This is a genomic window from Pseudoxanthomonas sp. G3 (assembly GCF_057654715.1).
The window spans coordinates 1,055,102-1,109,217 of the sequence record NZ_CM172805.1 but is presented as its reverse complement, the minus strand read 5'-3'; the positions used below and the strand labels follow the sequence as shown (position 1 = coordinate 1,109,217).

Sequence of the window (54,116 nt, the reverse complement as noted above, 5' to 3'; positions counted from 1 at the left end):
GCGACCGTTGCCGTCGCGCGACACGAAGGTGTCGCTGATGAAGTCGTAGCCCGGCAGGATGTTCGCGTTGAGGTCGGCGTGGTTGGTGATGCCCGTGTCGATCACCGCCACCACCACGCCCGCGCCGGTGGACTTGTCCCACGCCGGCTGCACGTTGATGCCAGACGCGGTGGTGCCGAAGCCCCACTGCTCGGAGAAGCGGGTGTCGTTCGGGGTCAGCACGGGATACATGCGCTGGTCGACTTCCACGTATTCCACGTTCGGATCGGCGGCCAGCTGGCGCATCAGCGATTCGGCTTCGACGCGGTCGAGCTTGCGGTCGGCGCGCACGACCTCCGCGCCACCGGCGGCCAGCCGGCGCAGCTTCTGCAGGCCCAGTGCGCGGCCGCCGCGCTTGGCGACGCCGGTGCTGGCCGCGTTGGTCAGCGAGCGCTGCAACTGCGTCGCGTTGGTGCTTTCGGTGCTGCCGTCGCGGTACTTCACGATGAAGCGGTCGTAGCCACCCGGTTCTTCCACCTGCAGGCCACTCATGTCCACGCGCCCGGCCATGGCGGGCAATGCGTACAACGACGCCAGCACGGCCGAAGACAGGCACAGCAGGCGGACACGCGAACCACGCTTTGCAAATCCAGACATCAGACTCTCCCTCAAAGTTGTCGAAAGCCGAAAAACGGCAAGAGCCCGGTCGGGGGCGCAGGGGCTGGCGCGGGAGGGGGTGACACGGGCTATTGCGTTCGACCGGGTGTCGCACGGTGCAATGCACGGCACATGTCGACGCTAGCGGTTCGCGACAACGTGAATCAGCGATGAAGGACACACTTCATGGCATCACGTTACAAACGTAATCATCGGGCTACACGCATGAAGTGGAAGTCACCGGTGGACATCGGCGCGTAGATTCATTTACGTGGCGCATGCGTGATGAGCGCGAATTTTTTATTCGTGAGGATCTCTTTTCACTACGCAAAAAAAGAGCCCGCGATGGCGCGGGCTCCTCGTACATACGTGTAGCGATCAGTCGCGCAGCTTCACCGACCAGCACTGGCGATAAGCAGGCGGTCGTCTTGGACTATAGGGTGCGCGCATTTGTGACTCGCCATCGACGATTCCACCGTGTATTGATGCCAGACAAGTTCGGTAGACTCCAGAAAGGGAGAGGCAACATGAAAGGACGCATGCTGGAATGCTTGCTGTTGGCCCTGATGGTGGTAGGCCCGGGATGCCGTGCATCGAGCAGGGCGCCCGACAGCATCCCGATCACGGCACGAGAGAATCACTCAACCACACCCCGTTTGCCGGACGTATTGACGGGCGTTTGGTACTCCGATGACGCGGAGGGCGTCTCGAGCTGTCGAAGATATCGGGCGCTCTTGAACGCCGCAGAAGGGCATGACGAGGCGCTAGTCGTTCTTGTCGGCAGCCTGGTAGTGAGTCCCGACCTGATTCACGTGTTCGCCGAGTACGGCGAAGGGGATTTCCTGGTCGTCGAGCGCTCCGAGCCGGATGGCGGGGACGCTTGGCGTGTTACCACGCGAGTCGGTATCGATGCCATGCCCAATGGGCAATCCGTGGCAGATCGCGAGATGTCCCGACTTTCATTGCATGACGGGAAGCTCGAATGGGAGTCGCCCGCTCGATTCGGTGGCGCCCCAGCGACCTATTTCAGGTGCGACGCGGTCAGGCAGGACCTCTACCCTCCCGAGATCGACGAGAAGGCGACGGAGGTCATGTCATGACGAATGCGAGGACGCCTTCAACCTACCGCGTCACGCAGTTGGGCGCGCCACGTGAACCGGACGGCCTGCAGTCAAACGAGACAGTTTCCGACTTCGACAGCCTGGTAACGCACCACCCGAATGCAAATCGGCATGCGCACATGCTAGACGGCCGGATCGTCAATGGCGAGCCGGGCCGTACCCACGCGATCATCGGTGGCGAGATCGAAGAAGTCGACATAGCCCGGCCAGGCAGAACACATAACCTGGGGCCGAACCAGGTGCTGCTGAAGAAGGATTTCATCCTGGAAGATCCGGATCAGCCGCCCATGTCCGCTGCCGCGCGTGCCGTCGATGTCCCGTCCCCCGTCGCAGGCTATATCGGTCGCGTGAACGAGCGCCAGGGCCTCGTAGACATCTACGACCGGCAGGATGGCGAAGTCATCGCACGCATCAGACATATGCACCCGATCGCCGTCTCAGAGGGGCAGACGGTTGCCTATGGCGAATCCCTGGGAACCCAGGGAACGCAGCAGACCGGGGCGACTCACGTGCATATGGAAGTCGATACGCGCTATTACCAGGAATACGAGAACTATGTCGGCGATCTGGTCAGCGGACGACTACCTGTCCAGGCCGAGTATCGCGAGAACATAGGCCCAAGACACGTTGTCGATGACGGCACGTTGCGCCTCGGCGAATCGGATCCCCGCGTACTTGATCTGCAACGCGTCATGGACATCGAGGGATACTCTGGCCCGGAAGGCGACACCTTGGTCCAAGACGGCGTGTACCGTGCATCCATGCAAGGAGCCGTATTGGACTTCCAGCGCACCCACGGCATTCCCCAGACGGGCGACATCGATCTTCCGACATCACGCTTTGCACCTCCTGACACGCAACGTATGCCACCGCCATTCGACCCGGCGCTTCGTGGCCGGCACGCGCTGCCTGACGATATCCATCCTCCTGGCCCCCGTGCACCTGGGCACCCCAGCCATCCTGACCATCGCCCGGAGCTGCCGAACCCGCTTCCCCCGCCCGTTAACGGACGAAGGACAAGCTCGAGCGGGACCGGGAGTGCAGATCTCGACCGTTTGGCTGACGCATTGCGCTCTGGCGATGAGCGCGCTATCTCGACCGCTTGCGAAGACATTGCTGCGTCCTTGATCGCCCAAGAGGCGAGCGCGCGAGATCGGATGCTAGACAGGGCACAGTCGATAGGGCACGGGCCTGCGCTTGAACAGCAAGGACCGGTAAGGACGATTTAGGCTTCCACCAACAAGGACGTGGACATGACGCACAGTGAAACAGAAGAAGTCCTAGCCGCGCTGCAAAACAGCATCAGGCTTCAGGCGGCTCTGACGACGAAGCTCGAACAGCGTGATCGGCAGATGGCGGATCGATTCCACCAACAGATGAAAACACTGCAAGAACAGGCCCAATTGGCCCTCGCGCCCGCCGCGCTCAAGTACGAGCGCACCGTCGAGGGTGCATGCGCGAGACTCCAGACAGCACAACGGACGGTCTCCGTCGTCTTCGCACTGGCGAGTAGCGCTTTGCTGTTGCTCCTGATCGTCGGGTGGTTGCTGCTTGGCTACTACCGGCGCGAGCTCGATGCAGCGCAATCAGAGCTGCAGCGCCATGAACAAGCTATTCCCATCCTTCGGGCCTACGCCGCATCCGACGCTGTGCTATGCGATGGTCATCTCTGCGTGAACACAGATGCGGCGGCGCCCGCCCGCGGCGAGAAGCGCCAGTATCGTCCTGCGAAACCACGGCGGTGATACATCGCCACATCGTCAATGACCCGGCAAACGCAATACGGGCCGATCCTCACCGGCCCGTATTGGTCGAAGCGAAACCTTAGTCGCGCAGCTTGACCAACCAACCATGGCGGTCCGGCAGGCGGCCATACTGGATGTCGGTGAGTTCCTTGCGGATGCCCATCGTCACCTCGCCCGCGGGCGCGTTGAGATCGCCCACGGCGAAGTCCTTGCCCTTGAGCTGGCCGATAGGCGTGATCACCGCGGCGGTGCCGCAAGCGAAGACTTCGACGATGTCGCCCGAGGTGACGCCCTGCTTCCATTCGTCGATGGACACCTTGCGCTCTTCGACGGTGTGGCCACGGTCGCGCGCGATCTGCAGGATGCTGTCGCGGGTGATGCCTTCCAGGATGCTGCCCGAGAGTTCAGGGGTGACGATGCGGCCGTCCTTGTAGACCAGGAACACGTTCATGCCGCCCAGTTCTTCCAGGTACTTGCCTTCCACCGGATCGAGGAACAGCACCTGCGAGCAGCCCTGCGCCTGCGCTTCCTGTTGCGGCAACAGCGAAGCGGCGTAGTTGCCGCCGCACTTGGCGGCGCCGGTGCCGCCCTTCGCGGCGCGGGCATAGTCCTCCGACAACCAGATCGACACCGGCGCGACGCCCTTGGCGAAGTACGCGCCGGCCGGGCTGGCGATGACGTAGTAGCCGGCCTGATGCGCGGCGCGTACGCCGAGGAAGGCCTCGGTGGCGATCATGAAGGGACGGAAGTACAGGCTGGTCTCCGGCGCCGACGGCACCCAGTCGCCATCGATGGCGACCAGCTGGCGCAACGATTCGACGAATTCGTTCACCGGCAGCTGCGGCAGCGCGAGGCGCGCGGCCGAACGCTGCAGGCGCTTGCCGTTGGCATCGGGGCGGAAGGTCCAGATGGAGCCGTCGGCGTGACGATAGGCCTTGATGCCTTCGAAGATCTCCTGGCCGTAGTGCAGTACCGAGGCCGCCGGGTCGAGCGACAGCGGACCGTAGGCGCGCACTTCGGCGCTGTGCCAACCCTGCGCCCTGTCCCAGGTGATGGCGACCATGTGATCGGTGAAGTGCAGGCCGAACCCGGGATTGGCGAGGATGGCGTCGCGCTCGGCCGCCGTGCGGGCCTTGTCGGAGCGGTTCACGCGGTAGGTCAACGGGGCGGCATTCATCACGTTCATCTCTTCCTTCCTGACGGGTTCTGCAAGGGGCGAGCCGGGGGCTCAGAGCATGCCGGTTTCCAGCTTGGCGGCTTCGGACATCATGTGGCGGCCCCACGGCGGGTCGAACACCAGTTCGACGTCCGCCTCGGCGACGGTGGGGATCATCTCCAGCTTGCTGCGCACGTCATCGACGAGGATCTCGCCCATGCCGCAGCCGGGCGCGGTCAGCGTCATCTTCACCTCGACGCCGCGCTGGCCGTCGTCGCGGGTGCTGAGGGTGGCTTCGTAGACCAGGCCGAGGTCGACGATGTTGAAGGGGATTTCCGGATCGAAACAGGTGCGCAGCTGGTTCCACACCAGGGCTTCGACTTCCTCATCGCTGGCGTTGTCGGGCAGCGACAGCGGTTCGGTGGGCTCCTTGCCGATGGCGTCGCCGTCCTTGCCGGCGATGCGGAACAGGTTGCCTTCCACGAAGACCGTGTAGCTGCCGCCCAGCGCCTGGGTGATGTAGCCGTAGCTGCCGGCCGGCAGGGTGACGAGCTCGCCCTGGGGGACGAGGACGGCCGCACAGTCGCGGGAGAATTGGACGGGTTCGCTGCTGCGGGAATACATGCCGGATCAGATGGGGACGCGCGTGGGGCGCTGCAAGGCGACCTATTGTAGCCCCCGCCCCCGGGGACGGGGCCGGGCCGAGGCCGTATCCTTGGCGGCCCCTGCCGGAGTCCCCATGTCCCCCGTCGCGCGTCGCCCCTTCCCCTGGCTGGTCCCCGTGATGTTGCTGCTCGGCGGCGCCAGCCTGGTGCTGATCTGGGTGACCGTCGCCCTCTACCTGCAACGGCAGGCGGGCTGGATGGCCCTGCTGGCGGCGCTGGACGTGATCGTGGTGCTGCGGTTGGGCGGCATGCGCGCTGGCAAGAGCCGCGCCGTGCTGGCGCTGCTCGCCACGACAGTGATCTGCGCCGTCTCGGCGTGGGGGATCGTGGCGACCCAGCTGGGCTTCGCGCTGGGCCTCGCACCCTGGGATTCGGCGTTGAAGCTGGGCGTGCACCACGGCTGGACGCTGCTGACGCTGGCCACCACGCCGCTGGAGTGGCTGGCCCTGGCCGTCGCGCCGTGGCTGGCGGCGTGGTGGTCGCGCTGACGAGCGGCGGGCTCAGTGCCCGCCGTCGAGCGCCTTCAGTTCGCTGACCAGCGCGTTCGCCATCTCGCTGCCGTCGCCGTACAGCATGCGGGTGTTGTCGGCGTAGAACAGGGCGTTCTCGATGCCGGCGAAGCCGGTGCCCTTGCCGCGCTTGATGACGATGGTGTTCTTGGAATTCACCACATCGAGGATCGGCATGCCGTAAATCGGGCTGGCCGGATCGGTCTTCGCCACCGGGTTCACCACGTCGTTGGCGCCGATCACCAGCGACACGTCGGTGTTGGCGAACTCGGGGTTGATGTCGTCCATGTCGGCGATCAGGTCGTAGGGCACGCCGGCTTCGGCGAGCAGCACGTTCATGTGGCCCGGCATGCGGCCGGCGACCGGGTGGATGGCGAACTTCACCTTCACCCCGCGCTCAATCAGCTTCTGCGTCAGCTCCCAGATCTTGTGCTGCGCCTGCGCCACGGCAAGACCATAGCCGGGCACGATCACCACCCGTTCGGCGTAGGCCATCATCGCGGCCACGTCGGCGGCCTCGATGGGCTTCATCGAACCGCCGATCTCCTGCATGGCCGCGCTGCCGCCGCCGAAGTTCGAGAACAGCACGTTGGTGATCTTGCGGTTCATCGCCTTGGCCATCAGCCGCGTCAGCAGCATGCCGGCCGCGCCGACCATGGTGCCGGCGATGATCAGCGCCTCGTTACCCAGCACGTAGCCTTCGAACGCGACCGCCAGGCCGGTGAAGGCGTTGTAGAGCGAGATCACCACCGGCATGTCGGCGCCGCCGATGGGCAGCGTCATCAGCACGCCCAGCGCGAGCGAGAGGACGAAGAACGCGACGACCCACGGCATTGCCAGCGTGGTCAGCGCCATCACGCCGCTGGCGATGGCGGCAAGCGCCACCAGTGCGTTGAACCACTGCTGGCCCGGGAAGGTGTAGCGCTTGTCCATGCGCCCGTCGAGCTTGGCCCAGGCGATCACCGAACCAGTCAGCGACACCGCACCGATCAGCGCGCCGATAACGGCCAGCGACAGGGTGAAGGTCGACGGTGCCGGTTCGCCAGCGGAATAGCGCACCAGTTCCACCGCACCGATCGCCGCAGCCGAACCGCCGCCCATGCCGTTGAACAGCGCGACCATCTGCGGCATGTCGGTGATGGCGACCTTCTTGCCCCAGATCCAGTTCAAGCCCACGCCGATCACGATGGCCGCGATCATCAGGCCGATGTTGTGCAGACCCGGCAGGAAGAACGTGGCGATCGTGGCGATCAGCATGCCCACGCCCGCCCACTGGATGCCGCTGCGTGCCGTCTTGGGGCTAGCCATGCGCTGCAGGCCCAGCAGGAACAGCGTGGCGGCCACGAAGTAACTCAGTTTCACCAGCGTCAACGCACTCATCATGCGCGGTTCCCCTCCGACGACGACGCGACCTGCTTGTCCACCCGATGGTGCTCACGCATCTCGATGGCGGTCTTCAGCAAGCCCACCATGCCCAGCCCGAACGCGACCAAGCCCAGCGACAACTGGTTCACCACCGTCGTGTCGGCCAGGTACGCACCGACCAGTCCGGCCACCATGGAGGTGAGCGTGTAGAAGGACAGCAAGACGAGCATCCAGCGTCCCTTGCGCGGGTCCTGCCAGACGCGTCGTGACAGGTCATTCTGGGTTCGGGTCGGGTCCTGCAGCGAGGACAGGCCGATGCCGATGCCGGCGTAGAGCAGCACGTAGTTGAAGTCGTCGTAAACCGTCGTCCCGCTGTCGGTGCCGACCATCGCGAGCGACCAACCCGCTCTGGCCGCGTACCCCAGCGCCACCAGCAGCGCCGGGTACTGCAGGTAACTCAACCACTGGAAGAGGTCACGCGCGGTGGCGCGCGCAGGTACGGGGGTGATCGGCATGCTGCTCACTTGCCACCCGCAGGCTTGCTGCTCTTGAACATCTCCAGCATGCGCTCGGTGACCACGTAGCCGCCGGCGGCGTTACCCGCCCCCAGCAGCACGGCGATGAAGCCGATGGCTTTCTCCAGCGGAGTGTCGGCGTGGCCTAGCACGACCATCGCGCCGATCAGGACGATGCCATGAATGAAGTTGGAGCCGGACATCAGCGGCGTGTGCAGGATCACCGGCACCCGCGAAATGATCACGTGCCCGGCGATGGCCGCCAGCATGAAGATGTACAGCGCCACGAACCCGTCGCTCATCCGCTCCCCCATCCTGTCCACGTTGTCGGCGCCACCGCGCTCGGCGGGGCGTGTCCCGCATCATAACCATACCTGAACCCGCCGAGACCCCGTCGTTGCCGTGTCAACCGCGACCCGCGTGGCGCGTTCCACCTTGCACCCCTCGCGGAGAACCGACCATGCCGTGCCCGCCCGATCTGTCCCCGCTGATGGCCTGCCGCGTCTTGCGGCCGGGCCGTTGCAGCTGATTCACGGCACCGGTCGCTAAGCTATGTTGGTGAGTGCCACGCCGAACCCGTTGCCGGACACGCCTGTATCGCCTGCGCCCGCGGCGACGCTGGAGCTGTTCCTGGCCGAGATCGGGCCGCGCGCGTTCCGCTTCGCCGAGGCGGGCCTGCGCCATCGCGACGACGCCCTGGACGTGGTCCAGGACGCGATGATGAAAATGCTCGTCTACAAGGACCGGCCGGCGGACGAGTGGACGCCGCTGTTCTGGAGCATCCTGCGCCGGCGGATCGTGGACCTGCAGCGCCGTGCCGGCTTCCGCTTGCGCTGGCTGCTGCCCACCGGCGACCGCGGCGAGGAAAGCCCGGTGGACTGGGCGCCCGATCGGGGCGCCGGCCCCTCGCAGGCGCACGACCAGCGCGAGGCCTATGCGCGTCTGGTGCAGGCGCTGCGCGCCTTGCCGGCGCGCCAGCGCGAAGCGTTCACGCTGCGCGTACTGGAAGAACTGGACGTGGCGGACACCGCGCGCGTCATGGGCTGCTCGGAGGGATCGGTGAAGACCCATCTGTCCCGCGCGCGCGAGGCCCTGCAAAAGCAACTGGAGGAATTCCGATGAACCCCGTCCATTCCCGCGACGATGCCGGCTTCGACGCGCAGGCCCGCGGCCTGCATCGTGCATCGCTGGCGCAGATGTCCCCGCAGACCCTGATGCGGCTGCGCAGCGCGCGCCACGAGGTCCAACGCGCCGAGCCCGAAGGCGCGCGCCCCTGGCGCTGGCTGACGGCTACCGCCTTCAGCGCGGTGCTCGCCGTGGGCATCGGGCTGCAGTTCCTGCCGCGCACATCGACCGCACCGGCGCCCGGCACGGCGACGCCGGTGGCCGTGACCGACGGTGAGGCGTCGCTGGACGAAGCCACGGCCGGCACGCTGGAAGAAGACCCCGACCTGTACCTGTGGCTCGCGTCTGCGGATGCGCAGCCTCTTGCGATGGAGTGACCCATGACATCCCGTACCGCCCGCCTGCTCGCCCTCTGCCTGCTGGTCCTCGCATCCGCGCAGGCGTTCGCGCAATCCGCCCCGCCCGCGCCCCTGCCCACCTGGGAGCAGCTGACCCCGCAGCAGCGCGAAGCGCTGATCGCGCCACTGCGCGACCGCTGGAACCGCGAGCCGGAAGACCGCCCGCGCATGCTGGAGCGCGCCCAGCGCTGGCAGGCGATGACGCCCGAACAGCGCGCGCAGGCGCGCCACGGCATGAAGCGCTTCGAAGGCATGAATCCCGAGCAGCGCCGTCAGGCCCGCGCGCTCTATGGCCGGATGAAGGAGCTCACGCCCGAACAGCGCGCCGCGTTGCGCGACGAGTGGAAGAAGATGACGCCCGAGCAGCGCGATGCCTGGATGAAAGAGAACGCGCCGCGGCGCAGGCCGCAGCGCGAGGAGCGCTGATCCTGTTTTCTTGCGGCCTCAGGCCGCCTGCGCGGGCACGTCGGACCGTTCCGGCCAGACCGTCTTGGCCAGCAATTCATCGTTCCAATCGAACTGCAGCGCGCCGTCCTTGATGAACAAGGACACAAAGTTGAACACGTTGCGCGCGTACATCTCGCTGGCGTGCACCGCGCCCAGGCTGGCGAGGTTCAACGGCCCGGCGATCGTGACGCCCTGCTGTTCGTAGGTATCCCCTGGCCGGGTGAGCTCGCAGTTGCCGCCGGTCTCCGCGGCCAGGTCGACGATGACACTGCCCGGCTTCATGCCCGCGACCATCGCCGCGCTGATGATCTTCGGCGCAGGACGCCCCGGCACCGCCGCCGTGCAGACGACGACGTCGATGCCCCTGAGATGATCGGCCAGGCGCTGCTGCTGCAACGCGCGTTCTTCCTCGGTGAGCTGGCGCGCATAACCGCCCTCGCCCGCAGCGCTCACGCCGAGGTCGAGGAACTTGCCGCCGAGCGATTCGATCTGCTCGCGCGTCTCCGGGCGCACGTCAAACCCTTCCACCTGTGCACCGAGGCGTTTGGCGGTGGCGATGGCCTGCAGGCCGGCCACGCCGGCGCCGACGATCAACACCTTCGACGGACGGATCGTGCCGGCCGCCGTGGTCAGCATCGGGAAGAAGCGCGGCGCCAGTTGCGCGGCGATCAGCACGGCCTTGTAGCCGGCCATGCCGGCCTGCGAACTGAGCACGTCCATCGCCTGCGCGCGCGTGGTGCGCGGCAGCCGTTCGAGCGGGAAATTCTGAAGGCCGCGCGCCTGCAACGCCTCGGCGCGCGCGGCATCGGCGGTGGGCTGGAGCACGCCGACCAGGCTGGCGCCCGGTTTGAGGGTGGCGATCGCGTCGGCGGGCGGCGCCTGCACGCAGAGCAGCACGTCGGCTTGCGCCCGGCCCTCGCCACCGTCCAGCGTCGCGCCGGCGTCGGCGTAAGCCTGGTCGATGAAACCGGCACTCGCGCCTGCGTCGCGCTCCACGACGACCTGCGCACCGGCGGCGATCAGTTTCTTCACCGTTTCCGGCGTGGCGGCCACGCGGCGCTCACCGGCCGCGGACTCCTTCAGTACCCGCACTTCGACCGCCATGCGCCCCTCGTCGTTAGGCCATCCGTACGACGATGCTAGCAGAGCGCGGCAGAGCCGCGCAGGCTCAGGTCAGCGGGGTCGGCGTGACCGGTTCGAGGCGTTCGATCACGCCCTGCATGGCGCTGTCGAACGCATCCTCGCTCTGGTGCGTGCGCAGGCGGCCCAGGCGGACCATCGCGGCCAGTTCTTCCGGTGAAGCAACGCAGAAGCGCACACCGCGGCGGTTGACGAACAACAGGCGCGAGGAGATCGGGCTGACCCACGACAGCTTGCCCGGCTGCACCTTGTTGTCCTTGTCGATGAAGTCCAGCCAGGTGCCGATCGCCAACCCGCGGAAATGGTCGGCATCGCTGTGGTCGAAATCGAGCGTGTCGGCACCGGCGACCAGCTGGATCGGCGTGGCTTCCTCGTCGACGGCCGGCTTGGGCAGCACCACCTGCGGCAGTTCGGGCAGCGCCTTCTCCAGATCGGGGCGCGCCGCGGCCACCGCCTGCAGCGTGTCGTGCAGCGCGTCGACCGCACCGGCGGCGGCATCCAGGTTCATGCCGACGCTGGAGAACACCTTCAGCAGCGCCGGACGCCAGGCCTGCAGCCACGGCTTGCCAATGACGTGGCGTTGCGCCTCGGTGAGTTCCTCGAGCAGGCCGTCGGCCAGCGCCAGCGATTCGCGCAGACCGTCGCCGTCCTCGCCCTCGCGCAGCACGGTCATGGTGACGTGGTGGGCCCAGGGCTGGCGCAGGAAATCCTCGATCGCCTGGGGCACGGTGCGATCGGCCAGGCGCTCGTCCAGTTCGGCGTTCATCCGTGCGCGCGCGGCTTCCAGGCGCTCCTGCCCGCGCTGGATCTCGGCGGCACGGCGCTCGGCGATCTCGATGCGGCGGCGATGCTGTTCCAGGAAGGAGCGGAACTCCTCTTCCAGGGTCAGGAAGATCGCGAGATTCTCGTTGAACTCGGCGGTCAGACGGTCGACCACTTCCTCGACCTTGGTCAGTAAGGTGCGCTCGGCGGCGCTCTCGCCGTTGTTGCCTTCGCAAGCCTCGGCCAGCACGTTCAGCAGGCGACGCGCGGGGTGCGTCTTCTGCACGAACATGCGGCGGTCCAGCAGGGCCACCTTCACGAACGGGACGACCAGACGCCCGATCAGTTCGCGCGGACGGCCGTCCAGGTCGCGTTCGTCCAGCATCACGTCGAACAGCATGCCGACCAGGTCGATGGCGTCCTCGTCGACCGGCGCCAGGCGCGCGGTGGACGGGTCCACGCCCAGTTGCATGGCGCTGCTGAGCACTTCGTTCTTCAACCGCTGCGACAGCGACTCGCCGGTGTCGCCGATGGCGGCACGCAGCGTGGCGCTGGGCGTGGCCTGCAGCAGGGACAGCACGGACAGCATCTCGCGCTGGGAAAGATCGCGCTGCGGATGCGACGGGCGCGGCTCCTCCTGCGCGGCATCGCGGCCCCGCCGGGATTCCTGCAACAGATGATGCAGGGCTTCGAGCAGGACGCCCTGCGTGCCGGGGGTGGACGAATAACCGGGCGGCACGTCGCCGAAGCCGGCAGCGGGCGGCGGCGCGGCGTGCGACGCCTGCAGGCCGCGGTTCATGCCGGCCATGCGGTTGAGGAAACGGGCGGCCCAGGCCGGCGCGCCGGGGTCGTCGCCCGACATCAGGTCTTCGATGTCCTGCGCGGCTTCGGACTTGGGCGCACGGCGCGGCTCGGACACGTCCGGCGCCACGCCGAGCTGGGCCAGACGCTGGTCCAGCGCAGCGTAGATGCGGGCGATCGCGGGGACGAGGTCCCGCTCGCACAGCTTGATGATGACCAGCCGCACTTCGGGGGTGAGATCGCACCCGACGAAGCCCTGGTGCACAGCGACGCCGATGTGCTCGGGGCCGATGGGGTTGTACTCGGACTCCAGCGCCGGCTGACCGGCCAGCCAGCCCAGGCGGCGGTCCAGGCGGGTCAGCACCGGCTTGCAGTCGCGCAGGATCACGCTGGCCAGGTTGCGCACGGCCAGGCGGGATTCCAGCTCCTGGTCGGTCATCAGCGTGAGCGAATGCTCGCTGGATTGCGCGAACGCGTCCTCCATCGAGAGCGGGCGGCCATCTTGCAGCGCCTTCCAGGCCACCTGCAGGTGTGCACGGAAGCGCACCACGATGTCTTCCCGCCGCCGACGCAGCTCGCGCATGGCGTCCAGGAACGCCATCTGCGACGGGCCCGCCCGCTCGGCCCGGTCGAACAGTGCGTCGTCGAAACGGCCGAGCGCCACCGCGAAGGCATCCACCAACGGCGGAATGGCCGCGTCGCGCGCCTGGTCAAGCATGCGCGTTTCCCGGCCGGTACGATCGGCGATATTGAGGACGTTCGACATGCACAAGGATCCCCGCCTTGGCAGGCGAAAGGAGTTCGGGGGAAGCGGACGTGAGTCCGCACTGCCATCGTAGGGAATCCGCGGGACGGGCAACCGTGATGGGCTCAGCATTTTAGTGCCATGCAACAAGATGTGACACGCTAAACTTGACGCATGTCGCTTACGTCCCCCCTCCAATTCCTCGACGCCCGCCGTTCGGTGCCTTCCAAACAGCTCGGCGAGCCGGGTCCCGACGACGACGCCCTCCTGCGCATGCTCGCGTCGGCCGTGCGCGTCCCCGACCACGGCAAGCTGGTGCCGTTCCGCTTCATCCGCATCCAGGGCGATGCGCGCCAGGCGCTCGGTGAGCGGCTTGCGGCACGCACCTTGCATCTGGACCCGGATGCCGCCGACGCGGTGCTCGAGAAGGACCGCGCGCGCTTCTCGCACGCGCCCACCATCGTCACCGTCATCGCGCGCCTGACGGCCGGCCACAAGGTGCCGGAGCAGGAGCAGCTGCTGACGGCCGGCAGCGTGTGTTTCGCGCTGCTGCAGGCAGCGCAGGCGCTGGGGTTCGGCGCGCAATGGCTGACCGGCTGGATGGCCTATGACGACGCAATCGCCGCGACGCTCGGCCTCGCGCCCAACGAGCGCGTCGCCGGCTTCATCCACATCGGCACGCCACAACGGGAAGCCCCGGAGCGCGACCGCCCGGATCCGTCCGCGCTGCTGACCGACTGGACGCCCTGAGGCCGACGGCGTGCGCGCCCTCTACCTGGTCGACGCCAGCCTGTACGTGTTCCGCGCCTGGCATTCGATGCCGGACGAATTCCAGGACGCCGACGGCTGGCCCACCAACGCGGTGCACGGCTTCGCGCGCTTCCTGCTCGAACTGCTGGAGAAGGAGCGCCCCGCGCACATCGCGATCGCCTTCGACGAAGCGCTGGACAGCTGCTTCCGCAACCGTCTTTACCCGGCCTACAAGGCCAACCGCGACCCCGCGCCGGAGGAATTGCGCCGGCAGTTCACCCATTGCAAGGCGCTGTGCGCCGCGCTCGGGCTGAGCGTGCTGTCGCATGGCGAATACGAAGCCGACGACCTGATCGGCAGCGCGCTGCATGCGGCACGGCCGCAGGACTTCCGTGGCGTCATCGTCTCCGCCGACAAGGACCTCTCGCAGCTGCTGGGCGACCACGACGAGCAATGGGATTTCGCGCGCGGCCATCGCTGGGGCATGGCCGGCGTGAAGGCCCGTCATGGCGTGGAGGCGCGGCAGATCGCCGACTACCTTGCACTGACGGGCGATGCGGTGGACAACATCCCGGGCGTCAGTGGCATCGGCGCGAAGTCGGCCGCCATCCTGCTCGCGCACTTCGGTGATCTCGACACCCTGCTCGCCCGCGTGGATGAAGTGGCGTTCCTGCGCCTGCGCGGCGCCGCGACCCTGGCCACGCGCCTGCGCGAGCAGCGTGAACACGCCCTGCTCTGGCGCCAGCTCACCACCATCGCGCTGGACGCGCCGCTCGGCGACATCGCCCACGGTCATGCGCGCGGCGAGGCCGACGGCGACATGCTCGCGGGGCTGTCCGACGCCTTGCGCTTCGGCCCGATGACGCGGCGGCGGCTACGGGTGGCCGCCGGCCTGGAAGAAGGCGGCCCCGGTCGCCTGTAAATCGTCATCGACAGCGGCTAGCATCGGGCCATGGACGAACACGACAAGCGCAAGGCACCGCCGCAGGTGGTCTGGTCGGGCAAATACCAGCGGATGATGGTCCGCGGCACCTGGGAGTACGTGGAGCGCGCGCATGCGGGCGGGCTGGCGGCCATCATCATCGCGGTCACGCCGGACGACGAAGTGCTGTTCGTCGAGCAGTTCCGCGTGCCGTTGCAGGCGCTGACCATTGAAATGCCGGCGGGCCTGGTCGGCGATATCCATGCCGATGAGTCCATCGAGGTCTCGGCGATCCGCGAGCTGGAAGAAGAAACCGGGTGGACCGCCGCGCATGCCGAGGTGCTGATGATCGGCCCCACGTCGTCGGGCAGCAGCAGCGAGAAGATCGCCTTCGTCCGCGCGACCGATCTGCGCAAGGTGGGCGAAGGCGGCGGCGATGGCGACGAAGACATCACCGTGCATGCCATTCCCCGCACGCGCGCCGCCGCCTGGCTGGCGCAGAAGATGGCCGAAGGCTACGAACTGGACGCGAAACTCTGGGCGGGCCTGTGGATGATCGACCACACGCTCGACGGAACGCCGCGCCTGTAACGGATCAGGAGGCCTTGACGGCGTAACCGGCCAGGCGCCAGACGCCGGCATCCTCGCGGCGCAGGGTCACGGTTTCACGATGCGGCGCGGCGGCTTCACCGAACGCCACGGAGAACTCCAGCACCGCATACGTGCCTGGCTGCCAGCGCGGCCGCTGTTCTGGCTGGTCGACGCGGACCGCCGCCCAGCGCCGATCCAGGCCGGGCCCGAGCGCGCCATGGCGTTGCGCGAGCAATGCAATGAAGGCCTCTCGGCCCATCGTGCGCCGGATCGTGTCCGACGCCGCCTCCCACAGGATCTCGTGCTGGCCCTGCTCGATCGCCTTGATGAAGCGCATGGCCGACATGCCCAGGCGGGGAATGTCGACGTCCTCCAATCCAATCCTGCCGGCCTGCGCCGACGCGGCGTGCTCGATCGTCACCACCCTATCTCCCGAAGCGGCTGGCCCGTTTCGCCGCGTACATGCGGAAGGTTCGCTCCCGCACATGCGCACCGGACACGCGCGGGGCCGCCAGCTGAATATCGGGCAACGACATGCGGGCACGCGTCATCCCGCCGCCGCGCCAAACGTTCCGCCGGCGATCCCACCTGAGCCTAAGACGTGCGCCTGACTGCCTGCTTCTTCGCTGCCCTGATCGCCATCGTCCCGCCCGCGCTGGCGCAGGCCGCTCCGCAGGATCCCTCCGGTGAGTGGCAACCCGATGTGGAGACGAACGCGCAACTACTGCAAGAGGCCGAGCGAGCCATGCCGGTAGGTGTGCGTCCGGAGCGGGGTCCGCGTCCCGGACGTGGCGGCCCTGGCGGCGCCGGTGGACCGCCTCCCGGCGGTGGCGACCGCCCGATGGGCCCGCCCCCGGGCGGCGCAGGAGGTAGGCCCATGGGCCCTCCCCCCAGCGGTGGCCGTCCCAGTCTGAAAGGCCTGCTGCCCACGCAAGGCGCCTTCGCTGCACCCGAGGATGCCGTTCTGGTGCTGCAACGGATGCGCGAAGCGGTGGTGTTCGGGACCTCGGACGGCCGCGGCGTGGTGGTCGTGCCGCTCTCAGGCACGCTGGAGCTCGCCGACGGCACGCGCGCGACGCTGCGCGATGATGGCGGCCGGCTGACGCTGCAGTTGGATATCCCGGACGGGTGTCGCGCCACGTATCGCTACACGCTGCCTGATGCGGCCTCCGGCGCGTTGCGCATCGACATCACCGTCGAAGGCGATCGCCTGCCCGGCGGCAGCGCGCGCCTGCAGCGTGCGTATCGCCGCATGAACGTCGACGTGGCTGCACCGGAGCGCGCGTCGCCATAGCGCCTGCTCAGCGCAGATACTGGTCGAAGAAAGCCAGCGTGCGCTGCCACGACAGGGCGGCCGCTGCGGCGTCGTAGCGCGGCGTCGTGTCGTTGTGGAACCCGTGGTTCACGTCGGGATAGACGTAAGCGGTGTACGACACGCCGGCCGCCTTCAGCTGTTGCTCGTACGCGGGCCAGCCCGCGTTGACGCGCGTGTCCAGCGCGGCGAACTGCAGCAGCAGCGGCGCCCGGATCCGCGACGCTTCGTCCGCGGAGGGCTGGCCACCGTAGTACGGCACGCCGGCATCGACGAGGTCCGGCAGGCGCGCCGCCAGCCGGTTGGTCACCAGTCCACCGAAGCAGAACCCGACCACGCCCAGCTTGCCGTTCCCGCGTGGCAACGCGTGGGCGAAGCGTGCGGCGGCTTCCAGGTCGGCCAGTACCTTGTCGCGATCCATCTTCGCCTGCATCTCGCGCCCGGTGTCGTCGTTGCCGGGATAGCCGCCGAGCGGATACAGCGCATCCGGGGCGAAGGCGATGAAGCCGGCCACCGCCAGGCGCCGGGCGACATCTTCGATGTAGGGATTCAGTCCGCGGTTCTCGTGCACCACCAGCACCACCGGATGGCGCCCCGGTGCGCGCGGCATCGCCAGCAGACCACGGCCTTCGCCGTGGCCGTGCGGTGCCGGGAACGTGCGGTAGACGGTGCTGATGCGCGGATCTTCCGCCGCCACCTGCGCCGCGAACGCGTATTGCGGCATCAGTGCCGCCAGCAAGCCCGCGGCCGTCGTGCCCGCAACGGCGAACTGCGCCGCACCGGCCAGGAACCCGCGGCGATCGACGCGTCCGTGGACGTAATCGTCGTACAGGTCCAGCACGCGCTGGTCGAATGTGCCGGCGGTGGCGCGCGACGATTCCATGGCGTTCTCCGGGGTGCGATGCAGGACCGTCAGGCGAAGGCGTCGGTCGCGCGCACGAGCGCGTCCACGTTCTCCGCTTCGAAGGCCGAATGTCCCGACGCCGGCGTGATCTCGAGCTTGGCCTTCGGCCAGGCCTTGTGCAGCTCCCATGCGTTGGCGATCGGGCACACCACGTCGTAGCGGCCGTGCACGATCACGCCCGGGATGTCGGCGATGCGCGACGCATCGCGCAGCAACTGGTCTTCGACCTCGAAGAATCCGCCGTTGACGAAGTAGTGGTTCTCGATGCGCGCAAACGCCAGCGCGAATTCGGGCTCTTCGTGGCCACTGACGAAATCCGCGTCGACGTGCAGGAAGCTCGTCGCGCCTTCCCACACGCTCCACGCCTTCGCCGCGGCCAGGCGCGTGGCCTTGTCGTCGGAGGTCAGACGCCGGTGGAAGGCGGAGATCAGGTCATGGCGTTCGACCGGCGGGATCGCGGTGATGTAGTGCTCCCAGGCATCCGGGAACAGGCGGCTTGCGCCTTCCTGGTAGAACCATTCCAGTTCCCAGCGCCGGAGCATGAAGATGCCGCGAAGCACCAGCTCGGTCACGCGCTGCGGATGTGTTTCGGCGTAGGCCAGGGCCAGCGTCGAGCCCCAACTGCCGCCGAACACCTGCCAGCGGTCGATGCCGAGCGTTTCGCGCAGCTTCTCGATATCGGCCACGAGATCCCACGTGGTGTTGTCCACCAGGTCCGCATGCGGTGTGGAGCGCCCGGAACCGCGCTGGTCGAACAGCACGATGCGGTACTTGGCCGGGTCGTGGAAGCGGCGCATCTTCGGGCTGCAGCCCGCGCCCGGCCCGCCATGCAGCAGCACCACGGGCTTGCCCTGCGGATTGCCGCACTGCTCGTAGTACAGCGTGTGGCGGTCGTCGACCTTCAGCGTGCCGGTGTCGAAGGGCTCGAGATCGGGGTACAGCGTGCGCATGGGCGGCAAGTCCTGGATGAAAGCGACAGTCTAGCGGCTCGCGTCTTGCCCTTCCGTTACGCGCCCGAGGGTCACACGGTCGCGTTGCTCCAGGTCGGTCTCGGTGGCGACATCGACGAAGCCAGCCGTTGTCAGCAGCGCGCGAATGGCATCACCCTGGTCCCAGCCATGCTCCAGCAGCAGCCAGCCGCCGGGCAGGAGGTGCGCCGGCGCGCCCGCCACGATCATGCGGATCGCGTCGAGGCCGTCCGCACCGGACGACAGTGCCGCCGGCGGTTCGAAACGCAGGTCGCCCTGCGCCAGGTGCGCATCGCCTTCGGCGATGTAGGGAGGATTGCTGGCGATCAGGTGGAAGCGTTCGCCCGCCACTGGCGTCCACCAGCTACCAGCGCGGAAGTCGACGTTCGTCAGGTCGTTGGCGCTGCCGTTCGCCCGAGCGATGGCCAAGGCGTCGTCACTGAGGTCGGTGGCCACCACGCAAGCCCGCGGCCGCTCGCTGGCCAGCGCCAGCGCGATCGCGCCCGTCCCGGTCCCCAGGTCGGCGATGCGCAGTGGCGTGTCGGCCGGCAGACGCGCCAGGGCGAGTTCGACCAGGCGCTCGGTTTCCGGGCGCGGGATCAACGTGGCGGGCGACACCTGCAGGTCGAGCGTCCAGAAACCACGGTGCCCCACCAGGTAGGCCACCGGCTCGCCCGCGATCCGGCGCACCAGCAGCGCCTCGAAAGCGGCCGCGTCCGCGCCCGACAGCGGGGCATCGCCATGCGCGAACAGCCAGGCCCGGTCGCGGCCGATCACGTGCAGCAGCAGTTGCTCGGCTTCGTGCCGCGCCTCCGCGCCGACCAGTCGGGTCGCGGCGTCGCGCAGGGCGTGGTCGAGACGGAGGGATGCATAGGCGGGCATGGCGCGCATGGTACCGGGCGACCGTCCCCACACGCCTGGGCATCGCCGCGGCGCACCATCATGGTGCTCAATGGCGTATGGCGCCAGAAACGCTTCGGGCGGGGCTATTGGAAGCCATACGCCGTCGCAGATGGATGACCAAGGCTGGGCGGCGCTCAGGTCCGGGGGGATCAGGACCGTTCAAGTCGCTGAAAAACCTGATCTTTGCGGAGGCCTTGTCGGCAGCACGTCCCGACTCCATTTAGTGATAGCCAGTGACTATCTATTCAATTCCATCAATCGATTTGAGATATCAATAGCCCCTGCCTACCATGGCCCCATCGCTTCACCACCCACTCCACTCACGAGGATCTTCCATGTCCCTGATCAACACCGCGGTCCAGCCGTTCAAGACCACCGCCTTCCACAACGGCGAATTCGTCGAAGTCACCGACGGCACCCTGAAGGGCAAGTGGTCGGTCCTGATCTTCATGCCGGCCGCCTTCACCTTCAATTGCCCGACCGAAGTGGAAGACGCCGCCGCCAACTACGCCGAGTTCCAGAAGGCCGGCGCCGAGGTTTACATCGTCACCACCGACACGCACTTCTCGCACAAGGTGTGGCACGAAACCTCCCCGGCGGTGGGCAAGGCCCAGTTCCCGCTGGTCGGCGACCCGACCCACCAGCTGACCCGCGCCTTCGGCGTGCACATCGAGGAAGAAGGCCTGGCCCTGCGCGGCACCTTCGTCATCAACCCGGAAGGCGTCATCAAGACCGCCGAGATCCACAGCAACGAGATCGCCCGTGACGTGTCGGAAACGCTGCGCAAGCTGAAGGCCGCGCAGTTCACCGCCGCCAATCCCGGCCAGGTCTGCCCGGCCAAGTGGAAGGAAGGCGCGCAGACGATCGCCCCGTCGCTGGACCTGGTCGGCAAGATCTAAGCCGTCCTGCGACACCGGCGCATCCGGACCACGGATGCGCCTTGCTCCAAGGACACGCATCACACCGCCTCCGGGCCACGCGCCCGGAGGTCGGCTTCCCCGACGGACGTTTGCAGCAGCGGCATGCGCCGCTCGCCGGTTCCCTCCTCCCTGACCGGCTCCCTCCCCACGGCGCATGCCGCTCCTGCAAACGCCTGACCTCCCGTTCCCCGCTTCCCTTCCCCGAATTCCCTCCACGGAGACGTTCGCCATGCTGGACGCCAATCTGAAGACGCAGCTGAAGGCCTACCTCGAGAAGGCCGTGCGCCCCATCCACATCACCGCGCAGTTGGACGACAGCGCCGGTTCGGCCGACCTGCAGGCGCTGCTGAAGGACTTGCAGGAGGTCTCGGACAAGATCCGCGTCGACGAACGGCGCGGCGGCGAGCGCACCCCATCGTTCTCGCTGACCTCGCCGGGGCATGACATCCACCTGACCTTCGCCGGCCTGCCGATGGGCCACGAGTTCACCTCGCTGGTGCTGGCGCTGCTGCAGGTCGGCGGCCATCCGTCGAAGCTGGCGCAGGACGTGATCGACCAGATCCGCGCGCTCGACGGCGAGTACCGCTTCGAAACCTATTTCTCGCTGTCGTGCCAGAACTGCCCCGACGTCGTGCAGGCGCTCAACCTGATGGCGGTGTTGAACCCGAAGATCCAGCACGTGGCGATCGACGGTGCGCTGTTCCAGCAGGAAGTCGAGCAGCGCGAAGTGATGTCGGTGCCGACCATCTTCCTCAACGGCGAGGTGTTCGGCGCCGGCAGGATGGGCGTGGAAGAAATCGTCGCCAAGCTCGACACCAACGCCGGCAAGCGCGAAGCCGAGAAGATCAGGGCCAAGGCGCCGTACGACGTGCTCGTCGTCGGTGGCGGCCCGGCCGGTGCATCGGCGGCCATCTATGCCGCCCGCAAGGGCATCCGCACCGGCGTGGCGGCCGAGCGCTTTGGCGGCCAGGTGCTGGATACGATGGCGATCGAGAACTTCATTTCCGTGCCGTACACCGAAGGCCCGAAGCTCGCCGCTGCGCTGGAGCAGCACGTGAAGGACTACCAGGTCGACGTGATGAACCTGCAGCGCGCGGAGAAGCTCGTTCCCGCCGGAAAGGACGGCTTGGTGGAAGTCCAACTGGCCAATGGCGCATCGTTGAAGTCGAAGACGGTGATCCTGTCCACCGGTGCGCGCTGGCGGCAGATGAACGTGCCCGGCGAGAACGAGTACCGCAACAAGGGCGTGGCGTATTGCCCGCACTGCGACGGCCCGCTGTTTAAGGGCAAGCGCGTGGCGGTGATCGGCGGCGGCAATTCCGGCGTCGAAGCGGCGATCGACCTGGCCGGCATCGTCGCGCATGTCACCCTGATCGAGTTCGACGGCCAGCTGCGCGCAGACGACGTGCTGCAGCGCAAGCTGCGCAGCCTGTCGAACGTGCGCATCGTGACCAGCGCGCAGACGACGGAAGTGCTGGGCGACGGCAGCAAGGTCAATGGCCTGGTCTACAAGGACCGCGTGGGCGGCGATACGCATCGCGTGGAACTGGAAGGCATCTTCGTGCAGATCGGCCTGCTGCCGAACACGGAATGGCTGAAGGGCGTGGTGGCCCTGAGCCCCCGCGGCGAGATCATCGTCGACGACCGCGGCCAGACCAGCGTGCCCGGCGTGTTCGCGGCGGGCGATGCCACAACCGTCCCGTACAAGCAGATCGTCATCGCGATGGGCGAAGGTTCGAAGGCCGCGCTGAGCGCCTTCGACCACCTGATCCGCACCTCCGCCCCGGTGGAAGCGGCGGACGCCGTCGCGGCATGATGTACCGAGCGGACGGCGCTGCCGCCCGCACCGCGGTTCCTTGAGGGAGGGTTCCGATGAATCTGCGCGACCTGAGGTACCTGGTGGCCCTGGCGGACCACAAGCATTTCGGCCGGGCCGCCGCGGCGTGTTACGTCAGCCAGCCCACGCTCTCCACCCAGATCAAGAAGCTGGAGGACGAGCTCGGCGTGCCGTTGGTCGAGCGCGCGCCACGCAAGGTGATGCTCACCCCGGCCGGACGCGATGCCGCCGACCGCGCGCGCCGCATCGTGGCCGAAGTGGAGCAGATGAAGGAAGCCGCCCGCCGCAGCCAGGATCCCGAGGCAGGCACGGTGCGGCTGGGCATCTTCCCCACGCTGGGCCCGTATCTGCTGCCGCATGTGGTGCCGCGTATCCGTGCGCGCTTCCCTGACCTTGAGCTGCTGCTGGTCGAGGAGAAGAGCGACGTGCTGCTCTCACGCTTGCGCGAAGGCAAGCTCGACGCCGGCCTGCTGGCCCTGCCGGTGACCGACGACCAGCTGCATACCGAGTTCCTGTTCGAGGAACCCTTCGTCCTCGCCGTACCGGAATCGCACGCCCTGGCGCGGCGCGACTCGCTGGCCCTGGCCGAACTCGCCGACCAGCGCCTGCTCTTGCTGGAGGATGGTCACTGCCTGCGCGAGCAGGCCCTCGATGTCTGTCGACTGTCCGGGGCGAACGAGAAGTCCGAGTTCCGCGCGACCAGCCTGGAAACGCTGCGCCAGATGGTTGCCGCCGATGTCGGCATCACCTTGCTGCCGACGCTGGCGGTGAAACCGCCGGTGGCGCGTTCGGACAACATCCACCTGCTCGGCTTCAGCGATTCGCACCCGAGCCGGCAGATCGCCATGGTGTGGCGCAAGAGTTCGGCGATGAGCGATTTCCTGCTGCAATTGGCGGGCGTGTTCCGCGATCTGCCGCCGGCCCTGTTCGAACCGGAAACCGGTGGCGCGCAACCGCCGAGCGGACGCCCCACGCCGCGCGCCCGCGCGGCTTGAACCCTACCGCCTTCCGGGCTACGGTAAGGCTGCAAACAGGATACCGATGGGCGGCGCGGCGACGCGTCGCCCATTTCCTTTTGCGCGACCCAACCCACACGGAGACCACCGATGAACCACACCCGCACCAGCGGCCTGCCGCCCTCGCTTCCCCCGCTCGTGGTGTCCAGCCGCGATCTCTCGCGCCTGGAGGCCTTGCTCGATACGCCCGTGCTGCGCCGGCACCCGGCCGCGCTGGCACTGATGGACGAACTGAACCGCGCCGACGTGCGCACCCCGGACGACATGCCGGACAACGTGGTGACGATGCACTCGCGCGTGGCGTGCGAGGACGAACTCACCGGCGAACACCATCGCCTGACTCTGGTGTATCCCCACGAAGCGAACGTCGAGACTGGCTTGGTCTCCGTGCTCGCACCCGTCGGCAGCGCGCTGCTGGGGCTATCGGTGGGGCAGACGATCGATTGGCAGGCGGCCGGCAACCGGCCTTTGCGCCTGCGGGTCACCGCGATCGAGTACCAGCCGGAAGCGAGTGGCGATCTGCATCGCTGATTGTTTGCTGGATCGACACGCGGACCGTGGCGTCGGCGGATTTGCTGACGCTCCAACGCCAGCGCTCGCAGCGATTTTTATGTGTGGTGGGGGATGGTGCCGCTCGCCGCGGGGGCCCTACTTTCTTTGCTTGTGCAAAGAAAGTAGGCAAAGAAACACACCCCAGGCGGCACGCCCTCCGCGCTTCGCGCTTCGGGTCCGCGAGCGGGCCGGGAATTTTCGTAAGGCACATCCATGTGCCATACGAAAACGCCGTCATCCATGACGGCGCCCTTCGGGTTTTACCCGGCCCACTCGCCGTGCCTCATGGGGCCCGAAAGCAAGCAAAGGCAAATGCGGCCGGCCCCGAAGCTTCTACTTTTGCTGTTGGGCCCCCTGAGGTCCGGCAGTCCTGGCGGGTAAAACCCCCGTAGGGGGGCGCACAGGACGTGCGCCGTTTTCGGCCAGGGCAGGATGCCCTGTCCGTAGTTCCCGCCGGGATTGCGAACCCGCCGCGCAGCGGCGGGCGGACCGCCGGGGTGTGCTTTCTTTGCCTACTTTCTTTGCACAAGCAAAGAAAGTAGGGCCTCCGCGGCGAGCGGCACCATGCGTGGAAGAAGAAGAGAGCGACCCCGGAGGCCATGAAACCAGAGGCCCATCGGAATTGTGGTGAGAACAAGGAGTTCGAAGACGCTGCCTTCGTTACCCCTCACCCCAACCCCTCTCCCGAGGGGAGAGGGGCTAGAACCACGTGACCACGGCAATCGAACCTCTCTCCGCTAGACGCCGAACCACGCCGAAACAAAGCCAATTTCCGCCACCCGCAACAAGCCTTCGCGTCGAGGGACAGGGCATACTTCCCCTCCCCATCCTTTGCCCGCCGAGCCATCGCATGAACTCCCCCGCACCCACCAAACTCCAGCAACTCCGCGAGCTGTCCGTGGTCGTCGCCGACACTGGCGATTACGACGCCATCAAGCGCCTCAAGCCGGTGGACTGCACCACCAACCCCACCCTGGTGAAGAAGGCGCTGGACTTGCCGGTCTACGCCGACCTGATCGAAGAGCAGCTCGCCTGGGCGCGCGCGCAGGGCGGCGGCGAGGCGCTGGTGGACGAGGTCGTCGATCGCCTGACCGTGGGCGTCGGTGCGCGGCTTGCGGGCCTCATCCCCGGCCGTGTCTCCACCGAAGTCGACGCCGACCAGGCCTACGACACCGCCGCCACCGTCGCCAAGGCGCGCAAGTTCGTGCAGATGTACGCCGACCAGGGTATCGGCCGCGACCGCATCCTCATCAAGGTCGCCTCCACCTGGGAAGGCGTGGAAGCCGCGCGCGTGCTGCAGGCCGAAGGCATCGACTGCAACCTCACCCTGATCTTCAATCCGACCCAGGCGATCGCCTGCGCCGAAGCCGGTGCGTTCCTGATTTCGCCGTTCGTGGGCCGTATCCTCGACTGGTACGTCGCCAACGGACAGGCGCCGGCGACCATCGACGAAGACCCGGGCGTGGTGTTCGTGCGCGGCGTGTACGCCGAGTTCAAGCGCCGCGGTTCCCCCACCGTGGTGATGGGTGCCTCGTTCCGCTCCACCGCGCAGATCGAAGCGCTGGCCGGATGCGATCGCCTGACCATCTCGCCGGACCTGCTGGAGAAGCTGGACCAGGAACACGGCGATCTGCCGCGCAAGCTGTCGCCCGGTGCGGTCGAAGCCGTGACCGCCTCGCCGGTCACGGCGGAGAGCTTCGCGGCTGCGATCGAGGCCGATCCGATGGCGAAGGAAAAATTGGCGACCGGTATCGACGCCTTCGCCAAAGACCTGGCCGCGCTGCGCACGACCATCCGCGAGAAGCTCACCGCGTGAGCCTGCGCACCCTGCTGGTGATCGGCATCCTGATCTGCCTGGCGGGGTGGTGGTTCTCCGACAACCGCGTGGGGCCGAAGGCCCCCGCGTCAGCCGGCGACCTGACCCTCGCCTGCCCGTTGCCGCCGCGCGTGGCCTCGGGCGAGCCGCCGCTGCAGACCGACGTTCCGGGCAGCCTGGCGCCGTTCGCCCTCGAAGCTGCCACCCTGACGCCGCTTGCTGGCTTCAGCGTGGAAGCGCGCGTGCTGTCGCGCGAGGACTATCGCAGTGGACGCGAGTCGGACCTGTCCCCAACCGACCTGGCGCTCGGCTGGGCGCGCATGACCGAAGACGCCGTGATCGACGCGCTCGACATTCGCCAGTCCTCGCGCTGGTATCGGTACGAATGGAGCGACCAGCCGCCGCTGCCTCCCAGCGAAATCGTTCGCAGCAGCGCCAACATGCACATGATTCCCGGCAGCGACAGCGTCGCGCAGGCGCTGGCCGGCGTGCACAAGGGCGAGCGCGTGCGCATCGACGGTTGGTTGGTGGAGGCGAACGCCGGAGACGGCTGGCGCTGGCGCAGTTCCACCCGCCGCGACGACACCGGCGCTGGCGCCTGCGAAGTGGTCTACGTGTGCGGCATCACCCGACTTTAGGAAGAGGCTCTCGTGGGAGCGACGTCAGTCGCGACGACGCGGCCAGCTCAGGCAGCTTCGCGACTCACGTCGCTCCCACGACGACTTTCCTCAGACGTCCAGCCCGATTGGGCAGCTCACGCCCGTCCCGCCCAAGCCGCAGTAGCCGTTCGGGTTCTTCGCCAGGTACTGCTGGTGGTAGTCCTCGGCGTAGTAGAACGCCGGCGCCGGGTACACGATTTCGGTGGTGATGCCGCCATAGCCCGCCGCGCGCAGCGTCTGCTGGTACGCCTGCAGGCTGGCCTGCGCCGCGGCCTGCTGCTCGGGCGTGTGGCAATAGATGCCGGAGCGGTACTGCGTGCCCACGTCGTTGCCCTGGCGCATGCCCTGGGTAGGATCATGGCTCTCCCAGAACACCTGCAACAGCCGTTCGAACGAGACCTGCGCCGGGTCGTAGACCACCTTCACCACTTCGTTGTGGCCGGTCTGACCAGAACAGACTTCCTCGTAGGTCGCATTCGGCGTGCCGCCCCCCGCATAGCCGACGGCCGTGGTGTACACGCCGGGCAGCGTCCAGAACTTGCGTTCCGCACCCCAGAAGCAACCCAGGCCGAATTCGACCTGCTGCAAGCCCTCGAACGCGTCGCGCAGCGGCCGTCCGTTGACGAAGTGGGTGTTGTGCAGCGGCAGCGGCGTGCTGCGGCCCGGCAGGACGTCTTCTGCGCGCGGCATGCGCTGCTTGTAGGCTCCGATACCCAGCATGGCGAACCTCGTGTGTCGGTGGAAAGCGGATCAGGCCGGCAGGATGCCCAGGCCTTCGTCGTCGCCTTCCGAGATGGGGCCATCGGCGCCGGAATCCAGCCCCAGCCCGCGCACGATGCCCTCGGCCTCAGGGAACGCAGTGTCCGGGACGCAGACGCGCAGCACGCCGAACAGCGGCAGTTCGCCCATGCCGCCCAGCAGCGACTCCCCGAACACGAAGGTGGGGATGCCCACCTCTTCAAGCGCATGCTTCACCAGATGGGCGTCGAACAGGTTGTCGGCCAGGTAGACCACGCGCATGGATGTGTCCTCCTCGGCCAGCCTACACCCGCTCCGCCGGGAACGGCCTGCGCAGGGCCTCGGTGGCCGGCACCGATTCAGGCTCGATCGCGGCCGCGTCGCGCCATTCCCGCATGGCCGGCAGCGCGAACAACGCGTCCATGTAGCGGCGCGCTTCGACATCCACCGGCACGCCGTAGCCGTCGAAGCGGATCGCCACTGGCGCATACATCGCGTCGACGATGCCGAAGTCGCCGCACAGGAAATCGCCATCACCACCCTGCGCGGCACGCAGGTCGCGCCACAACGCCTGGATCCGATCGATGTCGCCCTGCGCCGCGGCGTCCCAGCGGTAGGCATCCGGCGTGCGCCGGCTGTTCATCGGCAATTGCGTACGCAGCGCCGTGAAGCCGGAATGCATCTCCGCCGCGGCTGCCCGCGCCACCGCGCGCGCGGCGCGGCCCTGCGGCCAGCCCTTGCCATCGAGCCAGCGCTCGTTGGCGTATTCGCAGATCGCCAGCGAATCCCAGACGTGTACCCCGCCATCGTGCAGGGCTGGCACCTTGCCGGTCGGGGAGTGGCGCGCGACCTCCGCGGCGAACTGCGGCGTGTCGAGGGGCAGGCGGATCTCTTCGAAGGCCACGCCGAAATGCCGGAGCAGCAGCCACGGGCGCAGCGACCAGGACGAGTAGTTCTTGTTGCCGATGACCAGGACCGGGAGGCTCATGCGGGGGCTCGATGCGTGCAGGCCGTTCAGGATAGACCAGCCCGAGCGCCAGACCGGCTAAACTGGCGTTTTTCCACGCCTCTCGCCCCGATGTCCGACGCTGCCGCTCCTTCCGCCCCCCTCGCTGACGATGCCGCCCCGGAAAAACGGGACTTCATCCGCCAGATCGTGCGTGAGGACCTGGCCACCGGCCGCCACACCGCCGTGAAGACGCGTTTCCCGCCGGAGCCCAACGGCTACCTGCACATCGGCCACGCCAAGGCGATCTGCCTGGACTTCGGCATCGCCGGCGAGTTCGGCGGCGTCTGCAATCTGCGTCTGGACGACACCAATCCCGCCAAGGAAGACCCCGAGTACGTCCGCGCCATACAGGACGACGTGCGCTGGCTGGGCTTCGACTGGCACGACCTGCGCCACGCCTCGGATTACTTCGAGGTGTTGTACCTGGCCGGCGAGAAGCTGATCCGCCAGGGCGATGCCTTCGTCTGCGACCTGAGCGCGGACGAAGTGCGCGCATACCGCGGCACGCTGACCGAACCGGGCCGCAACTCGCCGTACCGCGACCGCAGCGTCGAAGAGAACCTGGACCTGTTCCGGCGCATGCGCGCGGGCGAGTTCCCGGACGGTGCGCGCACGCTGCGCGCGAAGATCGACATGGCCAGCGGCAACATCAACCTGCGCGACCCGGCGCTGTACCGCATCAAGCACGTCGAGCACCAGAACACCGGCAACGACTGGCCGATCTACCCGATGTACGACTACGCGCACTCGCTGAGCGATGCAGTGGAAGGCATCACCCACTCGCTGTGCACGCTGGAGTTCGAAGACCATCGCCCCCTGTACGACTGGTGCGTGGACAAGGTGGACCTGGCCGGTTCGCCGGAGCTGATCGCGCCGCTGCTGGCCAAGGGACTGCCGAAGGAAGCGAGCAAACCGCGCCAGATCGAGTTCTCGCGCCTGAACTTCAACTACCTGGTGATGAGCAAGCGCAAGCTGCTCGCGATGGTGGAAGACAAGCTCGTCGACGGCTGGGACGACCCGCGCATGCCGACGCTGCAGGGTATCCGCCGTCGCGGTTACACGCCGGCCGCGCTGCGCCTGATGGTGGACCGCGTGGGCATCAGCAAGCAGAACTCCTTGCTCGACATTTCCATCCTGGAAGGTGCGCTGCGCGAAGACCTGGATGCCTCCGCGCCGCGCCGCATGGCCGTCATCGACCCGGTGAAGCTCGTGCTGGCGAACCTGCCTGACGACCACGAAGAAACTCTGACGTTCTCCAACCATCCGAAGGACGAGTCCTTCGGCCAGCGCAGCGTGCCGTTCTCGCGCGAGCTGTGGATCGAGCGCGAGGATTTCGAGGAAGTGCCGCCCAAGGGCTTCAAGCGCCTGACCACGGGCGGCGAAGTACGCCTGCGCGGCGCCGGCATCGTGCGTTGCGATGAAGTGATCAAGAACGAGAGCGGCGAGATCGTCGAGCTGCGTGGCTGGCTGGATCCGGAATCCCGTCCCGGCATGGCCGGTGCCGAGCGCAAGATCAAGGGCACCATCCACTGGGTCAGCGCGAAGCATGCGGTCGAAGCGGAAGTGCGCCTGTACGACCGCCTCTTCAGCGTGCCGAATCCGGACGACGATACCGAAGGCAAGACCTACCGCGATTACCTCAACCCCGACTCGCGCCGCACGACCACCGGCTATGTGGAACCGGCGGCCGCCGCGGCCGCGCCTGAGCAGTCGTTCCAGTTCGAGCGGATCGGCTACTTCGTCACCGATCGGTACGACCACACGCCGGAGCGTCCCGTGTTCAACCGCAGCGTCACCCTGCGCGATACCTGGGCGACGAAGGCTTGAGATACGTTTCACCGGCCGTTGAGGCAGCCCGTCTCAGGCTGGCGATTCATCCATCCCGGAAAGGAGTTCGCCCATGTCCCGCACCTTCCTGTGCCTGCCGTTCGCCCTGTCGTTGATGCTCGCCGCGGCCACCTTCCTGACCGGATGCGCGGCGCCCGCCACGCCCGGCGACGGCACGGAACCGCCGACCATGTCGACGCCCGCACCCAAGCCCACCGGCGGCACGCTGCCGCCGCGCCAGGCCGGCGCGATCACCGTGGACTATGCCTGCGGCAGCAACGCCGACTGCGCAGTGAAGGATGTCGGCAACTGCTGCGGCAGCATGCCGGCCTGCGTCAACAAGAACAGCCCGACTGATCCGCAGGGCGTGCGTGCGCAGTGCGCCGCCAGCGGCATGGCCGGCGTCTGCGGTTTCGCCGACGTGACCGCCTGCCAATGCGTCAGCGGCCGCTGCGAAGCAGCCTCCTCTTCCCCTGCCCCTGCCCAGTGATGCTCTACCAGCAGATCCACCTGACCCTGCCCGCCTGGACCCACGATCTCATCGACCTGGCTGCCGCCTACGCCAGCGACGAAGACAAAGTCGCGCTGGCCATCGAGCTCTCGCGCCGCAACGTGGACGCCAACACCGGCGGCCCGTTCGGCGCGGTGGTCTTCGGCCCCGACCACCGCGTGGTCGCCATTGGCGTGAACCGCGTAATGCCCCACACCTGTTCGCTGGCGCACGCCGAGAACATGGCCTACATGCTGGCCCAGCAGCGCCTGCAAACGCCGCGCTTGAACGACCGCATGGCGCCGGTGACCCTGGCCACGTCCTCGCAGCCGTGCTGCCAGTGCTATGGCGCCACGGTGTGGGCCGGCATCGACCGCCTGCTGATCGGCGCGCGCGCCGATGACGTGATGGAGCTGACCGAGTTCGACGAAGGTCCGCTGCCGGCGGACTGGGTGGGCGAGCTCAACAAGCGTGGCATCGAAGTCGTGCGCGACTTGCGCCGCGACGATGCGCGCGCCGTGCTCAAGGACTACGGCGAGATGGGCGGGGAGCGCTACTGAGCGCACGCCGACGCCGCGCTTCGTATCGCGGCGCCTGCGCGGCTACACTGCCCCCATGTCATCGACGACCGGCCTGCTGGCCTACTGCCGCCAGGGATTCGAACCCGAACTCGCCGCCGAGCTGGGCGAGCGCGCGGCGCACGCGGGTTTCGCGGGCTATGCCCGCGCGCAGCGCAACGATGGGCATGTGCTGTTCGTGTGCGAAGACGCAGCCGCGCTGGATCGCGCGCTGCCCTGGCGCGACCTGGTCTTCGCGCGGCAGAAGCTGCGGATGTTCGCCGAGTTGCGCGGCATCGATCCCAAGGACCGCATCACCCCGATCCTCGCCGTGCTGGCAGGCGCGGGGCGCTTCGGCGACCTGTGGGTGGAACACCCCGATTCGGACACCGCCAAACCGCTCGCCGGGCTCGCGCGCAGCTTCGCCAATGCGCTACGCCCGGTGCTGCGCAAGCAGGGCTTCCTCAGCGAGAAGGAAGATGCGCGACTGCCCCGGCTGCATGTGGTGTTCGTCCAGGGTGACCATGTGTTCCTGTGCGTCGCCGATACGCGCGACAGCGCGCCGTGGCCGCAAGGCATTCCGCGTCTCAAGCTGCTGCCCGATGCGCCCTCGCGTTCGGCGCTGAAGCTTGAAGAAGCCTTCCTCTCGCTGCTCGACGAGCGCCAGCGCGAAGCCCTGCTGAAGCCCGGCATGACCGCTGCCGACCTCGGTGCGGCGCCCGGCGGCTGGACGTGGGTGCTCACCCGCCACCACCTGCGCGTGACCAGCGTGGACAACGGGCCGCTGCGAGAGCACGTGCTGGCCACCGGCCTGGTCGAACACCTGCGGGCCGACGGATTCCACTGGAAGCCGCCGCAGGCGCTGGACTGGATGGTCTGCGACATGGTGGAACAGCCGCGCCGCGTGGCCGAGCGCATGGCGCAGTGGTTCCGTGAAGGCTGGTGCCGGCATGCGGTGTTCAACCTCAAATTGCCGATGAAGAAACGCTGGGACGAGACCAGGCTGTGCCTGGACCTGTTCGCCGACCAGGCCGGCCGCCCGCTGGAGATCCGCGCACGGCAGCTCTACCACGACCGCGAAGAGATCACCGTGTTCGCCACGCCGGGCTGAGGCCGGGCTCCGCACACACGCCACGCCACCCGAGGACCTACGGATGACGTTACGAGGCATCAGTCACGCGTTGTTGGGCTTCGCAGTCCTGCTCGCCGGCTGCGCGCATGGCGAGGCCCTTGCGCCATCACTGGACACGGCGCCGTACGTCGCGCGCGATGTCGTCGGCGACGGCACGTTCAGCGCCGGCATCGAGGGGCCGGCGTGGGGTCCGGACGGCGCGCTGTACGCGGTGAGTTTCGGCCGTGACGGCACCATCGGCCGGGTGACGTTCGACGCCACCGGGCACGCCACTGCGAGCCTGTTCGCCACGTTGCCGGCCGGCAGCACCGGCAACGGGATCCGCTTCGCCGCGGACGGCGGCATGCTCATCGCCGACTACAGCGGACACCACGTCCTGCGCATCGCGCCGGGTACGCGCGAGGCGAAGGTGTTCGCGTCCATGCCGCAAGCGAATCAGCCCAACGACATCGCGCTCGCGCCGGACGGCGCGCTGTACGCCAGTGATCCCAACTGGGCCGACAACACCGGCCAACTGTGGCGCATCGATCATGACGGGGCGCCGCAGCTTCTCGAAACCGGCATGGGCACCACCAACGGCGTCGAGGTCAGCCCCGATGGCAAGCGGCTGTACGTCAACGAGAGCGTGCAGCGCAAGGTATGGGTCTACGATCTTCGCGCGGACGGCGCTGTCGCGAACAAGCGCCTGCTGATCGCGTTCGACGACCATGGCCTGGATGGCATGCGCACCGACGTGGCGGGCAATCTCTATATCGCCCGCTACGGTGCCGGCGTGGTCGCGATCGTGTCGCCCGACGGCAAGGTGCTGCGCGAGGTGGCACTGAAAGGGTGGAAGCCCACCAATGTCGCGTTCGGCGGGCCGGACGGCCGCACGGTCTACGTCACCCTGCAGGATCGCGGTGCCATCGAGGCCTTCCGCGCGGAGATACGCGGGCGCGAGAGCGGCCGGTGATGCCGGCGATCGCTCACTTGCGCCCGAGCGCCTCCTCGATCGCACGTTGCGCCAAGGGCGCCATCACCGCGTAGCCCGCGGGCGTCGGATGCACGCCATCCGCGGCCAATCGTGCATCCAGTCCCCCGTCGGCATTGGCCATGGCGCGGTGATAGTCCAGGTACACGGCCCCCGACTCGCGCGCATACGATTCGATCCACCGGTTGAGCGCCCTGATCGGCGCCGCCGGCCGATAGCCCGGGCGCCAGGGATAGGCGCTGGCGGGCAGCACGGACGCCAGCACCACACGGATGCCGTGCGCCTGCGCCAGCTCCGTCATCGAGCGTAGATTGTCCTCGATCATCTGCTGCGTCGCCGGCCCGGTGTTCCCGGCGATATCGTTCGTCCCCGCCAGGATCACCACCGCATCCGGGTTCAGTGCGATCACGTCCTGGCGGAAGCGCACCAGCATCTGCGCCGTCGTCTGCCCGGAAATGCCCCGGTTGACGTACGGCTTGCCCGGGAAGAACGACGTACCCGTCACGCGTCCCCAGCCGTCGGTGATGGAATCCCCGTAGAACACCACGCGGCCCGCCTCATTGGCGGCCAAGCGGGCATTGTCTTCCCGATAGCGCCCCAGGCCGGGCCAGTCGAGCAGACGTTGCTGCAGGACCTGCACGCGCTCGGGCGCCAGCGATGCCGCGGGAGCGACATAGTCCGGATCCACCGCGGGTGCCTGCATTTCGGCCCGGTCGGCCGCGGCGGCCAGCAAAGGGGCGAGCAGCAGAGCGCAGTGGAGGACATGCATGGCGGCGTTCCGGCGAGGGGGCTGGCGTACCCTACGCGATCCGACGCGCCGCGGCACCCGCCGGGCCGCCGGCGACGGCATGCGATCGGGTAGTCTCAGTCCCTGCAATCCGGCCCGGACATACTGGCCCGACAGCAAAGGAGCGCCATGAATCCCCTTTCCCTCCAGGACCCTGCCGGCTTCGGCAACGAGTTCCTGCGCCTGACCCTGTTGCAGGGGTTCCAGTCGCTGACCAAGCGCGACCTGGAACTGCTGATCTTCGTACTGCTGGAGCGCGACGGCGCCATCGGACGCGACGAATCCAACTTCACCGTCGCCGGCAAGCTGCGCGTCACGCCGGCCAAGGTCAAGGCGCTGCGCCGCGACGGCTACGCCCGCTGGCGCGCACTCGTGCCGGAAGAGCGCGACGCGGCGCTGCAACGCATCGCCGCCACCGTCCTGACCGAGGCCAACCTAAAGGCAGGCGCCAAGCATGTCAGCGAGCGCAGCCGGAAGGACGGCTTCCTCGCCATCCGCATCGAGCATCCGGACGATCACCAGCAGTTCGAGCAGGCCATCCTCGATGTCGGCGCGCTGCCGGTGTACGAACGCAACCGGGAAGTCGTTGCGGTGCGCTTCGACACCCTGCTCGCCATCGCCGAACGCTGGGGCTATCTGCAACCCGATCCGGCGGCCGTCGTGGCGGAGCTGAAGAAGCTGACCCCGACCGCCGAGGAAGTGGCCGACCTGCTCAAGAAGGATGTCAGCAAGCTGCGCTGGCAGGACGCGCGCAATGCCCTCAACAGTCTGGGCGCGAAAGCCGTCGCCAGCACCGCCGAAGGCGGATTGAAGGGCCTGCTGAAGATCGTGTTCCCCTTTATCCCGGGCTGAGCCCCGTCAAGCGGGCAAGATCTCGACCCGCGTTCCACCGGCGCGCGCCGACGCGAAGATCGCATCCAGGGCGCGCATGTCGCGCAGGCCTTCCTCGCCCGGCACGCGCGGCGCGCGTCGTTCGAGGATGGCCCGTGCGTCGGCATCCATCTGCCGCGCCTGCTGGGCCGGCGTCGCGCCGATGACCGCGTCGAAGCGACGCCCATCGCTGGCTTCGCCACGAACGCCTTCGTACGCCTGGAATGGCGACAGTTCATACCAGCCCTGCGCGCATTCGGCGCGCAACACGTTCAGGTTGCGGCCGAAGCTGGTGGCGCACTCCGCCACGACCCCGTCGGGGAATTCGAGTTGGAAGCGCATCGCCTCGTCGACGCCACGGAAGATCTCCGGCCGATGCACTTCCTGCGTGGCCGTGACCGCCAGTGGTTCGGCACCGGTCGTGTAGCGTGCGGCATTCAGCGCATACACGCCCATGTCGTACATCGCGCCGCCGCCGCGCGCGGGGTCCAGGCGCCAGGCATCGCCGGTGACCTTGTCGAAACCGTGGAACCCCGCCTCGGCGCGGAGGCGCTGCAGGCGCCCGAACGGCCGCGTCTTCGCCAGCGCCATGACGGCCTGTGTATTGGGCTCGTGCTGCATGCGATAGCCGATGGTCAGCTGCACGCGATGGCGATGGCAGGCCTCGATCATCGCCTGCGCTTCCTTCGCATCCATCGCCATCGGCTTTTCGCACCAGACGTGTTTGCCGGCGGCCGCCGCGCGCAGGGTGAACGGTTTATGCAGGTGGTTCGGCAGGACGACGTACACCACGTCGATGTCCGGGTTGTCGGCGATGCGGTCGAAATCGTCGTAGTCGTAGACATTGCGGTCGGGGATACGGTAACGACGCTGCCATTCGTCCGCCTTCTCCGGCGTGCCGGTGACGATGCCGGCCAAGCGGCAGTGTTGCGTCATCTGCAGGGCTGGCGCGAGCAGGTCGCGACTGTAGTACCCGAGCCCGATCAACGCGACGCCCAGGCGGCGCGAGGTCGCTCGCGCGACGGGCATTAGGCCGGCGACGCCGGCAGCGCCGAGTGCGCCCAGCAAGCGGCGCCGCGACGGATCAGGAAGGACAGGCAAAACGCTCATCGCGCAGACCTCGGGCGGGGGGAACCGCCCTGAGGCTAACGCAAGCGGCGTGCGGACGGCGTCAGCGTGCCCGTTGCCCGGCGGCGTGGCGCCAAAAGAAATCCACCAGCGGCGGCAGTTTGCCGGCGAGGCCGAGCAACGGGCCCCGCAGCAACGTCACATGCATCTCGTCGTTGGAGAAGAGCCGGTTGATGCCGTCGAAGGCATGCGCGGCCGTCGCGTTCTCGCTGCGGCGCTGCCGCGCCCAGCGTTCCAACCGGTGCGGCGCGTCCCAGTCCACGCGTTTGGCGACAGCGGCCCGGATGCCGTCACGCAGCGCCGCCACGTCGCGCAGGCCGAGGTTGACGCCTTGGCCCGCCAGCGGATGGACCACGTGCGCGGCGTCGCCCGCCACGATGACGCGGCCTGCGACATAGGTCTTTGCCAGTTGCCTCTTCAACGGGAATACGGCGCGCGGCGACGCCGGCGTTACTTCGCCCAGTTGCCCGGCCACCGCCTGGGTCAGCTCAAGACCGAAGCGCGCGTCGCCGACCGCCAGCAGGCGGGCGGCCTCGTCATCGGGCAAGGTCCAGACGATGGAGCTCAGCCCGTCCGTGAAGGGCAGGAACGCCAGCGGCCCGGTCGGCAGGAAGCGTTGCCATGCCGTGTCTTCATGCGGTCGCTCGGTACGGACGAAGGCGACCACGCCGCGCTGCGCGTAATCGCGCCCACTCACCTCCAGGCCTGCGAGGCGACGCAGGGTGGAATCGGCGCCATCGGCGGCCACCGCCAGGCGCGTATCGAGCCGCGTGCCGTCGTCCAGGCGCAGGACGACGCCGTCGGCATCCTGCTCCATCGCCTCCACGCGCGCCGGGCAGCGGACGTCGACACCCGCCGCCGGCAGCGCCGCCCACAGGCGGTCGACAAGCAGCGCGTTCTCGACGATCCAGCCCAACTGGGTGCGGCCGAGCGCATCGGCATCGAAACGGAGTTCGTCGCCACCGGCCGCGTCCCACACCCGCATGCGGCGATAAGCGTGGGCGCGCGCATCGCGCACACTGGCCCATGCGCCGGCCGCGTCGAGCAGTGCGGCGTTGTCGGGCGCGAAGGCGTAGACGCGCAGGTCCGGGGTCTCGCGCGACCAGCGAAGCGGTTCCCGTCCTTCGATCATCGCGACCTGCAGCCCTTCGCGGGCCAGCACTAGGGCGCAGGCCGCGCCGACCACCCCGCCGCCGACCACGGCGACATCGATCTGCCCGCGACGCTTCATGCAGCCTCCCCGCGGCAGAGCGCCGGCACATCGCCGCGGAAGCCCATCGCACCGCCAACGAGGAACGCTTGCAGCGATGCATTCGCATCCACCGCTGCCAGGCCCAGGCTGCGCAACGGCCGCAACAGCGGTGAGGAATTGGAGGTCAATCGCGCCAGGCCATCGGAGAAGGCCAGCGTGCGGTCGCGGTCTTCCTGCCGGCGCGCGGCGTGCGCCGCGAGCGCGCCGGGGTCACCGGGGTCGTCTGTGCGTGCGATTTCCTCGGCCAGTGTGAGCGCATCGCGCAGGCCCAGGTTGAAGCCCTGCGCGCCGATCGGGTGGATCGTCTGCGCGGCGTTGCCCAACAGGACCGCGCGCTCGGCGACCAGGCGCTGCGCCACCACGCGCGTCATCGGGTATGCACTGCGCTCGCCGCTGTCGAGCAGGCGACCGATGCGCCAGCCCACGTGCTGCTGCAGGCGCCGCAGCCAGGCCGCATCGTCCAGGGCGGCCACCGCCTCGGCGTGTGCCTGCTGCACGCCATGCACCACGCCCCAATGGCGATCCCCGCGCGGCAACAACGCCGTGGGACCGTCTTCGCGGAAACGCTCGTACGCCGTGCCGTCAGGCGCCCGCTCGGCGCGCACGCGGGCGACGAACAAGGTTTGCCCGTAATCGTGCGTGTCGGCGGCGATGCCCAGCGCCTCGCGCACGCTGCTGTGGGTGCCGTCGGCGGCGACCACCAGGCGGGCCTGCAGCTCGCGCGTCTCGTCGCCCGCAACGATGTGGACGAGGCGATGGCCGTCGGCTGCGTCGCCGAGGCCGACGAACCGCGCGGGCCGGTAGCGGGTCAGTCCACGCAGCGCCTGGAGGCCCGCCTCGAGGGCCTCGCCGAAGTCCCGCGCGACGACCACCTGGCCGAACGCCTCTCGCCCGTAGTCGGCGGCGGCGAGCCGCACGCGGCCGAAGTCGCCCTCGCGACTGATGTGGATGCGGCGGATCGGGCCCGTCGGGGCTCGCAGGCGCGCCATGATCCCGAGCGCGTCCAGCGCATTGACGGTGGCGGCGGCGAAGCTGAGGTTGCGCTGGTCGAACACCGCTGGCATCTGGCCTGCGGGCGCCGCTTCCACTAGCCCCACGTCCAGTCCCTGCCGGTCCAGGGCAATCGCGAGGCTGGCACCCACCAGCCCCCCGCCCACGATCACTACGTCATGCCGATCTGTCATCCCGTCATGATAGCGCCCTGCTTCGTGCGCCCCACCCGGCGGCCAGGCGCGCGCCGGCTCCGGTAGAATGCGGGACTGAGTCTCCGGAACCGTGCCTGATGAATACCACTTCGCAACGCGCCATCGTCCTGGCGCTGGTCGCCGCCCTGCTGGTCCTCACCCGCCTCCACCTGCCCACCGCGTTCGGCCATATCGGACCGCTGCCGGATGCGAGCTGGGCGGCGTTCTTCATCGGCGGCTACTACCTGCGCAACTCGTCGCGCTGGGCCTTTCCGCTGTTCATGGCGATGGCGGTCGCGGTCGACTACGTGGTCATCAGTGGTCAGGGCATCGACTTCTGGACGCATTACTGCGTGTCGGCCGCCTACTGGTTCCTGGTGCCGGCCTACCTGGCGATGTGGATGGGCGGCACCCTGGTGCGCCGCTTCCAGACCGCGCAGCCCGGCCGCACGCTGGCGCTGCTCGTGGGAAGCCTGCTGGCCTCGGTCACCGCCTGCCACCTGCTGAGCCAGGGCAGCTTCTACTGGCTGAGCCCGGTGGTCAGCGAGCCGACCTTCGCCGGCTGGTGGAAGAACTTCACTGACTGGTACCTGCCCTACCTGCGTGTGGCCGCGATCTACGTGGGCCTGGCCGTCATCGTGCATGTGATGGTCGAGCAAGTGTCGCGCCTGGCCAAGCCGCACGGCCGCACGGCCGACTGACCGCTCCCGGCCGGACGATGGGCAACCGCCTCTCGAAGATCTACACCCGCACCGGCGATGACGGCAGCACCGGCCTGGGCGACGGCACGCGCGTGGGCAAGGACTCCGCGCGCGTCACCGCCTACGGCACGGTGGACGAAGCCAATTCGGCGATCGGGGTGTTGCTGGCCGTCCCCAGCGTGGCGGACGACATCCGCGCGCTGCTGACCACGGTGCAGCACCAGCTCTTCGACCTCGGCGGAGAACTCTGCATCCCCGGCCATGCCGCGATCAGTGGCGACGACGTGGATGCGCTCGAGCGGCAGCTGGACCATTACAACGACGACCTGCCGCCGCTGAAGGATTTCATCCTGCCGGCAGGCGGCGAGGCGGCCTCGCGCTGCCACCTGGCGCGCACCATCGTGCGCCGCGCCGAACGCGAGACCGTTACCCTGGCCCGGCACGATGCCGTGCGGCCGGAGGCGATCCGCTACCTCAATCGACTGTCCGACCTGCTGTTCGTGCTGGCCCGTGTGCTGGCGCGCGCCGACGGCCATGGCGAGGTGCTCTGGAAGCACGAACGGCGGCACGTTCCGCGCTGACCCCGTGATCATCTTCACCCACCCCGCGTGCCTGGCCCACGATCCCGGACCCGAACATCCGGAGCGGCCGGCCCGCCTCGAAGTGGTGCTGGAGGTCCTCCGCCGCGAACACGGCGATGTCGAATGGCGCGAGGCGCCGATCGCCAAGCTCGGCGACCTGCGGCGGGTGCACGACGAGGCCCTGGTGAACGATGTGCTGGACGCGGACGTGGCCGGCTACCGGATGCTGGACCCCGACACGGTCCTGTGCGCGGCCTCGCCCGCAGCGGCACTGCGGGCCGCGGGCGCGGGTGTCGCGGCCGTCGATGCGGTGATGAATGGCGAATCGGCCACCGCGTTCTGCGCGGTTCGCCCGCCCGGCCACCACGCCACCAGCGGCACCGCCATGGGCTTCTGCCTGTTCAACAACATCGCCGTGGCCGCCGCCTATGCGCGCGACCGGCACGGGCTGGAGCGTGTGGCGGTGGTGGATTTCGATGTCCACCACGGCAACGGCACCCAGGCGATCTTCTACAACGACCCCCGCGTGGCCTACTTCAGCAGCCATGAGTCCGGCATCTATCCGCATAGCGGCGCGCCTTACGAGCGTGGTGCGGGCAACGTGTTCAACGCGCTGCTGCCGCCGGGCAGCGGGGGCTTCCGCTTCCAGAACACCTGGGCGGACGACCTGCTGCCCGCGCTGGACGATTTCAAACCGCAGTTGCTGCTGATCTCCGCTGGCTTCGACGCGCACATGCGGGACCCGCTGGCCGACCTGATGCTGGAGACCGAGGACTTCGGCTGGCTGACCCGTCAGCTGCGTACGCTGGCGCAGCGCCATGCCGGCGGACGCGTAGTGTCCATGCTGGAGGGCGGCTACGACCTGGATGCGTTGCGCGACTCGGTGGCCGTCCATGTCGACGAACTGCGCTGACATCCGCTGGCGCTTTCAGGCTCGCTGAACCCCGACCTACGCCGACCCGACAGCCTTCATTGCCCGCATGCAGGGGATGGGGCAAGCTAACGGGCGTTTTTCCCGTCAGCGAGCCCAGCACCGCGTGCGTCCTGTCCTCCGCCTGCTCCCGTTGCCCTTCAGCATCGCCCTGTGCCTGCCCGCACTGGCCGACGATGAGAAGCCCGAAAGCTGGGCCTTGTGCCCGGTCCAGGACGTGATCCCGGTCTTCAGCGAGGCGCCCCAGCCCGGGGCGGGCGGCAGTGCCCAGGTACAGCGCGAGCAGCGCGCCGAGCAACCCACCTCGATCGAGGGCGACCAGTTGTCGGGCACCGAGGCCAACCCCGAGTACAGCGGTGCGGTCCAACTGGTCCGCGGCGACCAATTCCTCGGCGCCGACAACCTGAAGTACGACCAGGAGAAGGACACCTACGTCGCCGACGGCCACATCCGTTACCAGGACGCCGGCATCCGCCTCATCGCCGACAGCGCGCGCGGCGACCAGGGCGCGGATTCCCACCAGATCGACAACGTGCGCTATCAGCTGGTGTCGCGTCGCGGCAACGGTGGCGCCGACCGCATCGACATGAAGGGCGCCGAAGGCAGCCTGCAGCACTCCACCTATTCCACCTGCGACCCCCGGGACCGCCGCTGGGAACTGCGCTCGCGCCGCATCGACATCAATACCGACGATGGCTGGGGCGTGGCGCGCGGCGCGACCATCCGCCTGGGCAAGGTTCCGGTGCTGTACGTGCCGTACCTGAAGTTCCCGATCGACGACCAGCGGCACACCGGCCTGCTGTATCCGGCGGTCGGTCTGTCGGGCCGCAACGGCTTCGACTGGAAGCAGCCGATCTACCTCAACCTGGCGCCGAACTACGACGCGACGCTGGAGCCGCGCTACATGAGCGAGCGCGGGTTCCAGATGGGCGCTGAGTTCCGCTATCTGTACGAGAAGGGACGCGGCGAGATCCAGGGCACCTGGATGACCAAGGACGATCTGGTCAGCGACCGCATGAACGAAACGGACTACGATCCGTTCAATCCGAACAACCCCGATCCCGACGATGGCCGCGGCTTCTTCGCGTTCGAGGGCGAGCACCGTTTCTCCCGGAACTGGCAGGCCCGCGCCAACCTCATATGGCTGAGCGACGCGCGCTACCAGGAAGATTTCGGCAATTCGCTGTACGGGCAGGCATATTCCTCGGTGACGAGTACCGCCGGCGTGTACGGCGCCGGCGAATACTGGAGCGCCGGCCTGATGGCCGACCACTGGCAGCTCTCCGACTACCTCAGCACCGAAGCGTCTCTTCCCTACAATCGCCTGCCGCGTGCGTACTTCAACTGGAACCAGCCATTGAGCCGCTGGATCAGCGTGGGTGGACATGCCGAAGCGGTGAAGTTCCAGCACGACGAGCACCCCGGGGGCAGCCGGCTGGACATCAAGCCGACGATCTCCTTCCCGCTGCAGGGTGCCGCCTGGTACGTAACGCCGACCCTGGCCTATCGGCATACCGAATATCGCCTCGACGGCGAACTGGCCCAGACCACGGCAATAACTCGGGCGCGCGCCGCTTACGGCATTCCGGCGGATCAGCCCGTGAGCGCGGCGCAGATCGCCGAGTTCTACGATCGCTCGCCCAGCCGCAGCCTGCCGATCGGATCGCTGGACGCGGGCGTGTATTTCGATCGCGAAACCGAGATCAAGGGCGACCGCTTCCTGCAGACGCTGGAGCCGCGGCTGTTCTACCTGAAGGCGCCCTACCGCGAACAGGACGGTCTGCCGATCTTCGACACCCGCCCCTTCAACTTCAGTTACGGCCAGCTGTTCCGCGACAACCGCTACACCGGCCCCGACCGCCAGACCGACGCCAACCAGCTGACGCTGGCGCTGTCCACCCGCCTGCTGCGGCAGAAGGACGGTTTCGAACGTCTGTCTGCCAGCATCGGGCAGATCCGCTATTTCGACGACAGCCGCGTCGTCCTGCCCGGCGAAGTGCCGCTGGAAAAGGGCAAGTCGGCGTGGGTCGTGGATGCCAACTACGCTCCGACCGATCGCTGGACCATCGGCGCCTCCTATCAGTGGGACCCGAAGTTCCGCCGCGAAGATCTGGCCAGTGTCCGTGCCCGCTACCTGCTGCCGGACGACGGCGTGGTCAACATCACCTACCGGCGCCGCCGCGACCTGCTGGAACAGGCGGACTTCTCGTTCCTGTACCCGGTCACGCCGTCCTGGAGCGTGGTGGGCCGCTACTACCATTCGTTCTATCGCGATGCGGCCACCGACCAGGAGCCCGGCTTGCTGGAAGGCGTCGCCGGCGTGCAGTGGGACAGCTGCTGCCTCGCCGTGCGTGCGCTGGTACGCCGCTACGTGCGCAATCGCGAAGGCGACATGAACACGGGCTTCCAGGTCGAGTTCGTCCTGAAGGGCCTGGGCTCGGCTGGCCAGGACACGGAGCGCACCCTGCGCCGTGCTATCCTCGGCTATTACCGAGACGACCTCTATCTCGTCCCGCCTAGCAATATCGCGCAGCGACCGGACGATACCTCTTACGCTCCGGATCCGATTCCATGAAGAAGCCGATGTCCCGCCTCCTGGTCGCCAGCCTGCTGGCTCTCTCCACGGCCGTCACGCCGGTGCTGGCGCAGAGCCTGCAGCCGCTGGACCGTATCGCCGCGGTCGTCAATGAAGACGTGGTGCTGCAGAGCGAGCTCGATCGCGCCGTGCAGAACGTGATCAGTCAGTACGCCAGCCAGCCAGGCCAACTGCCCCCGCGCGCGGTGCTGGAGCGGCAGGTGCTGGAGCGCCTGGTACTGGTGAAGCTGCAGGTGGCGCGTGCGGCCGAAAGTGGCATCCGCATTGGCGACGCCGAGCTCAACAATGCCGTCAATGCGGTCGCCCAGCAGAACGGCACCACGCCGGATGGCCTGCGTCAGCGACTCGAGGCCGACGGTATGTCGTTCGCCGAGTTCCGCAATTCCCTGCGCGACGAGATCACCATTCAGCGCCTGCGCCAGAGTTATGCGCAGAGCCGCGTACAGGTGAGTGAGGGCGAAGTGGATGCCGCGATCGCCGCTCAGGCTGCCAGCGGCACGCAATATCACCTGGCCCACATTTTGGTGGGCTTGCCCGATGGCGCCAGCGCCGAGCAAATCAGCACGGGCAAGGGCAAGGTCGATGGCATCAAGGCGTTGATCGACAAAGGCGAACTGGACTTCTCCGCCGCCGCCGTCCGGTATTCCGACAGCCCGAACGCGTTGGAAGGAGGCGACCTGGGCTGGCGCAGCGTCGACGAAATCCCCACCGCCTTCGCCGACCTGCTCAAGGGCATGACCCCGGGCCAGGTGGTCGGCCCGCTGCGCGGCCCCAGCGGCTTTCAGCTGCTCAAGCTGGTGGAAGTGCGCGACGCCGCTCAGGCCGAGAAGCGTAACGTCACCGAATACCACGCCCGCCACATTCTGGTCCGCATCACGCCTACGCAGGATGTGGCCGCGGCGAAGGCCAAGATCGATACCCTGCGCGCGCGCATCGCCGGCGGTGCGGACTTCGCCACCGTCGCGAAGGAGTCCACCGAGGACGCCAACAGCCGCGACGACGGCGGCGACCTGGGTTGGTTCCCGGCTGACGCGTTCGGTCCGGCGTTCGGCCAGCAGGTCACCGGCCTGCAGGACGGACAGGTCAGCGCGCCGTTCCGCACCGATGCCGGCTGGCACATCGTGCAGCGCGTGGAAACACGCCAGACCGACGTCACCGACCAGAACCGCCGCGCCCAGGTCCGCGAGACCATCGGCCGCCGCAAAGCCGAGGACGAGTACAACCGTTACCTGCAGGAACTGCGCGGCGAAGCCTACGTCAGTGTCCGCAGCGGCGACCGCGCCGAGACTACCCCGGGCGGCTGACATGCTACCCCGGCTCGCCTTGGTGCCGGGCGAGCCGGCGGGCATCGGTCCGGAGCTCTGCGTCCGGCTGGCCCAGCAGCCGCGCACCGACTGCACCCTGCTCGCCTTCGCCGACGCGACCACGCTCGCGTCGGCGGCCAAGGCCTTGGGATTGCCGCTACAACTGATCGATGAAGACGCCGTCGCCACGCGCCCCGGCGACCTGAGACTGCGGTCGGTCCCCCATGCGGCACCGACGACCTTCGGACACACCGATCCGCGTAATGCGCGCGCCGTCATCGAGGCCCTGACGCTAGCCGCCGGCGCTTGCCTGGCCGGCGAACTCGACGGTGTCGTCACCGGCCCGGTGCACAAGGCCGCGATCAACGCCGGCGGCATCGCCTACAGCGGCACGACCGAATTGCTGGCCGAACAAGCGGGCCGGCCCGTGGTGATGATGCTCGCCAACGAGATCGTCCGCGTGGCGCTGGCCACTACGCACCTCCCGCTGCGCGCTGTGCCGGATGCTGTCTCGGCCACCACGCTGGAAGAGGTGCTGCGTATCACCGACCGCGCGCTACGCCATGACTTCGGTATCGCCCGCCCCACCCTCGCCGTGCTCGGCCTCAACCCGCACGCAGGCGAAGCCGGCCACCTGGGGCGCGAAGAGATCGAGGTCATCGAGCCCGTCCTGCACGCCCTGAGGGCGGAAGGGATGGAACTGGTCGGCCCGTTGCCCGCGGATACCGCCTTCCTGCCGCAGAAGCTGCGCGGCTTCGACGCGGTGGTGGCGATGTACCACGACCAGGGCCTGCCGGTGCTCAAGTACAGCGGCTTCGAGCACGCGGTGAACCTGACGCTGGGCCTGCCCTATCCTCGGGTCGCCGTCGACCATGGCACGGCGCTCGAGCTTGCGGGCAAGGGCATCGCCGACCCGTCCAGCCTGTTCGCCGCCGTGGCCACCTGCGCTCGCATCGCGTCTACACGAGGAGTGAGCGAGGAGAAGTGAGGTGTGAGCGAATCTCCAGCCTTTGTTCCCCTGCCTGCCCCACTCACTTCTCACTTCTCCACACTCACTCCTCGCCCCATGTCCTTCAAGGCCCCCCCCAAGAAGTCCCTCGGCCAGCACTTCCTGACCGACCGTAGCTATATCGAGAAGATCGTCATGGCGGTGAACCCGCAGCCGGGCGACCGTCTCGTCGAGATCGGGCCGGGCCAGGGCGCCATCACCTTCCCCCTGCTGCGCAAGCATGGCGAACTGACCGCCATCGAGTTCGACCGCGACCTCATCACCCCGCTGATGGAGGCCTCTGAGGGAGTGGGACGCCTGACCATCATCCACAAGGACGTGCTGGACGTGGATTTTGGCGAGCTCGCCGGCGAGGAGACGCTGCGCCTGGTCGGCAACCTGCCCTACAACCTGTCTTCGCCGATCCTGTTCCATGCCATCGAACACGCCGCATCGATCCGCGACATGGTCTTCATGCTGCAGAAGGAAGTCGTCGATCGCATGGCCGCCGAGCCCGGCAGCAAGGTGTACGGGCGGCTCAGTGTGATGCTGCAGGCCTACTGCCGCGTGGACAGCCTGTTCGTGGTGCCGCCGGGCGCTTTCCGCCCGCCACCGAAAGTGGATTCGGCCGTGGCACGGCTCGTGCCGCGCGCGGCGGACCAGGTGGGCATCGACGACCACCGGCGATTCGCCGACGTGGTGCGCGCGGCCTTCGGCCAACGCCGGAAAACGCTCCGCAACGCACTGTCCGGTACCTGCAGCGCCGAACAGATCGAAGCGGCCGGCCTGCGCCCCGAGCTGCGCGCGGAACAGGTGCCCGTGCAGGATTTCATCCGCCTGGCGAATCAGCCCGACGCGACGTGATCCCGTCGAAGCGGACGTTGTTTCCGCTTTGACGTGCCATTGCATACACTGAACGCATGGATTCCCCCGACTACGCCATCGATGTCGACGTCGCCACGCGCTTTCTGGACGACCAGTCCGCGCCGGAAGACGGCCGTTACGTGTTCGCGTACACCATCCGCATCCACAACCGCGGCCGCGTACCCGCGCAGCTGCTGCGTCGTCACTGGGTCATTACCGACGCCAACGGCAAGGTGCAGGAAGTGCACGGCGAAGGCGTGGTGGGCGAGCAGCCGTGGCTTCGTCCGGGCGAGGATTTCCGCTACACCTCCGGCGCCGTCCTCGAGACCGCGCTCGGCACCATGCAGGGACGCTACGACATGCTCGCCGACGACGGCACCCGCTTCGACGCGCCCATCGCCGCCTTCACCCTGTCCGTCCCGCGGACCCTGCACTGAGGCCCGGGCGCGATGAGTGTCTGGGCCATCGGCGACCTCCAGGGCTGCTACGACGCCACGCAGCGCCTGCTGGAGAAGATCCGTTTCGATCCCGCGCAGGACCGCCTGTGGTTCTGCGGCGACCTGGTGAACCGCGGCGGACAATCGCTGGAAACGCTGCGCCTCGTGCATTCCTTGCGCGAGCACAGCGTTGTCGTGCTGGGCAACCATGACCTGTCGCTGCTCGCGATCGGCGAGCGTTCGCCGGACGAACAGCGCAAGGTCAATGCCGACCTGCAGCGCGTGGTACTCGCCGAAGATGCGCGCACGCTGCTGGATTGGCTGCGCCTGCAGAAGCTGCTGCACGTGGACCGCGACCTGGGGTGGATGATGGTGCACGCCGGGCTCGCGCCGAAGTGGACCACCACGCTCGCGGAGAAGCATGCGCGCGAAGTGGAAGCGCAGCTGCACGGCAACGGCTACCGCAAGCTGTTCCGCAACATGTACGGCGACAAGCCGAACTGGGCCCCGCACCTGTCCGGCCACGACCGTTCGCGCGCCATCATCAACGTGCTCACGCGCATGCGCTACTGCACGCCGCGCGGGCGCATGGCGATCGAAGAGAAAGGCGCGCCGGGCCGACAGGCCCAGGGCCTGTATCCCTGGTACGAAGTCCCCGGCCGCGCCGAGCGCGACCTCAAGATCGTGTGCGGCCACTGGTCCACGCTCGGCCTGATGATCGGGCACGGCGTGCATGCGATCGACACCGGTGCGGTCTGGGGCGGCAAGCTGACCGCCTTGCAGCTGGATACCGACGAGATCCGGCTGGTGCAGGTGCAGGGCCGTGATGTTCCGCCGCCACCCAAGGGCGAACTGCCGAAGGATTGAGTGCGTAGCGTGCGCCGTGCGCCGTGCGCACGATCGCATGGACCCAGCACCGCGCAGTCGTGCGCATGGCGCACGCTACGTTCGGTCAGACGCGTCGGTACTCGACGAAGTCGAAAGCCAGCGCGTGCTTCGCATCCGCCGGATGGGGTTCGCGGGCGACCTCATGCCAGATGGCCGGATCGAAGGCCGGGAAGAATGCATGCGCATCCCCGACGTCGGTGTCGACTTCCGTGAGGTGCATTACATCGGCGCGGTCCAGCGTGAGCGCGTAGACTTCGCCGCCGCCGATCACGCACAGCTCGTCCGCGCCCTGCGCATCGGCGATCGCGATGGCTTCGTCCACCGACGCGACGGCCTGCATGCCCTCGAAGGGCACCGTGCCACGGCGCGTCAGCACCAGGTTCAAGCGGCCTGGCAACGCGCGCCCCAGGGATTCGGCGGTCCTGCGCCCCATCAGCACCGGTTTGCCCAGCGTCAGCGCCTTGAAGCGTTTCAGGTCGTCCGGCAAGCGCCACGGCAGATCGTTGTCGCGACCGATGGCCCGACGGCGATCGAGGGCGGCGATCAGCGAGATGCGCGGGCACTCATCCACGCTTACGATCCCTTGCACAGGCTCGCGCGAGCGACTCGAGTTGCTTCCAGCCAGGCATCAAGCGACTCAGTATCCGGGAGTGCTGCTGAGGACCGAGGGGCGACGCCGCCATGGCCTCCATCACCTTGTCACCGAATGTCGCGTGTTGATCCAACAGTCCCATTACCGTACCAGGACCACGCTCCGTCGGCGCCACCGCGCTGATCGCCTGCAATTCCCTAACGCTGAACACACCAGCGAGCATCGGTACGAACGCCGCGCGCGTGCGCGGATCCTGGCGCGCTTCCACCATCGCGGCGCGGACATCTCCATCGACGTACCGGTCGATCCCCGCCTCCAGCCCATTGCATGCCCGCACCTCGTCCTCGCTCCCCAGCAATTTCAAAGCCTCGCCCCAACCATCGCGGCGGGTCTTGCTCACGAACGCTTCCTGGTATTCGATGAGAACATACTTCTCGAACCACTGGTCGTAGGCGCGCTCCGCCTCTTCCAGCGATTGCGCCTCCAAGGGAGTCGCCATGACGCCGACGCAGAGCGACCACAGCAGCAGGCATGCAAGCAATGCGCGCATCACACCGCCACCGGCGCCTTGATCGCCGGGTGCGGGTCGTAGCCATGGATCTCGATATCGTCGAAGGTGAAGGCGAACAGGTCCGTGACGTCGGGATTGAGGTGCAGCGTCGGCAACGCGCGCGGCGCGCGTGACAACTGTTCGCGAGCCTGTTCGTAGTGGTTCGAGTACAGGTGCGCATCGCCCAGCGTATGCACGAAGTCGCCCACGCCGAGGCCCGTCGCCTGCGCGACCATGTGGGTCAGCAGCGCGTAGCTGGCGATGTTAAACGGCACGCCGAGGAAGATGTCGCCGCTGCGCTGGTAAAGCTGGCAGCTGAGCTTGCCGTCGACCACGTAGAACTGGAACAGCGAATGGCACGGCATCAGCGCCATCTTCGGCAACTCGGCCACGTTCCAGGCGCTGATCACCAGGCGGCGCGAATCCGGGTTGCGCTTGATCTCATCGACCAGCCACTGCATCTGGTCGACGGTCTTGCCGTCCGCGCCTTCCCAGCTGCGCCACTGCTTGCCGTAGACCGGGCCGAGTTCGCCGTTTTCGTCCGCCCACTCGTCCCAGATGCTGACCTTGTTGTCCTTGAGGTAGGCGATGTTGGTTTCGCCCTTCAGGAACCACAGCAGCTCGTGGATGATCGAGCGCAGGTGCAACTTCTTGGTGGTGACGAGCGGGAAGCCTTCATTGAGGTCGAAGCGCATCTGCCAGCCGAACACGCTGCGCGTGCCGGTGCCGGTACGGTCGGCCTTCTCGGCGCCCTGCTCCAGCACGTGGCGCAGCAGATCCAGGTACTGCTTCATGTCTTGTCTCCGGCGGCCGGTGGGGGAACGACGGGCTGCAATGTCGGCGCGCGACGCGATAGCCACAACAGGTAGAGGCCCAGCAGCACCAGCGGCACGCTGAGGATCTGGCCCTTGGTCAACCAGTCCCACGCGACGTAGTGGCCCTCGTCCGGCACGCGGACGAATTCCATCAGGAAGCGGAACACGCCGTACATCAGCGCGAACAGGCCCGAGATGAGGTAGCGCGGACGCGGCTTGCGCGAGACCGTCCACAGCACGACGAACATCACCAGGCCTTCGAGGAACGCTTGGTAAAGCTGCGAGGGATGGCGCGCGAACTGATCCAGCGCGCCGGTCGCGTACTGCGCCTGCAACTGGGCGGCGTCCAGTCCGCGCAACGCGGGATCGGTCGGGAAGATCACGCCCCAATCCGCCTGCGTGTACTTGCCCCACAGCTCCGCGCCGATGAAGTTGCCGAGGCGGCCGAAGCCCAGTCCCGGCGCGGCCAGCGGCGCAACGAAGTCCATCGTGTCGAAGAAGTGCAGGCGATGCTTGCGCGACCACCACAACGCCGCGGCCATCACGCCGAGCAGGCCGCCATGGAAGCTCATCCCGCCTTCCCACACCTTGAAGATCGACAATGGGTTGTCGAGGAAGGTGCCGAAGCCATAGAACAGGACGTAACCGATGCGCCCGCCCAGCACGACGCCAAGCATCGCGTAGAACATCAGGTCCGAGAACGCGTCGGCATTGACGCCCGGCAGGCGTCCCTGCGCGGCGCGCATGCGCCCGAGCCACCAGGCCACGACGAAAGCCAGCAGGTACATCAGGCCGTACCAGTGCAGCTTGACCGGTCCCAGCGAAAAGATGATCGGGTCGATCTGATGAAGGTAGATCATGCGCCTCGGCAATGCCGGTGGGGAGCGGCTATTTTGCCCCACCCCGCCCGTGCGTGGATGACTGGCCGACCGCGTAGCGCCGAGCTTGCTCGGCTGAGGGAGCATCCGGGCATCACGTCAGCGTAGCAAGCTCCGCTCTACGGGCTCGAGATCAATCCAGCAGGTGCGGCCGGTTGGGCAGTTCGTCCTCATCGGCGTGGCCCGCCTGCTGCGGAAAATGCTGGGCCAGCAATGCCGAGGCCGCCGCGATGCCATCCAGGACGGCCTGCTCGGCCCGGCCCTCGCGCATGCCCGTCTCGATCCGTTGGCAGACCTCGCGCCACTGCGCGTCACTGACTCGTCCGGCCAGGCCGCGGTCCGCGACGATTTCGATGCGGTGGTCCGCCAGCAGCAGGTAGATCAGCACGCCGTTGTTGGCCTCGGTGTCCCAGGTGCGCAGGCGGACGAACACCTCGTGCGCGCGCTCGCGCGGCTCCACGCCGGACATCACGGCGCTGGGCGGCAGGTTGGATTCCACCGCGAACATCACTTCGCCGCGATGCAGGCGCTCGCCGGCCGCGATCGCGTCGGTGATGCGGTGCAGGCTGTCTTCCGGGAACAGCCGGCGGGCGGACCGCGCGAACAGATGGCGGAACAGGCGCATCACCAGCTCCCCGAGGCGCCACCGCCTCCGGACATGCCACCCCCACCGCCCCAGCCGCCCCCACCGAAGCCGCCTCCGCCACCACCGAACCCACCGCCTCCCCAGCCACCGTCACCGCCGCCCCAGCCGCCCCAGTCGCGATGCCGCGCATAGCCACCGCGCGTCGATACCGAAGCCAGGCCGTAAAGCAGGCCGAAGACACCGGCGATGCCGGCAGGAATGAGCGAAGAAAGCAGCAGCGCGACGCCGGCGGCGGCACCGCCAGTGAACAGGCCACGCAGCCCGGCCGGCGCGCGACCGAACATGCCGCGCACGATGGTCGCCACGATGAAGGCGGCGAACAAGGCAAAGAACCAGTCGCCGCCGCGCCCGCCGCCCGGACTGCCGCGGTGCGTGCTGACGGGAGCCGGCAGCGCTTCGCCGTCGATCAGTTTCACCAGCACGCCGGTGGCGTCGGTGATGCCGCCGGCGAAGTCGCCAGCGCGGAACTTGGGCACCAGGTATTCCTGGATGACCCGGTTGGCGACCGCGTCGGGAATCGCGCCTTCCAGCCCGTAGCCGGTATGGATGCGCACCCGTCGGTCGTCTTTCGCGACCAGGAGGATGACCGCATCATCCACGCCCTTGCGGCCCAGCTTCCACTGGTCGAACGCGCGCTGGGTGTAGTCGAAGATATCCTCGGGCTGCGTGCTGGGCACGATGAGCACCTGCAACTGGCTACCCTTGCGCTGCTGCAACGCCAGTGCCTGCTGTTCGAGCTGCTGCTTCTGCGCGGCATCGAGCGTGCCGGTGGTGTCGACCACCGGCGAATCCAATGGCGGGATGGCGGCCAGCGACTGCGCCCAGGCGGGCGCCGCCATTAACAGCAGGCACAACGCCAGCGCGCGCAGCATGGGGGCGATGGACGTGGCTCAGTTGCCCGGCGACGGAGGTGGTGGCGGGGTGGGCGCCTGCGGTGCGGCCGGCGGCGGCGTGCCGAAGTCCACGGCCGGGGCCTCGGAAATCGCAGCTTCGTTCTCGACGGTGAAGTTCGGCTTTTCCTTGGCCCCGGTGAGCTTGGCGGTGATCACCTGCGGGAACTGGCGGATATAGGTGTTGTAGTCCTGCACCGCCTGGATATAGCGGCCACGCGCGACGGTGATGCGGTTCTCGGTGCCTTCGAGTTGCGCCTGCAGGTCGCGGAAGGACTGGTCGGACTTCAGATTCGGATAGTTCTCGGTGACGACCAGCAGCCGCGACAGCGCGCTACCCAGTTCCGTCTGCGCCTGCTGGAACTGCGCAAGCGAGGCCGCATCGTCCGCATTGACCTGGATCTGCCCCACCCGCGCGCGCGCGTTGGTCACGTCGGTCAGAACCTGGCGCTCCTGCTGCGCGTAGCCCTGCACGGTCTTGACCAGGTTGGGGATCAGGTCGGCGCGGCGCTTGTACTGGTTGAGCACTTCGGACCAGCCGGCCTTCACCGCTTCGTCCTTCTGCTGGATGGTGTTGTAGCCGCAACCGGACAACAGCGCGACCAGCACGACGAGCAACCACAGACGCGACACCTGGCGCATGGCACGACACTCCCTGGATGGACGACCGCGATTGCAGCACCTTGCCCAGGATGGCGCAAGCATGCGCGGCATCACGCACGGGGCGCGTGCGTTAGGCTTCCGTGAAAAAAGAAGGGCTCCCGCGGGAGCCCTTCGCACAGCCGCAGCGAATGCTTGGGTTACTCGCGCACCATGCGCTGGTTGGCGCGCTTCTTCGCCCACAGATTGAGGCATTCGACCACCGCAGAGAAGCCCATCGCGCCGTACAGGTAACCCTTCTCGATGTGCAGTTCGAAGCCATCGAGCAGCAGGTAGGCACCGACCGCGACGATGAACGCCAGCGCCAGCATCTTGATCGTGGGGTTGTTGTCGATGAACTGGCCCAGCGGGCGCGCCGCGAGCAGCATCACCGCCACCGCCAGCAGGATGGCCGCGACCATCACCGGCGTGTGGTTGGCCATGCCGACGGCCGCGATCACCGAGTCCAGCGAGAACACGATGTCGATCACCGCGATCTGCGCGATCACGCCAGCGAACGAAACCGCCGGACGCGTGTGCACGTCTTCCGAGTCGGGCTCGCCCTTCACCAGTTCCAGGATTTCCTTGGTGCCCTTCACCAGCAGGAACACGCCACCCAGGATCAGCACCAGGTCGCGCACCGAGATGCCCTGGCCGAAGAGGGTGAACAGGTCGGCGGTGAGACCGGCCAGCCACGCCAACGTCAGCAGCAGGAGGATGCGGGTGATGCAGGCTACCGCGATGCCGAACTTGCGCGCCACTTCGCGCTGGTGCGGCGGCAGCTTGCTGACCGCGATCGAGATGAAGACCAGGTTGTCGATGCCCAGCACGATCTCGATCGCACTCAGCGTGATCAGCGTGATCCACACCTGCGGATCGGTAAGCAATTCCATCATCGGGGGGTACCTAGGTTCAGATCAAAAGTTCACAGGTAGCGCGGCGCGAGGATCAGTGCCCAGCACAGCAACACGTTCATCATCAGCACGAACACGGCGGCGGAGCCCATGTCCTTGGCCCGGCCGGCCAGTTCGTGGTGCTCCGGCCCGTAGCGTTCGATCACCGCCTCCACCGCCGAGTTCAGCAGTTCCGCCGCGAGCACCAGCAGGCAGCTGCCGATCATCACCGCGCGTTCCAGACCGGTCTGCCCCAGCCACACTGCCAGCGGCGCCATGACGAGGAGGAGATAGACCTCCAGCCGGAACGACGATTCATGCATCCAGGCCGCGCGCAATCCCTGCAGGGACCACACGGTGGCTTTCAGGATGCGGCCGGGGCCGCGCGGGAGATGTCCGGTTTCGTCTGCCATGGGGCGGGTGGAGGCGGAAGTGGCCCCGCATCGGCCCTGGCCGGTCGGGCCGAGGCCGGATCCAGCGAAGGGACATGTCGGGTGGAGCCGGCGCAGTCACCGCGCCAAGGTGGCGATTTTGCCACAAGGCGCCGCCGGGACGGGCCCGCGTGGTTTGCATCGCCCCGGGACGGCTGCTCCACTAGGGCCCGCCCGAACCGAAGGAGCCTTCCCGTCGTGCCTTTCCTGAATACCGTTCGCCTGCCCCTGTTCACCGCCGCGCTGGCCACCCTGCTGGCCGCCTGCG

The 54,116-nt window shown here is 67.9% G+C and carries 58 protein-coding genes and 3 pseudogenes (2 of these 61 running past the window's edge); 33 read left to right on the top strand and 28 right to left on the bottom strand.

The annotated features are described in order from the left end of the window. Positions 1–636, bottom strand: partial view of a S8 family peptidase gene (locus AC23D6_RS05095; RefSeq protein WP_487751731.1) — the 5' end (the start) only. 1,155 nt of this gene lie to the left of the window's left edge; only the first 636 of its 1,791 coding nucleotides appear in the window; the start codon lies at positions 634–636; the stop codon falls past the left edge of the window. A gap of 527 nt (positions 637–1,163) precedes the next feature. Here AC23D6_RS05095 and AC23D6_RS05090 point away from each other — a divergent pair. From AC23D6_RS05090 to AC23D6_RS05080, 3 genes are read left to right on the top strand one after another with little or no spacing between them, the layout of a single operon-like run. Further along, positions 1,164–1,736 carry a hypothetical protein gene (locus AC23D6_RS05090; RefSeq protein ID WP_487751730.1) on the top strand — a complete coding sequence of 191 codons (573 nt, stop codon included), beginning with the start codon at positions 1,164–1,166 and terminating at the stop codon, positions 1,734–1,736. Further along, positions 1,733–2,986: a peptidoglycan-binding protein gene (locus AC23D6_RS05085; RefSeq protein WP_487751729.1), complete on the top strand. Its 1,254-nt coding sequence runs from the start codon at positions 1,733–1,735 to the stop codon at positions 2,984–2,986. The genes AC23D6_RS05090 and AC23D6_RS05085 overlap by 4 nt, the downstream gene beginning before the upstream one ends. A 24-nt stretch (positions 2,987–3,010) precedes the next feature. After that, positions 3,011–3,502 (top strand): hypothetical protein, encoded by a 492-nt coding sequence (locus AC23D6_RS05080; RefSeq protein ID WP_487751728.1) that lies wholly within the window; start codon positions 3,011–3,013, stop codon positions 3,500–3,502. 79 nt (positions 3,503–3,581) lie between these two features. Here AC23D6_RS05080 and AC23D6_RS05075 read toward each other — a convergent pair whose 3' ends face one another. Together AC23D6_RS05075 and sufT are read right to left on the bottom strand one after the other, a co-directional pair. Further along, complete coding sequence (locus AC23D6_RS05075; RefSeq protein ID WP_487752575.1) at positions 3,582–4,679, bottom strand: branched-chain amino acid aminotransferase; 1,098 nt, start codon at positions 4,677–4,679, stop codon at positions 3,582–3,584. Positions 4,680–4,730: 51 nt separating this feature from the next. Next, on the bottom strand, positions 4,731–5,282 hold the full coding sequence (sufT, locus tag AC23D6_RS05070; RefSeq protein ID WP_487751727.1) for a putative Fe-S cluster assembly protein SufT: 552 nt from the start codon (positions 5,280–5,282) through the stop codon (positions 4,731–4,733). A 115-nt stretch (positions 5,283–5,397) separates the two neighbouring features. Between sufT and AC23D6_RS05065 the strand changes: the two genes are divergently transcribed. Then, on the top strand, positions 5,398–5,811 hold the full coding sequence (locus AC23D6_RS05065) for a hypothetical protein (protein WP_487751726.1): 414 nt from the start codon (positions 5,398–5,400) through the stop codon (positions 5,809–5,811). A gap of 12 nt (positions 5,812–5,823) precedes the next feature. Here AC23D6_RS05065 and AC23D6_RS05060 read toward each other — a convergent pair. The 3 genes and pseudogenes from AC23D6_RS05060 to AC23D6_RS05050 all read right to left on the bottom strand — a co-directional run. Beyond that, a pseudogene (locus AC23D6_RS05060) lies at positions 5,824–7,197 on the bottom strand (NAD(P)(+) transhydrogenase (Re/Si-specific) subunit beta); the annotation flags it as partial. 14 nt (positions 7,198–7,211) lie between these two features. Continuing rightward, positions 7,212–7,712 carry a hypothetical protein gene (locus AC23D6_RS05055; protein WP_487751725.1) on the bottom strand — a complete coding sequence of 167 codons (501 nt, stop codon included), beginning with the start codon at positions 7,710–7,712 and terminating at the stop codon, positions 7,212–7,214. A 5-nt stretch (positions 7,713–7,717) separates the two neighbouring features. Beyond that, a complete protein-coding gene (locus AC23D6_RS05050; protein ID WP_487751724.1) occupies positions 7,718–8,014 on the bottom strand; it encodes an NAD(P) transhydrogenase subunit alpha part 2 in 297 nt (98 codons plus the stop codon). A 250-nt stretch (positions 8,015–8,264) separates the two neighbouring features. Here AC23D6_RS05050 and AC23D6_RS05045 point away from each other — a divergent pair, with 250 nt between their 5' ends. From AC23D6_RS05045 to AC23D6_RS05035, 3 genes are read left to right on the top strand one after another with little or no spacing between them, the layout of a single operon-like run. Further along, positions 8,265–8,834 carry an RNA polymerase sigma factor gene (locus tag AC23D6_RS05045; RefSeq protein ID WP_487751723.1) on the top strand — a complete coding sequence of 190 codons (570 nt, stop codon included), beginning with the start codon at positions 8,265–8,267 and terminating at the stop codon, positions 8,832–8,834. Continuing rightward, a complete protein-coding gene (locus AC23D6_RS05040; protein WP_487751722.1) occupies positions 8,831–9,214 on the top strand; it encodes a hypothetical protein in 384 nt (127 codons plus the stop codon). The genes AC23D6_RS05045 and AC23D6_RS05040 overlap by 4 nt, the downstream gene beginning before the upstream one ends. A gap of 3 nt (positions 9,215–9,217) precedes the next feature. Beyond that, positions 9,218–9,661: a DUF3106 domain-containing protein gene (locus AC23D6_RS05035; protein WP_487751721.1), complete on the top strand. Its 444-nt coding sequence runs from the start codon at positions 9,218–9,220 to the stop codon at positions 9,659–9,661. A gap of 18 nt (positions 9,662–9,679) precedes the next feature. Here the strand turns inward: AC23D6_RS05035 and AC23D6_RS05030 are convergent, their stop codons facing one another. Together AC23D6_RS05030 and AC23D6_RS05025 are read right to left on the bottom strand one after the other, a co-directional pair. Further along, entirely contained in the window at positions 9,680–10,786 is a 1,107-nt protein-coding gene (locus AC23D6_RS05030; RefSeq protein WP_487751720.1) for an NAD(P) transhydrogenase subunit alpha, read from the bottom strand. Between the two features lie 64 nt (positions 10,787–10,850). Beyond that, positions 10,851–13,151, bottom strand: a complete 2,301-nt coding sequence (locus AC23D6_RS05025) for a DUF1631 domain-containing protein (protein ID WP_487751719.1) — start codon at positions 13,149–13,151, stop codon at positions 10,851–10,853. A 153-nt stretch (positions 13,152–13,304) separates the two neighbouring features. Between AC23D6_RS05025 and AC23D6_RS05020 the strand changes: the two genes are divergently transcribed. The 3 genes from AC23D6_RS05020 (at position 13,305) to AC23D6_RS05010 (ending at position 15,393) form a co-directional block, all read left to right on the top strand. Continuing rightward, a complete protein-coding gene (locus AC23D6_RS05020) occupies positions 13,305–13,880 on the top strand; it encodes a nitroreductase family protein (RefSeq protein ID WP_487751718.1) in 576 nt (191 codons plus the stop codon). Positions 13,881–13,947: 67 nt separating this feature from the next. Then, positions 13,948–14,802 (top strand): 5'-3' exonuclease, encoded by an 855-nt coding sequence (locus AC23D6_RS05015; protein WP_487752574.1) that lies wholly within the window; start codon positions 13,948–13,950, stop codon positions 14,800–14,802. 30 nt (positions 14,803–14,832) lie between these two features. Then, a complete protein-coding gene (locus AC23D6_RS05010; protein ID WP_487751717.1) occupies positions 14,833–15,393 on the top strand; it encodes an NUDIX hydrolase in 561 nt (186 codons plus the stop codon). Positions 15,394–15,397: 4 nt separating this feature from the next. Here the strand turns inward: AC23D6_RS05010 and AC23D6_RS05005 are convergent, their stop codons facing one another. Continuing rightward, the gene (locus tag AC23D6_RS05005; protein ID WP_487751716.1) at positions 15,398–15,814 is read right to left on the bottom strand and encodes a DUF4019 domain-containing protein; all 417 of its coding nucleotides are present in this window, start codon (positions 15,812–15,814) and stop codon (positions 15,398–15,400) included. Between the two features lie 456 nt (positions 15,815–16,270). Here AC23D6_RS05005 and AC23D6_RS05000 point away from each other — a divergent pair, with 456 nt between their 5' ends. Next, positions 16,271–16,687 carry a hypothetical protein gene (locus AC23D6_RS05000; RefSeq protein ID WP_487751715.1) on the top strand — a complete coding sequence of 139 codons (417 nt, stop codon included), beginning with the start codon at positions 16,271–16,273 and terminating at the stop codon, positions 16,685–16,687. 7 nt (positions 16,688–16,694) lie between these two features. On the opposite strand, the gene AC23D6_RS04995 is transcribed toward AC23D6_RS05000, so the two are convergent. Genes AC23D6_RS04995 through prmC form a run of 3 tightly spaced genes read right to left on the bottom strand, consistent with a single transcriptional unit; the run spans position 16,695 to position 19,459 of the window. Next, positions 16,695–17,588, bottom strand: a complete 894-nt coding sequence (locus tag AC23D6_RS04995) for a dienelactone hydrolase family protein (RefSeq protein WP_487751714.1) — start codon at positions 17,586–17,588, stop codon at positions 16,695–16,697. A gap of 29 nt (positions 17,589–17,617) precedes the next feature. Next, entirely contained in the window at positions 17,618–18,559 is a 942-nt protein-coding gene (pip, locus tag AC23D6_RS04990; protein WP_487751713.1) for a prolyl aminopeptidase, read from the bottom strand. Between the two features lie 30 nt (positions 18,560–18,589). Beyond that, positions 18,590–19,459, bottom strand: coding sequence for a peptide chain release factor N(5)-glutamine methyltransferase (gene prmC / locus AC23D6_RS04985; RefSeq protein ID WP_487751712.1), 870 nt, complete (start codon positions 19,457–19,459; stop codon positions 18,590–18,592). 356 nt (positions 19,460–19,815) lie between these two features. Here prmC and ahpC point away from each other — a divergent pair, with 356 nt between their 5' ends. From ahpC to AC23D6_RS04955, 6 genes are all read left to right on the top strand, one after another. Then, positions 19,816–20,379: an alkyl hydroperoxide reductase subunit C gene (gene ahpC, locus AC23D6_RS04980; protein WP_142125842.1), complete on the top strand. Its 564-nt coding sequence runs from the start codon at positions 19,816–19,818 to the stop codon at positions 20,377–20,379. A 250-nt stretch (positions 20,380–20,629) separates the two neighbouring features. After that, on the top strand, positions 20,630–22,216 hold the full coding sequence (gene ahpF / locus AC23D6_RS04975; RefSeq protein WP_487751711.1) for an alkyl hydroperoxide reductase subunit F: 1,587 nt from the start codon (positions 20,630–20,632) through the stop codon (positions 22,214–22,216). A 56-nt stretch (positions 22,217–22,272) separates the two neighbouring features. Beyond that, entirely contained in the window at positions 22,273–23,232 is a 960-nt protein-coding gene (oxyR, locus tag AC23D6_RS04970) for a DNA-binding transcriptional regulator OxyR (protein ID WP_487751710.1), read from the top strand. Positions 23,233–23,343: 111 nt separating this feature from the next. Continuing rightward, positions 23,344–23,784, top strand: coding sequence for a nucleoside diphosphate kinase regulator (rnk, locus tag AC23D6_RS04965; protein ID WP_487751709.1), 441 nt, complete (start codon positions 23,344–23,346; stop codon positions 23,782–23,784). A gap of 871 nt (positions 23,785–24,655) precedes the next feature. After that, positions 24,656–25,621, top strand: a complete 966-nt coding sequence (locus AC23D6_RS04960; protein ID WP_487751708.1) for a transaldolase — start codon at positions 24,656–24,658, stop codon at positions 25,619–25,621. Continuing rightward, entirely contained in the window at positions 25,618–26,259 is a 642-nt protein-coding gene (locus AC23D6_RS04955; protein WP_487751707.1) for a hypothetical protein, read from the top strand. Before AC23D6_RS04960 ends, AC23D6_RS04955 begins: the two co-directional genes overlap by 4 nt. Positions 26,260–26,349: 90 nt before the next feature. Here the strand turns inward: AC23D6_RS04955 and msrA are convergent, their stop codons facing one another. The 3 genes from msrA to AC23D6_RS04940 are packed head-to-tail and all read right to left on the bottom strand — an operon-like array spanning position 26,350 to position 28,006. Next, positions 26,350–27,000 (bottom strand): peptide-methionine (S)-S-oxide reductase MsrA, encoded by a 651-nt coding sequence (gene msrA, locus AC23D6_RS04950; protein ID WP_487751706.1) that lies wholly within the window; start codon positions 26,998–27,000, stop codon positions 26,350–26,352. Between the two features lie 30 nt (positions 27,001–27,030). Next, the gene (locus AC23D6_RS04945) at positions 27,031–27,300 is read right to left on the bottom strand and encodes a putative signal transducing protein (RefSeq protein ID WP_487751705.1); all 270 of its coding nucleotides are present in this window, start codon (positions 27,298–27,300) and stop codon (positions 27,031–27,033) included. A 22-nt stretch (positions 27,301–27,322) separates the two neighbouring features. Further along, the gene (locus AC23D6_RS04940; RefSeq protein WP_487751704.1) at positions 27,323–28,006 is read right to left on the bottom strand and encodes a glutathione S-transferase family protein; all 684 of its coding nucleotides are present in this window, start codon (positions 28,004–28,006) and stop codon (positions 27,323–27,325) included. A 90-nt stretch (positions 28,007–28,096) separates the two neighbouring features. On the opposite strand from AC23D6_RS04940, the gene AC23D6_RS04935 reads away from it, so the two are divergent. The 5 genes from AC23D6_RS04935 (at position 28,097) to AC23D6_RS04915 (ending at position 32,985) form a co-directional block, all read left to right on the top strand. Further along, positions 28,097–29,854 (top strand): glutamine--tRNA ligase/YqeY domain fusion protein, encoded by a 1,758-nt coding sequence (locus AC23D6_RS04935; protein WP_487751703.1) that lies wholly within the window; start codon positions 28,097–28,099, stop codon positions 29,852–29,854. A gap of 73 nt (positions 29,855–29,927) precedes the next feature. Next, positions 29,928–30,344, top strand: a complete 417-nt coding sequence (locus AC23D6_RS04930; protein ID WP_487751702.1) for a hypothetical protein — start codon at positions 29,928–29,930, stop codon at positions 30,342–30,344. Further along, a complete protein-coding gene (locus AC23D6_RS04925) occupies positions 30,344–30,904 on the top strand; it encodes a nucleoside deaminase (RefSeq protein ID WP_487751701.1) in 561 nt (186 codons plus the stop codon). The genes AC23D6_RS04930 and AC23D6_RS04925 overlap by 1 nt, the downstream gene beginning before the upstream one ends. A gap of 55 nt (positions 30,905–30,959) precedes the next feature. Beyond that, positions 30,960–32,012, top strand: coding sequence for a 23S rRNA (cytidine(2498)-2'-O)-methyltransferase RlmM (rlmM, locus tag AC23D6_RS04920; protein ID WP_487751700.1), 1,053 nt, complete (start codon positions 30,960–30,962; stop codon positions 32,010–32,012). 43 nt (positions 32,013–32,055) lie between these two features. Further along, positions 32,056–32,985: an SMP-30/gluconolactonase/LRE family protein gene (locus tag AC23D6_RS04915; protein ID WP_487751699.1), complete on the top strand. Its 930-nt coding sequence runs from the start codon at positions 32,056–32,058 to the stop codon at positions 32,983–32,985. Between the two features lie 13 nt (positions 32,986–32,998). Here AC23D6_RS04915 and AC23D6_RS04910 read toward each other — a convergent pair whose 3' ends face one another. Further along, positions 32,999–33,772: an SGNH/GDSL hydrolase family protein gene (locus AC23D6_RS04910; RefSeq protein WP_487751698.1), complete on the bottom strand. Its 774-nt coding sequence runs from the start codon at positions 33,770–33,772 to the stop codon at positions 32,999–33,001. A 147-nt stretch (positions 33,773–33,919) separates the two neighbouring features. Here AC23D6_RS04910 and AC23D6_RS04905 point away from each other — a divergent pair, with 147 nt between their 5' ends. After that, on the top strand, positions 33,920–34,642 hold the full coding sequence (locus AC23D6_RS04905) for a hypothetical protein (RefSeq protein ID WP_487751697.1): 723 nt from the start codon (positions 33,920–33,922) through the stop codon (positions 34,640–34,642). A gap of 6 nt (positions 34,643–34,648) precedes the next feature. Here AC23D6_RS04905 and AC23D6_RS04900 read toward each other — a convergent pair whose 3' ends face one another. From AC23D6_RS04900 to ubiH, 3 genes are all read right to left on the bottom strand, one after another. Beyond that, the gene (locus AC23D6_RS04900) at positions 34,649–35,770 is read right to left on the bottom strand and encodes a Gfo/Idh/MocA family protein (RefSeq protein ID WP_487751696.1); all 1,122 of its coding nucleotides are present in this window, start codon (positions 35,768–35,770) and stop codon (positions 34,649–34,651) included. A 61-nt stretch (positions 35,771–35,831) separates the two neighbouring features. Then, positions 35,832–37,019, bottom strand: coding sequence for a UbiH/UbiF family hydroxylase (locus AC23D6_RS04895; protein WP_487751695.1), 1,188 nt, complete (start codon positions 37,017–37,019; stop codon positions 35,832–35,834). Continuing rightward, positions 37,016–38,224: a 2-octaprenyl-6-methoxyphenyl hydroxylase gene (gene ubiH, locus AC23D6_RS04890; protein WP_487751694.1), complete on the bottom strand. Its 1,209-nt coding sequence runs from the start codon at positions 38,222–38,224 to the stop codon at positions 37,016–37,018. Before ubiH ends, AC23D6_RS04895 begins: the two co-directional genes overlap by 4 nt. A gap of 98 nt (positions 38,225–38,322) precedes the next feature. Here ubiH and AC23D6_RS04885 point away from each other — a divergent pair, with 98 nt between their 5' ends. From AC23D6_RS04885 to AC23D6_RS04845, 9 genes and pseudogenes are all read left to right on the top strand, one after another. Then, positions 38,323–38,925 carry a hypothetical protein gene (locus tag AC23D6_RS04885; protein WP_487751693.1) on the top strand — a complete coding sequence of 201 codons (603 nt, stop codon included), beginning with the start codon at positions 38,323–38,325 and terminating at the stop codon, positions 38,923–38,925. Between the two features lie 17 nt (positions 38,926–38,942). Further along, entirely contained in the window at positions 38,943–39,506 is a 564-nt protein-coding gene (locus AC23D6_RS04880) for a cob(I)yrinic acid a,c-diamide adenosyltransferase (protein WP_487751692.1), read from the top strand. 4 nt (positions 39,507–39,510) lie between these two features. Further along, positions 39,511–40,419: a histone deacetylase family protein gene (locus AC23D6_RS04875; protein ID WP_487751691.1), complete on the top strand. Its 909-nt coding sequence runs from the start codon at positions 39,511–39,513 to the stop codon at positions 40,417–40,419. A gap of 124 nt (positions 40,420–40,543) precedes the next feature. After that, entirely contained in the window at positions 40,544–43,012 is a 2,469-nt protein-coding gene (lptD, locus tag AC23D6_RS04870) for an LPS assembly protein LptD (RefSeq protein WP_487751690.1), read from the top strand. Next, positions 43,009–44,319: pseudogene (locus AC23D6_RS04865) on the top strand (peptidylprolyl isomerase); the annotation flags it as partial. The gene lptD and the pseudogene AC23D6_RS04865, both read left to right, overlap by 4 nt. Before the next feature lie 19 nt (positions 44,320–44,338). After that, a complete protein-coding gene (gene pdxA, locus AC23D6_RS04860) occupies positions 44,339–45,325 on the top strand; it encodes a 4-hydroxythreonine-4-phosphate dehydrogenase PdxA (protein WP_487751689.1) in 987 nt (328 codons plus the stop codon). 78 nt (positions 45,326–45,403) lie between these two features. After that, the gene (gene rsmA, locus AC23D6_RS04855) at positions 45,404–46,189 is read left to right on the top strand and encodes a 16S rRNA (adenine(1518)-N(6)/adenine(1519)-N(6))-dimethyltransferase RsmA (protein WP_487751688.1); all 786 of its coding nucleotides are present in this window, start codon (positions 45,404–45,406) and stop codon (positions 46,187–46,189) included. 56 nt (positions 46,190–46,245) lie between these two features. Beyond that, on the top strand, positions 46,246–46,626 hold the full coding sequence (gene apaG, locus AC23D6_RS04850; RefSeq protein ID WP_271250466.1) for a Co2+/Mg2+ efflux protein ApaG: 381 nt from the start codon (positions 46,246–46,248) through the stop codon (positions 46,624–46,626). A 12-nt stretch (positions 46,627–46,638) separates the two neighbouring features. After that, positions 46,639–47,484, top strand: a pseudogene (locus AC23D6_RS04845) (symmetrical bis(5'-nucleosyl)-tetraphosphatase); the annotation flags it as partial. Positions 47,485–47,578: 94 nt separating this feature from the next. Here the strand turns inward: AC23D6_RS04845 and AC23D6_RS04840 are convergent. The 9 genes from AC23D6_RS04840 to AC23D6_RS04800 form a co-directional block, all read right to left on the bottom strand. Continuing rightward, entirely contained in the window at positions 47,579–48,067 is a 489-nt protein-coding gene (locus tag AC23D6_RS04840; protein WP_487752573.1) for a dihydrofolate reductase, read from the bottom strand. A gap of 10 nt (positions 48,068–48,077) precedes the next feature. After that, on the bottom strand, positions 48,078–48,656 hold the full coding sequence (locus AC23D6_RS04835; RefSeq protein WP_487751687.1) for a hypothetical protein: 579 nt from the start codon (positions 48,654–48,656) through the stop codon (positions 48,078–48,080). Beyond that, positions 48,656–49,450: a thymidylate synthase gene (locus AC23D6_RS04830; protein WP_487751686.1), complete on the bottom strand. Its 795-nt coding sequence runs from the start codon at positions 49,448–49,450 to the stop codon at positions 48,656–48,658. Before AC23D6_RS04830 ends, AC23D6_RS04835 begins: the two co-directional genes overlap by 1 nt. Continuing rightward, the gene (lgt, locus tag AC23D6_RS04825; RefSeq protein WP_487751685.1) at positions 49,447–50,331 is read right to left on the bottom strand and encodes a prolipoprotein diacylglyceryl transferase; all 885 of its coding nucleotides are present in this window, start codon (positions 50,329–50,331) and stop codon (positions 49,447–49,449) included. Before lgt ends, AC23D6_RS04830 begins: the two co-directional genes overlap by 4 nt. A 151-nt stretch (positions 50,332–50,482) precedes the next feature. Beyond that, positions 50,483–50,974, bottom strand: coding sequence for a TPM domain-containing protein (locus AC23D6_RS04820; RefSeq protein ID WP_487751684.1), 492 nt, complete (start codon positions 50,972–50,974; stop codon positions 50,483–50,485). Further along, complete coding sequence (locus tag AC23D6_RS04815) at positions 50,974–51,867, bottom strand: TPM domain-containing protein (RefSeq protein WP_487751683.1); 894 nt, start codon at positions 51,865–51,867, stop codon at positions 50,974–50,976. Before AC23D6_RS04815 ends, AC23D6_RS04820 begins: the two co-directional genes overlap by 1 nt. Positions 51,868–51,885: 18 nt before the next feature. Then, the gene (locus AC23D6_RS04810; protein WP_487751682.1) at positions 51,886–52,527 is read right to left on the bottom strand and encodes a LemA family protein; all 642 of its coding nucleotides are present in this window, start codon (positions 52,525–52,527) and stop codon (positions 51,886–51,888) included. Between the two features lie 158 nt (positions 52,528–52,685). Beyond that, on the bottom strand, positions 52,686–53,420 hold the full coding sequence (locus AC23D6_RS04805) for a TerC family protein (protein WP_487751681.1): 735 nt from the start codon (positions 53,418–53,420) through the stop codon (positions 52,686–52,688). A gap of 29 nt (positions 53,421–53,449) precedes the next feature. Then, positions 53,450–53,830: a diacylglycerol kinase gene (locus tag AC23D6_RS04800; RefSeq protein ID WP_487751680.1), complete on the bottom strand. Its 381-nt coding sequence runs from the start codon at positions 53,828–53,830 to the stop codon at positions 53,450–53,452. A gap of 225 nt (positions 53,831–54,055) precedes the next feature. Between AC23D6_RS04800 and AC23D6_RS04795 the strand changes: the two genes are divergently transcribed. Continuing rightward, a protein-coding gene (locus AC23D6_RS04795; protein ID WP_487752572.1) for an SGNH/GDSL hydrolase family protein crosses the window boundary here: on the top strand, positions 54,056–54,116 show its 5' portion. The gene runs 671 nt beyond the window's last position; only the first 61 of its 732 coding nucleotides appear in the window; it begins with the start codon at positions 54,056–54,058; its stop codon lies off the right edge, out of view.

What these genes read in the sequence shown, in the direction of transcription:
- pdxA (WP_487751689.1), top strand. Translation starts at nt 44,339, where the DNA reads ATGCTACCCCGGCTCGCCTTGGTGCCGGGCGAGCCGGCGGGCATCGGT.
- AC23D6_RS05055 (WP_487751725.1), bottom strand. Translation starts at nt 7,712, where the DNA reads ATGCCGATCACCCCCGTACCTGCGCGCGCCACCGCGCGTGACCTCTTC.
- AC23D6_RS04935 (WP_487751703.1), top strand. Translation starts at nt 28,097, where the DNA reads ATGTCCGACGCTGCCGCTCCTTCCGCCCCCCTCGCTGACGATGCCGCC.
- AC23D6_RS04900 (WP_487751696.1), bottom strand. Translation starts at nt 35,770, where the DNA reads ATGAGCGTTTTGCCTGTCCTTCCTGATCCGTCGCGGCGCCGCTTGCTG.
- AC23D6_RS05025 (WP_487751719.1), bottom strand. Translation starts at nt 13,151, where the DNA reads ATGTCGAACGTCCTCAATATCGCCGATCGTACCGGCCGGGAAACGCGC.
- AC23D6_RS05010 (WP_487751717.1), top strand. Translation starts at nt 14,833, where the DNA reads ATGGACGAACACGACAAGCGCAAGGCACCGCCGCAGGTGGTCTGGTCG.
- AC23D6_RS05085 (WP_487751729.1), top strand. Translation starts at nt 1,733, where the DNA reads ATGACGAATGCGAGGACGCCTTCAACCTACCGCGTCACGCAGTTGGGC.
- AC23D6_RS04815 (WP_487751683.1), bottom strand. Translation starts at nt 51,867, where the DNA reads ATGCTGCGCGCGCTGGCGTTGTGCCTGCTGTTAATGGCGGCGCCCGCC.
- AC23D6_RS05080 (WP_487751728.1), top strand. Translation starts at nt 3,011, where the DNA reads ATGACGCACAGTGAAACAGAAGAAGTCCTAGCCGCGCTGCAAAACAGC.
- AC23D6_RS04945 (WP_487751705.1), bottom strand. Translation starts at nt 27,300, where the DNA reads ATGCGCGTGGTCTACCTGGCCGACAACCTGTTCGACGCCCATCTGGTG.
- apaG (WP_271250466.1), top strand. Translation starts at nt 46,246, where the DNA reads ATGGATTCCCCCGACTACGCCATCGATGTCGACGTCGCCACGCGCTTT.
- sufT (WP_487751727.1), bottom strand. Translation starts at nt 5,282, where the DNA reads ATGTATTCCCGCAGCAGCGAACCCGTCCAATTCTCCCGCGACTGTGCG.
- AC23D6_RS04995 (WP_487751714.1), bottom strand. Translation starts at nt 17,588, where the DNA reads ATGGAATCGTCGCGCGCCACCGCCGGCACATTCGACCAGCGCGTGCTG.
- AC23D6_RS05000 (WP_487751715.1), top strand. Translation starts at nt 16,271, where the DNA reads ATGGGCCCTCCCCCCAGCGGTGGCCGTCCCAGTCTGAAAGGCCTGCTG.
- ahpC (WP_142125842.1), top strand. Translation starts at nt 19,816, where the DNA reads ATGTCCCTGATCAACACCGCGGTCCAGCCGTTCAAGACCACCGCCTTC.
- ubiH (WP_487751694.1), bottom strand. Translation starts at nt 38,224, where the DNA reads ATGACAGATCGGCATGACGTAGTGATCGTGGGCGGGGGGCTGGTGGGT.
- AC23D6_RS04910 (WP_487751698.1), bottom strand. Translation starts at nt 33,772, where the DNA reads ATGCATGTCCTCCACTGCGCTCTGCTGCTCGCCCCTTTGCTGGCCGCC.
- AC23D6_RS04960 (WP_487751708.1), top strand. Translation starts at nt 24,656, where the DNA reads ATGAACTCCCCCGCACCCACCAAACTCCAGCAACTCCGCGAGCTGTCC.
- rsmA (WP_487751688.1), top strand. Translation starts at nt 45,404, where the DNA reads ATGTCCTTCAAGGCCCCCCCCAAGAAGTCCCTCGGCCAGCACTTCCTG.
- AC23D6_RS04830 (WP_487751686.1), bottom strand. Translation starts at nt 49,450, where the DNA reads ATGAAGCAGTACCTGGATCTGCTGCGCCACGTGCTGGAGCAGGGCGCC.
- oxyR (WP_487751710.1), top strand. Translation starts at nt 22,273, where the DNA reads ATGAATCTGCGCGACCTGAGGTACCTGGTGGCCCTGGCGGACCACAAG.
- AC23D6_RS05020 (WP_487751718.1), top strand. Translation starts at nt 13,305, where the DNA reads ATGTCGCTTACGTCCCCCCTCCAATTCCTCGACGCCCGCCGTTCGGTG.
- lgt (WP_487751685.1), bottom strand. Translation starts at nt 50,331, where the DNA reads ATGATCTACCTTCATCAGATCGACCCGATCATCTTTTCGCTGGGACCG.
- AC23D6_RS05050 (WP_487751724.1), bottom strand. Translation starts at nt 8,014, where the DNA reads ATGAGCGACGGGTTCGTGGCGCTGTACATCTTCATGCTGGCGGCCATC.
- rlmM (WP_487751700.1), top strand. Translation starts at nt 30,960, where the DNA reads ATGTCATCGACGACCGGCCTGCTGGCCTACTGCCGCCAGGGATTCGAA.
- AC23D6_RS04800 (WP_487751680.1), bottom strand. Translation starts at nt 53,830, where the DNA reads ATGGCAGACGAAACCGGACATCTCCCGCGCGGCCCCGGCCGCATCCTG.
- AC23D6_RS05030 (WP_487751720.1), bottom strand. Translation starts at nt 10,786, where the DNA reads ATGGCGGTCGAAGTGCGGGTACTGAAGGAGTCCGCGGCCGGTGAGCGC.
- AC23D6_RS04880 (WP_487751692.1), top strand. Translation starts at nt 38,943, where the DNA reads ATGGGCAACCGCCTCTCGAAGATCTACACCCGCACCGGCGATGACGGC.
- pip (WP_487751713.1), bottom strand. Translation starts at nt 18,559, where the DNA reads ATGCGCACGCTGTACCCCGATCTCGAGCCCTTCGACACCGGCACGCTG.
- rnk (WP_487751709.1), top strand. Translation starts at nt 23,344, where the DNA reads ATGAACCACACCCGCACCAGCGGCCTGCCGCCCTCGCTTCCCCCGCTC.
- AC23D6_RS04820 (WP_487751684.1), bottom strand. Translation starts at nt 50,974, where the DNA reads ATGCGCCTGTTCCGCCATCTGTTCGCGCGGTCCGCCCGCCGGCTGTTC.
- AC23D6_RS05090 (WP_487751730.1), top strand. Translation starts at nt 1,164, where the DNA reads ATGAAAGGACGCATGCTGGAATGCTTGCTGTTGGCCCTGATGGTGGTA.
- AC23D6_RS04805 (WP_487751681.1), bottom strand. Translation starts at nt 53,420, where the DNA reads ATGATGGAATTGCTTACCGATCCGCAGGTGTGGATCACGCTGATCACG.
- AC23D6_RS04925 (WP_487751701.1), top strand. Translation starts at nt 30,344, where the DNA reads ATGCTCTACCAGCAGATCCACCTGACCCTGCCCGCCTGGACCCACGAT.
- AC23D6_RS04915 (WP_487751699.1), top strand. Translation starts at nt 32,056, where the DNA reads ATGACGTTACGAGGCATCAGTCACGCGTTGTTGGGCTTCGCAGTCCTG.
- AC23D6_RS04905 (WP_487751697.1), top strand. Translation starts at nt 33,920, where the DNA reads ATGAATCCCCTTTCCCTCCAGGACCCTGCCGGCTTCGGCAACGAGTTC.
- AC23D6_RS05015 (WP_487752574.1), top strand. Translation starts at nt 13,948, where the DNA reads ATGCCGGACGAATTCCAGGACGCCGACGGCTGGCCCACCAACGCGGTG.
- AC23D6_RS05065 (WP_487751726.1), top strand. Translation starts at nt 5,398, where the DNA reads ATGTCCCCCGTCGCGCGTCGCCCCTTCCCCTGGCTGGTCCCCGTGATG.
- AC23D6_RS04885 (WP_487751693.1), top strand. Translation starts at nt 38,323, where the DNA reads ATGAATACCACTTCGCAACGCGCCATCGTCCTGGCGCTGGTCGCCGCC.
- AC23D6_RS04940 (WP_487751704.1), bottom strand. Translation starts at nt 28,006, where the DNA reads ATGAGCCTCCCGGTCCTGGTCATCGGCAACAAGAACTACTCGTCCTGG.
- ahpF (WP_487751711.1), top strand. Translation starts at nt 20,630, where the DNA reads ATGCTGGACGCCAATCTGAAGACGCAGCTGAAGGCCTACCTCGAGAAG.
- AC23D6_RS05045 (WP_487751723.1), top strand. Translation starts at nt 8,265, where the DNA reads ATGTTGGTGAGTGCCACGCCGAACCCGTTGCCGGACACGCCTGTATCG.
- AC23D6_RS04930 (WP_487751702.1), top strand. Translation starts at nt 29,928, where the DNA reads ATGTCCCGCACCTTCCTGTGCCTGCCGTTCGCCCTGTCGTTGATGCTC.
- AC23D6_RS04835 (WP_487751687.1), bottom strand. Translation starts at nt 48,656, where the DNA reads ATGCGCGCATTGCTTGCATGCCTGCTGCTGTGGTCGCTCTGCGTCGGC.
- AC23D6_RS04895 (WP_487751695.1), bottom strand. Translation starts at nt 37,019, where the DNA reads ATGAAGCGTCGCGGGCAGATCGATGTCGCCGTGGTCGGCGGCGGGGTG.
- AC23D6_RS05075 (WP_487752575.1), bottom strand. Translation starts at nt 4,679, where the DNA reads ATGAATGCCGCCCCGTTGACCTACCGCGTGAACCGCTCCGACAAGGCC.
- prmC (WP_487751712.1), bottom strand. Translation starts at nt 19,459, where the DNA reads ATGCCCGCCTATGCATCCCTCCGTCTCGACCACGCCCTGCGCGACGCC.
- AC23D6_RS04810 (WP_487751682.1), bottom strand. Translation starts at nt 52,527, where the DNA reads ATGCGCCAGGTGTCGCGTCTGTGGTTGCTCGTCGTGCTGGTCGCGCTG.
- AC23D6_RS05040 (WP_487751722.1), top strand. Translation starts at nt 8,831, where the DNA reads ATGAACCCCGTCCATTCCCGCGACGATGCCGGCTTCGACGCGCAGGCC.
- msrA (WP_487751706.1), bottom strand. Translation starts at nt 27,000, where the DNA reads ATGCTGGGTATCGGAGCCTACAAGCAGCGCATGCCGCGCGCAGAAGAC.
- AC23D6_RS05035 (WP_487751721.1), top strand. Translation starts at nt 9,218, where the DNA reads ATGACATCCCGTACCGCCCGCCTGCTCGCCCTCTGCCTGCTGGTCCTC.